Origin of the sequence: Streptomyces sp. NPDC049887 (genome assembly GCF_040656535.1) — a bacterium.
Lineage (GTDB): Bacteria > Actinomycetota > Actinomycetes > Streptomycetales > Streptomycetaceae > Streptomyces.
On sequence record NZ_JBFAMM010000012.1, the window covers coordinates 1 to 57499 of the forward strand.

The window sequence follows — 57499 nt, forward strand, 5'->3', positions numbered from 1 at the left end:
CGGCCTGCCCGTGCCGTACCTCCGGGCGCCCCGCCCCCGTGCCGGGAGCCGTCCCGCGTCGCCCGGCGCGCGCCCCGACGCGCCCGCCCCCGCTCCGCGAGCGCCCGCCCGTGCAGCCCCGCCCCGCCCGGGGACCGGCCCGTGCGGGAGCCTCCCCGTACCGCCGCGCGGAGACCGTCGCACGACGAGCGCGGGCCTGCCGTGGGCGCGGAACGCGGGCCCAACGCCCCACAGCGGAAAGACGCGTACCACTTTCGGGTTCTGATCGTTGAGCTCTGCGGGCAGCCCACCCCGACCCCGTACACCCTGGAGGAAGGCCCGTCCCCGCAGGGCCAACGCCGCCGTCCCTAAGGACCCCGCATGACGACGCCACCGCGCCTGACGTCGAGCCCCGGCCCCGGTGGCGGGATCCCGCCGCTCGCCGGCGGGACCGAAGGACCCGACGCGCTTCGGCCCCTCCTCGACGTGGTGCTGGACGCGCTCCGCGCGGGCGCCGTCGCGAGGAACGGGCCGCTGCCCCCCGGCGGGCCCGAACCCCTGGGCAGGGCCGTGGCGGAGACCGTCGCCCCCGTGATCCCCACCCACGGCCGCGGTGCCGAGGAAGCGCTCCGTAGCCTCGTCGAGGCCGTCGCCTACGGCGCCGCCGACCCCGCCGACCCCCACTGCGCCGCCCACCTCCACACCTCGCCCCTCGCGCTCGCCGTCGCCGCCGACCTGGCCGCGTCCGCGCTCAACCCGTCCCTGGACTCCTGGGACCAGGCGCCGGCCGCCTCCGCTCTGGAGACGGAGGTGACCCGCGCCCTCGCCGCCGAGGTGTACCCGGGGGCCGCGCGCCCCGACGCCCTGGTCACCACCGGAGGCACCGAGGCCAACCAGCTCGCCGTCCTCCTCGCCCGCGAGCACCACGGACCGGTCCGGATCGTCTGCGGCGCCGGCACCCACCACTCGGTGCGCCGCTCCGCCTGGCTCCTCGGGCTCCCCGAGCCCGTCACCGTCCCCGCCCCGGAGGGCACCACCGACCTCGCCGCCCTCGACGCCGCCCTCACCGCCCTGCCCGGAGGTCCCGTGCTCGTCACGGCCACCGCGGGCACCACCGACGCCGGACTCGTCGACCCGCTCCCCGCCATCGCCGACCTCTGCGCACAACACGGCGCCGAACTGCACGTCGACGCGGCCTACGGCGGACCGCTGTTGTTCAGCCCCCGCCACCGGAACCTGCTGCGCGGTCTCGACCGCGCCCACTCCGTCACGTTGGACCTCCACAAGCTGGGCTGGCAACCGGTCGCCGCCGGCATCCTCGCCGTCCCCGACGGCACCCGGCTCGCCCCGCTCGCCCACACCGCCGACTACCTCAACCCGGACGACGACACCGAGGCCGGCCTGCCCGACCTCCTCGGCCGCTCCCTGCGGACCACGCGCCGGCCCGACATCCTCAAGATCGCCGTCACCCTCCGGGCCCTCGGCCGCGACGGCCTAGCGGACCTCGTCGACCGCACCTGCGCCGCCGCCCGGGAATGCGCCGACCTGATCGAGAAGCACCCGGCCCTGGAACTCCACCGCCGGCCCGTGCTGACCACGGTCCTCTTCCGGCCCCGCGGCGCGAGCGACGCCGCCGTCGCCGCGCTCCGCCGCAGGCTGCTGCACGACGGCCGCGCCGTCCTCGGCCGCGCCCGGGCGGACGGCAGGCTCTGGCTCAAGGCCACCCTGCTCAACCCCCACACCACCGCGCACGACCTCGACACCCTCATCGCACTCGTGGAAGGCAGCAGCACCCGATGACCGGCACGTCCGCCCCCGGCGCCCCCCAGACCGACCGGCCCCACGACCTCGTGGGCATCGGCATCGGGCCCTTCAACCTCTCCCTCGCCGCCCTCGCCCACGGGCTACGGGCCGGGGACGCCGCGGGCGGCCTCACCGTCGCCTTCTACGACCAGCGCCCGGCGTTCCAGTGGCACGCCGGACTGCTCATCGACGGCAGCACCCTCCAGGTGCCGTTCCTCGCAGACCTCGTCACCCTCGCCGACCCCGCCAGCCCCTGGTCGTTCCTCCGCTACCTCAAGGACCGCGACCGACTCTTCCCCTTCTACTTCGCCGAGCGGTTCCACATCGAGCGCGCCGAGTACGACGCCTACTGCCGCTGGGTCAGCGACCGGCTGCCCGGCCTCCACTTCGGGCACCAGGTCGACGCCGTCCGCTGGAACCCGGAACGCTCCCTGTTCGAGGTCGACTTCACCCAGCTCGACCCGCACGGGGGAGCCGAGTCGCTGGGCCGCGCCCATGCCCGCCACATCGCCGTCGGAATCGGTACCGAGCCCCACGTCCCCGAACCGCTGCAACCCCTCGTCGACGCCCCCGGCGTCCCCGTGATCCACTCCGCCGACTACCTCGAGCACCGCGAACACCTCCTCGCCGCAGGGCACATCACCGTCATCGGCTCCGGCCAGTCCGGCGCCGAGGTCTTCCTCGACGTGCTGCGCGCCCGTCCCGCGGGCGCCGAGCGGGTCCACTGGCTGGCCCGCACCGAGGCGTTCGCTCCGATGGAGTACTCCAAGCTCGGCCTGGAGCACTTCACGCCCGACTACACCCGCTACTTCCACGCCCTGCCGGAGAACGTGCGGGACGACCTCGTACCCCGGCAGTGGCAGCTCCACAAGGGCATCGACAGCGGCACCATCGCCGCCATCCACGACGAGCTGTACCGGCGCGCCCTGCACACCGGCTGGCCCGACGCCGTCCTCACCCCGGGCGTACGCGTCCGCACCGCCGGCCGGGTCGCCACCACCAAGGTCGAACTCCACCTGGAACACCCCCAGCAGGGCGCCCGCTCCCGGCTCACCACCGACGCCGTCGTCCTCGCCACCGGCTACCGCGAACGCCCCCTCGACCGGATCCTCGTCGGACTCGACCCGTACATGCGGCGCGACGCCTCCGGCAGGCCGCGCATCGACGAGCACTTCCGGCTCGTGCTCGACCCGGCGGTCAGCGGCTCCGTGTACGTGCAGAACGCGGAGCGCCACACCCACGGCGTGGGCGCACCCGACCTGGGGCTGGCAGCCTGGCGCAGCGCGACCATCCTGAACTCCCTCACCGGCAAGGACCCGTACCCGCTTCCCCGCCGCACCGCCTTCACCAGCTTCGGCCTCGAACGGCGCGAGGCGCCCGGCATTCCCGGCCAGGCGCCCCGGACCGCACCGCTGGAGGAACGGCACCGGGTCCGCTAGCGCTGCGGGAGTCCCTGATGCGGCACCAGGTGTGTACTGATCACGAGCGCTGTCGAGGGCTGTGATCAATGCACCTGGAAGACCGGAACACCGTCCCGGGTCAGCTTCCAGCCCACCGACGCGAACGCCGCCGGGTCCACCGTGCCCTTCGCCTGCACCCACTGGATGATCGTGTTCCGGATCTCGTCCGAGTTCGACCACAGCTGCCGGGCACCGGCGACGTGCGGGAACGCACCGCCGCCACTGGCCCGGTAGTTGTTCACCGCCAGGACGAACTGCGCCGCCGGGTCCAGGGCCTTGCCCTCGAACGACAGGTTCGCGATCCGCGACCCGGCCGGCTTCGCGATGTCGATCTCGTACGTCAGACCCGAGACGGCGTCGTAGTTGTAGTCCGGAACGCCGTCGGCGTTCGTCAGCTTCGCCGTGTCCACCGGGACCCCCGCCGGCGTCTGCACGTAGTACCGCGCCGAGTACTCCAGATAGTCCTTCAGCTGGGCACCGGTCATCAGCCGCGCCTCCAGCGTGTTCTCGAACGGGTACAGGCCGGCGGCGTCCCTGATCGTCACCCGCCCGGCCGGGATCGCCGCCGTGCGCGAGAAGCACGACGCCTGCGACAGCACCGGCAGCGCCGCCCACTGCCCGCCCGCCAGCGCCGACTTCACCGTCTCTGCCTGGACCTGGTTGATCAGGTCGATGATCGGCTCGTCCTTCCACGGCGCCTCAGCCGTGGCCATCGCCGCCGTCGAGGTGCCGATGACCTGGTTGACGTACGCCACGACCTTCTCGTGCTCGTCCCCCAGCAGCTCGGTGATCCGCGGGTCCTCCGGGACGGTGTTGGAGTTCAGGACCTTCGCCCCCACCTTCGCCACCGTCCACCGGCCCCGCCCCCACACCAGGTCGAAGTCGAACAGGGTCAGCCGCTGGCCCCACTTCAGCGGCTCGGACAGCACGACCGGCCTGCCCGTCTCCTTGTTGGTGACCGTGTACTCGGCGATCTCGGTGTGCGCGTGCCCCACGAGGATCGCGTCGATCCCCGGGACCTGCTCGGCCACCAGCGCCGCCGCGTTCTCGACGTACGGCAACTGGTCACCGTACGAGGAAGTGCCGCTGGAGCCGGAGTGCGCCGACACGATCACCACGTCGGCGCCCATCGAGCGCAGCCTCGGCACCCACTTCGCCGCCTGCTCCTCCAGGCCGGGGAACACCATCTTCCCGCTGACGTTGGCCTTGTCCCAGATCGCGATGCCAGGGTTCGTCAGCCCCAGCACCGCCACCCGCACATCACGCCCGTGCGGCGTGCGCAGCCGGTGCATGCTGTACGGCGGGAACGCGGGCCGCAGCGTCCTCGCGTCCAGGGCGTTGGCGCCGAGCAGCGGGAAGTCGCACTGCTCCTGGAACCTGCGCAGCACCGGGATGCCGTAGTTGAACTCGTGGTTGCCGAGCGCGGCGGCGTCGTAGCCGATGGCGTTCATCGCCTGCGCCATGGGGTGCACCGGACCGCGGCGCGCGGTGATCGGGTCGACCTTGGCGTAGTAGTACGACAGCTGGGTGCCCTGGATCGTGTCACCGGCGTCGATGAGGAGCGTGTTGCGCCGCCCCTTCTCCTTGCGCACCTGCTCGACCAGGGTGGAGATCTTCGCCAGGCCGACGTCGTTGTGGGCCTTGTCGTCGAACTCCCGGTCGGTGAAGTAGTCCCAGTTGAAGACGTTCCCATGGAGGTCGGTCGTGCCCATCACCGTGAACGAGTACCGCTTCTCCCGCCCGTGACGGCCGTGGGCCGCGGCGGGGACGACGGCACCGCCCGCGATGGCGGCCCCTGCGCCCGCGGCGGCCGAACGGCCCAGGAACGTCCTGCGATTGAGCGGCATGTGGTCTCCCCTGTCTTCCATGGCACTACGCGCGTGGAACAACGCGCGTAGAGTCTGGCGCAGGGCGGCCCCGAGCGAAAGTGCCGGAGACCGATCAGCGAGGGAGCCCACATGAGCGGGGACATGCCCAGGCCCGTCCCCGCGCCCCGCGGCACCCCCGAGACCCCGGATCCGCCCTGCGCGATGAGTCCCGGCTGGAGGTCGAGCCCGAGATCGCCACGATGGGCGCCACCGTCACGCGGTCACGGTCACGGCCACCGTCGGTGCACGCGGCACGGACCGAAGCGGCGCCCTCGCCGACCCGACCCGCCGCAACGGACACGCCAGCGCACTCGTCAGCTCCTGCGGCGGCGCCGTCGAGAAGCTCGGGACCGGTGCGTTCTCCGACGCCCGACAGCGCCACATCAGTCGAATGCTCAGAAGAGCACCCCCATGCACAATTCATTACTTGTCAATAAGGCTTCATGGAAAGGTTGTTGAGTAGTCACGCGCAACCAATTCTCTACCGGTGGGTAAGACATAGGCTCGAACCATGCGCCGAGCAAAGATCGTCTGCACACTTGGGCCCTCCACCCACTCGTACGAGCAGATCAAGGCACTCGTGGACGCCGGAATGGACGTCGCACGCCTCAACCTCAGCCACGGCAGCTACGCCGATCACGAGGAGCGGTACCGCCACGTCCGCAAGGCCTCCGATGAAACCGGCCGCAGCGTCGGCGTCCTCGCCGACCTTCAAGGCCCGAAGATCCGTCTCGGACGATTCCGCGAAGGCCCCGTACTCCTTGAACGCGGTGACGAATTCACCATCACCGTCGAACCCGTCGAGGGCGACCGCGACATCTGCGGCACCACCTACGCCGGCCTCGCCGCCGACGTCACCCCCGGAGAGCGCATCCTCGTCGACGACGGCCGCGTCTCGCTCGAAGTCACCGCGGTAGACGGCCCCCGCGTCCGCACCACCGTGGTCGAAGGCGGCGTGATCTCCGACCACAAGGGTCTCAACCTCCCCGGAGTCGCCGTCTCCGTCCCGGCCCTCTCCGACAAGGACGTCGACGACCTGCGCTGGGCCATCAGAACCGGCGCCGACGTCATCGCCCTCTCCTTCGTCCGCAGCGGACGCGACATCGAGGACGTCCACCGCGTCATGGACGAGGAAGGCCGCCGCCTTCCCGTCATCGCGAAGATCGAGAAGCCGCAGGCCGTCGACACCGTCGACGACATCGTCGCCGCCTTCGACGGCATCATGGTCGCCCGCGGGGACCTCGGCGTCGAAATGCCCCTGGAACGCGTGCCCCTCGTCCAGAAACGCGCGATCAAACTCGCCCGGCGCAACGCCAAACCCGTCATCGTCGCCACCCAGATGCTCGACTCGATGATCGACAACTCCCGGCCCACCCGCGCCGAGGCATCCGACGTCGCCAACGCCGTCATCGACGGCACCGACGCCGTCATGCTCTCCGGCGAGACCAGCGTCGGCAAACACCCCGTGGAAACCGTCCGCACCATGAGCCGCATCGTCGAAGCCGCCGAGCAGGAGATCCTCGCCAAGGGCCTCCCCCCGCTCACCGAACGCAACAAGCCCCGCACCCAGGGCGGTTCCGTCGCCCGCGCCGCCGCCGAGATCGGCGACTTCCTCGGCGCCAAGTTCCTCGTCGCCTTCACCCAGTCCGGCGACACCGTCCGGCGCCTCTCCCGCTACCGCTCGCCCATCCCCCTCCTCGCCTTCACCCCCGACCCGGCCACCCGCTCCCAGCTCAACCTCACCTGGGGCGTCGAAACCTTCCTCGGCCCCCGAGTCGACTCCACCGACGCCATGGTCGCCCAGGTCGACGAGGAACTCCTCCGCATCGGCCGCTGCCGGCGCGGCGACACCGTCGTCATCACCGCCGGATCCCCACCCGGAGTCGCAGGCTCCACCAACCTCGTACGCGTCCACCACATCGGCGAGGAGGACACCCCACGCCCCTGACACCCGCCGCGCCGGGGCGACGGCGTGTTTGTGCGGACAGGCCCTGGGCAGTCGGCCCCACAAGAGGCCCCGACCCAAAGGGCCCCGCCGACAACGGATGCATGCGGAGGTCCGGATGTCCACAGGAACACTCATCGCCGTCATCGTCCCGATCGTGATCGTTCTGCTCCTGATCGCGGTGGGCGCATGGCTGATCACCCGCCGGCGCCGGCTCCGGGAACGCTTCGGCCCCGAGTACGACCGAACCGTCGAGTCCCGTGACAGCAGGCACGCCGCCGAGCGTGAACTGCGCTCCAGGGAGCAACGGCACCGCGACCTCGACATCAGGGAACTGCCCCCGGAGGACAGGGACCGGTACGCGGCGGAATGGACCGGAGTCCAGGAACGCTTCGTCGACGAACCCGCCCGCTGCGTCGACGACGCCGACCGGCTCGTCACCCGGCTCATGAGCGACCGCGGCTACCCCACGGAAGGCTACGAGCAGCAACTCCGGGACCTCTCCGTCGAACACGGAAACACCCTGGAGCACTACCGGGCCGCCCACGACGTCGGACTGCGCAACAGGGAAGGCCGGGCGACCACCGAGGAACTGCGCGGAGCCATGGTGCACTACCGCGCCCTCTTCCAGGAACTGCTCGGCGACCCCCGCACGAGCCCGGATCCGGCCACCGGCACCCAACGGCGTCACGACGCCGCCTGACACCACGGCGCACGAGGTGAGTTGACATGCGAGACCCCGAAAGCACGCACGACACGACCAGGAGCGGCCTCACGACCGACGACCTGGCACACCCCCGGACCGGAACGACCCCCGAGGACGACGCCGTCGGCGAACGCCCCCCGCCCACGTACCCCGGTGAGGCGGCTGACCTGCCGGGGGACAGGACCGGGGCACCCGCGGAGCGCCGCGACCGCCCCGCCGAACCGCGCCCCGCCGAAGAGACGACCGGCCGCGCATCCACGACGGAACCCGTGACCGACCGGGAACCCGCGGCGGACCGGGAGGGCCGGGCACCCGCCGCGGACCGGGAGGGCCGGGAACCCGCGGCGGACAGCGAGCCCAGGGCCGAGCGGGAGTACGCGGAACCCGCGGCGACGGAGGGGCGACCGGGGCCCGACCGCGGCACGCCCCTGATCGCCGGCGAGGACGCCGAGAGCTACCGGGACCGCTGGCAGCAGATACAGGCGAACTTCATCGACGACCCCCGGGACTCCGTTCGCGCTGCCGACTCCCTCGTCGCCGATGTGATCCAGACCCTCGCGGCGACCTTCGCCGACCACAAGCAGGACCTCGAGTCCCAGTGGAGCAGGGGCGAGGTGACGGAGACGGAGGACCTGCGCGTCGCACTGCAGCACTACCGGCTCTTCTTCAACCAGCTCCTCGACGCCTGACGCCACCGCCACCACCGACGAACCCGCACATCGGGCCCGCTCAGTACTTGGGCCCGATGTGCGCGTCCATGAGGGCGACGGAGGTGCGCCGGGCGACGGACACGGTCACGGCCTTGCGTTTCTGATGGAGCGTCCTCCACTCGACGCCGACCCGGTCGAGCGTGTCGGTGTACAGCTTCACGATGTCCGTGGACGTGTTGGTGAAGAAGTAGCGCGGGTATTCGTAACGTCTGGTCTCCCCCCGGACGACTCGGGTGGTCCAGTTGGTGACGCGGCAGCCGTCGGAGTGGATCAGCCCGCGCGCGAACTCCCACGGGTGGGCGTCGATGATGCGCCCCTGCCAGGGCTCGAGAGCGATCAAGCGTTCGTGCTTCCTGCCCGGACCGTGCTGTGGGAAGAGGCACGTCCAGTGCCGGCCGTAGCTCGTGACCATGACGCACCCCTGCTTCTGGAGCGTGTACGCCGTGGCCTCCGGCCGCACGGATGTGATGGCCGTCCGGCAGGCGTCGATCAGCCCGGGCCAGGCGTCGGCGCAGGCGATGCGCAGATGATGGCCGCCGCGCGGGTGCGCGCTGATGCACCCGTCGCCGAGGTACAGCCCGAGCAGATAGGCGTACGCGGCCGTGTTCTGCGGTTCCGTGGGTTCCGGTCGGCACCGGGGGCAGGGAGCCGCCTGCCCGAGGAGACGGGGAAGTGGCTGGATCCGCACCTGCCAGGCACGGATCGCGGCACGGGAAATGCCTGTTTCCTTGCTGACGGAGTTCAGGCTGCGGCCGGCGGCAATGAGCGCCAGCACATTCTCGCGCACACCGATGTCGTACATACGGACGAGCTTGGCTCATCCGACCGAGCCGGAGCGGCCCCTCGGGTGCAGTTCACGAGGTCGGGTGAATTCCCGGAATCGAAGTGGCGACCTTGGAATGGAAGGAAAAGTGCCCCGGGTCGGACTCGAACCGACACTGTATGGGTTTTGAATCCATTGCCTCATGCCAATTGGGCTACCGGGGCCAGCAGAATCGAAGGTATCCCCCGACCCTCTGCGCGTCCACCATACCGCAGCTAGGTAGGCTCATGGGCAGCAGCACCTGTCCGCAACGAGGAGCTCCCGTGACCGCCCCCGAGTCGCCCCAGCCCGTCGCCGACGACGGCAACGCGTCGCACGTCCCGCCGCTGACGACCCGCGTCGTCATCGCAGAGGACGAGGCCCTCATCCGCCTCGACCTGAAAGAGATGCTCGAGGAAGAGGGCTACACGGTCGTAGGCGAGGCCGGGGACGGGCAGCGAGCCGTCGAGCTCGCCCGGGAGCAGCGGCCGGATCTGGTGATCCTGGACGTGAAGATGCCGGTGCTCGACGGGATTTCCGCCGCCGAGAAGATCGCGGAGGAGTCGATCGCACCGGTTCTGATGCTGACGGCCTTCTCCCAGCGTGATCTCGTCGAGCGGGCGCGGGACGCCGGGGCGATGGCGTATCTGGTGAAGCCGTTCAGCAAGAGCGACGTGGTGCCGGCCATCGAGATGGCGGTTTCGCGGTTCGCGGAGCTGCGGGCGCTGGAGAAGGAGGTCGCGGATCTCGCCCAGCGGCTGGAGACGCGGAAGCTGGTGGACCGTGCGAAGAGCGTTCTGCAGACGCAGTACGGGCTGACCGAGCCGGCCGCGTTCCGGTGGATCCAGAAGACGTCGATGGACCGGCGGCTGTCGATGCAGCAGGTCGCGGAGGCGGTCATCGAGGACGCCGAGGAGAAGAAGGCGGCCAGGGGCGGCCAGGACCGGAATTAGTCCGGCGGTGGTCCGTCGCGGTGCGCGCGCACCGGCGGGCCGCGGACGGAGGAGGCCCGCACCCCCCGAGGGTGCGGGCCTCCGGTGTTCCGGGTGGTGCGGTCAGTCCTCGCCGAGGTACGCCTTGCGGACGGACTCGTCGTGGAGCAGGTCCTGTCCGGTGCCGGAGAGGACTATCTTGCCGATCTCCATGACGTGGCCGTGGTCGGCCAGGGAGAGCGCGGCCTGGGCGTTCTGCTCGACGAGCAGGATGGTGGTGCCCTGGGCCTTGAGTTCGGCGATGGTGGCCATGATCTTCTGCATCATGATCGGTGAGAGGCCCATGGAGGGCTCGTCCAGCATGAGCAGTTTCGGCTGGGACATGAGGGCCCGGCCCATGGCGAGCATCTGCTGCTCACCGCCGGAGAGCGTGCCGGCGGCCTGCTTCCTGCGTTCGCCCAGGATGGGGAAGAGGTCATAGGCGCGCTGGACGTCCTTGGCGATGCCCTCCTTGTCGTTGCGGAGGAAGGCGCCGAGGAGGAGGTTGTCCTCGATCGTCATGCGCGGGAAGATGTGCCGGCCCTCGGGGGAGTGGGCGAGTCCGAGCGAGACGATCTGGTGGGCGGGGACCTTGCGCAGCGACTTGCCGTTGAACCTGATCTGTCCGCCGACGGGCTTGAGGAGTCCGGAGAGCGTGCGCAGGGTGGTGGTCTTGCCGGCACCGTTGGTGCCGATGAGGGTGACGACCTCGCCCGCTTCGACCTTGAACGAGATGCCCTTGACGGCCTCGATCTTGCCGTAGGCGATGCGCAGGTCCTCGACCTCGAGAAGTGCGGTCATCAGTCGTTCTCCTTGCGGGTGCCGGAGGCCTGGGCGGTGTCACCGTCGCCGGCCTCTTCCGGCGCGTCGGCCCGGGGTGCGGCGGCCGGTGCGTCGTCGGGTCCTTCGGGGCCTTCGCCGGTGTCGTCGGCCCGGTCCTCGGCGGCACCGGCCCGGTCGGCGGTTGCCTCGCCTGCGGTGCCGGTGGGGGCCTCCGTCTCGGCGTTCGAGGTGTCTCCGGCCTCGTCGGCGTCGCTCTCCGGGGCCGCGTCCTGCGTGGTCTCCGGCTCCGGTTCGGCGTCGGTCTCCGCCTCCGGCTCGGTGGTGGCGACTCCGGCCGCGGCCTCGGCCTGGGCGACCTCCGCCGCCTCCTCGTCGCCGGGTGCGCCCTCGAAGGGCTCGCCCAGGTACGCGGCGATGACGCGCTCGTCGTTCTGCACGGTCTGGCTGTCGCCCTCGATGAGCTTCTCGCCCTGGACGAGCACGGCGACCCGGTCGCAGAGGTTCATGATGAAGCGCATGTCGTGCTCGATGACGAGGACGGCGATACCCATGTCGCGGATGGCGAAGACCAGTTCCTCGGTGGCCCGGGTCTCCTGCGGGTTCATGCCGGCGGTGGGCTCGTCGAGGAGGAGCAGTCCGGGCTCGCTCGCGAGTGCCCGGGCGATCTCCAGCTTGCGCTGCTCGCCGTAGGGCAGGTTGCGGGCGAGGTGTTCGGCCTTGCCGGCCAGGCCGACGAACTCGAGGAGTTCCATGGCCCGTTCCCGGGAGGCCGCTTCGGCCTTGTGGAACCCGGGGCCGCGCAGGAGGGCGGACCAGAGGCCCTCCTTGGTCCGGGTGTGCCGGCCGACGAGGACGTTCTCCAGCACCGTCATGTTGCTGAAGAGGCGGATGTTCTGGAAGGTGCGGGCGATGCCGGCCGCGGTCACCTTGAAGGACTTCGGCGGCAGGACCGTGCCCTTGTACCGGACCTCGCCCTCGGTGGGGATGTAGAGGCCGGTGAGGCAGTTGAAGAACGTGGTCTTGCCGGCGCCGTTGGGGCCGATGAGACCGACGATCTCGCCGCTCCTGACGGTGAGGTCGACGGAGCGCACGGCGGTCAGACCGCCGAACCGCATGGTGACGCCGCGGGCGTCGAGGACCGGCTCACCGGTCGGCGCGGCTGCGGTCGCCTTCGTGATCGTGTCGGTGGTCATGTTCAGGCACCTGCCTTGGTGAGGGTGGCGGGCGCTTCCTCGTTCTCGTGGAACTCGAGCTGGCGGCGGCGGTTGGGGATCAGGCCCTCGGGGCGGAAGCGCATCAGCAGGACGAGCGCGAGGCCGAACGCCAGGAGCTGGAGGTCGCTGAGGAACTGCAGCTTGGCGGGGATGAGGAAGAGCAGTGCGCCGCCGACGAGCGGTCCGCTGATCGTGCCCATGCCGCCGAGGACGACCGCGGCGAGCAGGAACGCCGAGTTCGGCGGGACGACGTGGGCGAACTGGTACTGCTCCGGGGTCACGGTGTAGGTGACGTGTGCCTGGACGGTGCCGGCCAGGCCGGCGAGCGCGGCGCCGAGGGCGAAGGCGATGAGCTTGACCCGGAACCCGTTGATACCCATGGCGAGAGCGGCGGTCTCGTCCTCGCGGATGGCGATCCAGGCGCGTCCGATGCGGGAGTCCGCGCTCCTGCGGAAGACGACGACGACGATCAGCGTGACGAGCAGCATCAGGAAGAAGTAGTTCGCGAAGCGGCCGATGGTGAAGCCGCCGATGCTGTGCTCGGCGCCGAAGTCGAACCCGAGGATGTTGAGGTTCGGGATCGAGGAGATGCCGTTGGAGCCGTTGGTGATGTCGGGGCCGGAGGTGCCGTCGAGGTTCAGCACGGCGATACGGAAGATCTCACCGAAGCCGAGGGTGACGATGGCCAGGTAGTCGCCGCGCAGTCGCAGGGTGGGGGCGCCGATGAGAACGCCGAAGACCATGGACGCGGCAGCGCCGACGAGGATCGCCCCCCAGAACGGGAGGTGGATGTCGAACGGGGAGGAGGGCGAGCCGGAGACCATGGCCGCGGCGTACGCGCCGACGCCGAGGAAGGCGACGTAGCCGAGGTCGAGGAGGCCGGCGAGGCCGACGACGATGTTCAGGCCCAGGGCGACGGTGGCGAAGATGAGGATGTTGACGCCGATGGTGGCGTACTGGTCGTCGCTCTGGGTGAAGGGGAAGGCCGCGGCCGCGGCGAACGCGCCCGTCAGGGTGACGTTGCGGTGGCGTGCGGTGAGCACGGAGATCCGGGCGATGAGGCCGGCCTTGGCGAGCGCGGCGAACCCGAAGCCCGCGGTGAGCAGGAAGCCGATGAACAGTTCGTCGTACTCGGTGGTGATGCCGTAGGTGAAGACGGCGAGACCGAGGGCGAGGAAGCCGGTGATGATCAGGATCTCGGCGTAGGCGGGGAGCTTGCGCGCCGGCGGCGGGACGTCGGCGGCGAAGCCGGCCTTGAAGCCCGCCCGGCGGTTGCCGAGATCGTGCTTGAACTGCTGCCAGCCGCTGTCCTCGGGGTCGGCGGGGAGGAGCTCGGGGCGTGCGTACGGCAGGGACTGGGCGCCGACGAGGGCGGCCAGGGCGGCCAGGGCGGCGACGAAGCCGCCCGGTTCGAGGTTGATCAGTCCGCCGAGCTGGGTGCTGATGGCGATGACCGTGTACCAGGTGGTGGCGAACACGGCGTAGGCGGCGAGCTTGAGGGCGGCGTCCCCGCCTGCCGGGGTGAGCCAGCGCAGGCCCTTGACTCCGTAGGAGGAGAGGCCGAAGAGCAGGGTCAGGGCGCCGCCGACGAGGACGAGCCACTGGAGGCCGCCGGGGTAGCCGTAGACGGTGAGGTCGCCGGGGAACGCGGCGGTCCAGGTCCAGGCGGTGAAGGCGGAGAGGGCGGAGAGGGCGCCGCCGGCGGTCGCGGTGGCGCGGGCGATGCGCGGGGGCAGGAGCCCTGAGCGCGTCTCGGCCGATGCGGTGTCGGGGGTGTCCGTGGTGCTGGTCTGTGTGGTCATGGTGGTCACGCCCTGTCCGCGACGCGCTCGCCGAGGAGGCCCTGGGGCCGGAACAGGAGCACGAGGATGAGGAGTACGAAGGCCCAGGCGTTGGCCCAGGACTGGCCGCCGAGCTGCTGCATGCCGGGGATCTCGGAGACGTAGGCGGCCGCCAAGGTCTCGGCGACGCCGAGGACGAGGCCGCCGATCATGGCTCCGTAGATGTTGCCGATGCCGCCGAGGACGGCTGCGGTGAAGGCCTTGAGGCCGAGCAGGAAGCCCATGCGGAACTGGACTTCGCCGTACTTGAGGCCGTAGGCGACGGCTCCGATGGCGGCGAACGCGGCGCCGAGGGCGAAGGCGACGACGATGATGCGGTCGGTGTTGACGCCCATGAGCTTGGCGGTGTCGGGGTCCTGCGCGGTGGCCTGCATGCCGCGGCCGGTGCGCGTCTTCATGACGAAGTAGCCGAGGACGGCCATGGAGATGGGGGCGGCGACGAGCAGGAATATGTCACCGGTCTGGATGGTGATGCCACCGATGTGGAAGGGACCGCCCGGGATCTCGGGGAACGTGCGGGACGACTTGGCCCCGGGGTACCACGCCCATACGGCCTGCTGGAGTGCGAGGGAGAGGCCGATCGCGGTGATGAGCGGGGCGAGTCTCGGCCCTCCGCGGAGGGGCCGGTAGGCGAGGCGTTCCGCTCCCACGGCGATGGTGGTGGCGACGAGGACCGCGCCGATGATCATGAGTGGCAGGGCCACCCACATGGTGGTGCCGCCGGGGAGTATCAGCCACACGGTGAGGGCGCCGAAGCCCCCCGTCATGAAGATCTCGCCGTGGGCGAAGTTGATGAGCTGGACGATGCCGTAGACCATTGTGTAGCCGATGGCGACGAGCCCGTACATCGATCCGAGTAGCAGGCCGTTGACCAGCTGCTGCGGCAGTTCGTTCACCGCATGTCCTCCGATAAAGTCTTGCGCCGGATATGACACCGCGCGGGACGCCTGGTGCGGCGCCCCGCGCGGCGATGGATGTGCTGCGGAGAGGTGATCAGCCGGAGAACGTACCGGACTTGACGGGCGCCCAGGCGCCGCCCTTGTACTGGTAGACCGTCAGCTGCTTGTTGGTCGTGTCGCCGTACTCGTCGAACGCGACCTTGCCGGTCACGCCCTCGAAGGACACGCTCTTCAGGGCGTCGATGACCTTGGAGCGGGCGTCCTTGGACTCGGGCAGCTTGCCGCCGTTGTCGTCGACGACCTTCTTGACGGCCTCGATGATCGACCAGGCGGCGTCGTAGGAGTAGCCGCCGTAGGCCTCGAAGGCCTCCTTGTAGCCGGCCTTCTCGTAGTTCGCGACGAACTCCTTGGCCGACGCGAGGGTCTCGATCGGCGCGCCGACGGAGGTGGCGAGGTCGCCCTCGCCCTCCTTGCCGGAGAGCTTGATGAAGTCGGCGCTGTAGATGCCGTCGCCACCGACGAGCGGGATCTTGGCGCCGGCCTTCTTGATCTGCTTGCTCAGCGGGCCGGCGGCCGGGTACTCGCCGCCGTAGTAGACGACGTCGGCCTTGGAGCTCTTGATCTTGGTGACCACGGAGGAGAAGTCCTTGGTCTCCGGGTCGACGTGGTCCTCGCCGGCGACCTTGCCGCCCAGCTTGACGAACTCGGCCTTGAAGGTGGCCGCGAGGCCGGCGCCGTAGGTCTTCTTGTCGTCGATGACGAAGACCTTCGTCTTCTTGGCCTCGTTGAACAGGTACTGCGCGGCGAACGGGCCCTGGATCGCGTCCGTGGTGGACGTGCGGAAGTACGAGTTGAACGGGCGCTTCTTGGTGCCGCCGTTCCAGTCCGGGCCCTGGCTCAGCGCCGGGGCGGTGTTCGCGGGCGACACCTGGGCGAGCTTGGCGTCGTCGAAGACCTTCTGCATCGACTCGGCGACGGAGGAGTTCAGCGGGCCCACGACGCCGAGGACGTTCTTGTCGGCGACGAGCTTGGTGGCGTTCTGCTGGCCCGACGACGGCTGGGCCTGGTCGTCGAGCGCCTCGATCTTGAAGGTGACGCCCTTGACGTACTTCTTCTCGTTGGCCTGCTTGGCGGCGAGGTCCACGGAGTTCTTGATGCCGAGACCGAGCGCGGAGAGGTCGCCGGTCAGCGGCGCGTCGACGCCGATGACCACGGTGGTGTCGCCACCGGCCGCCGAGTCTCCGCCCTTGTCGTCGCGCGAGCCACAGGCGGTAAGGGTGAGTGCCCCCGCAGCCAGAGCAGCGGTTATGGCTATGAGCGAACGTTGACGCACGAATCTGGTCCTTTCACCTGGCACGGCTGCTCCTCCGTGGAGCGCCGAGTCGAGCGCTGGAGCCTTATTGGCAAGGGATCTGGCGCGGTGACTGGCCGTGACTCTAAGCGGCTAAATGGAAATTAAGCACGGGTCTGACTGATGCTGTGACGCTCTTGTTATCCCGATCGGATTTGTGGCATCCGGTGCATGACTGTTTCCGTATTTTGCTCATGACAGCCGTGGTGGTTGCTCGCAGTAGTCGGTCACGGCCCGCGCCAGGTCCCGGGCGTACTGGTCGCCCAGGATGAAACTCTGGTCCTGTTTTGCGCGTGCATTACGGAGCGTTACATCGAGGAAAGGGAGTCCGGCATTTCGGGGCGCCATTTTGCAGTCGCGTACGGCAACGGTGATCACTATGGTGCGGGGTGAACCGTTTTCGACGGTGATGGGAGGGTTCGGGGACGCCGTCAGATCCAGCGCCGGGGACGGCTGGCGGATGCTCTCGACGGTCACCGGTGGTCCGGTGTCCACGCGGATCCGCAGCGGGAAGCGGAGCGCACCGCCGGGCCGGTCCCCCGCAGGGACCGCCCCCCGGTACGACACCGAAACCGCCTGCGCGGGCCAGGGTCCGGGATCCGGGCGCGGGCGGGTGGCCCACAGGAAGACGGAACCCGCGGCGAGGGCGCAGGCGGTCACCGCGACGGCCACCGGGCGGCGGTGCCGGACGGCGAACCTCGCGCACTTCCCGGCCGGTTCCCGCCGGGCGGGCGGAGCGGAGGCTTCCATCGCGTGGGTGTGTTCACCGGGCTCCACGGGGCCCACCCCGCTCACTGCCACGGCCCTTCCGTCGGAACTCCGTCGCGGTAGCGCTCCGTACAGCCCCGCTGGGCCAGACGACGCGTCAGTTCCCGTGCCGTGCCGGGTCCGTTGCGCCGTTCCTCGGCCCGGCCCGCGTCCAGGACGGTGCGCAGGATCCCGTACTGGCCGTTCGACAGGCCCATCGACTGGTAGTCACCGTAGCCGCTGCCTCCGTCGGCGAGGAGGCGGTGCGCCCACTGGGTGACGAGGCGCGTGCACAGCTCCGCGGGCGCGGTCGTCCGAGGGGACGGCGAAGGCCGGGGGGTCGTTCCCGCACCGGGGTCCGCGCAGCCGGCCAGAGCGGCCGCCAGGGCGACGGACGGGGCGAGTACGCGCAGCGGCGTGCACCGCGGGCGGGGCGGTGCGCCGTCGGTCATGCGTCGACGCTAGACCCGTCCCGTCCGCCGGGGCAACGGGGCGGGCAGCCCCGTCGGGAGGCGAACCGGCGGCGGCGGGGCGAGCGGATCCGCCGCCGGGTGCAAGAGGGCCTGGAGGCGGCCGTGTTGGGTCTGGTGCCGCTGGGGCGCACAGGGTGGAATGTGTCCGCGCTACCCGCGTGATCGTCACCAACCCCGGCCCTGGAGGGCACGAATGGCGAGATCCACCCGAACAGGCGCGGCCCACACGGCGCGTGCCCGCACGGTGTACCGATGGGGCACGGCCGCGCTGGCCGTGTCGCTGCTGTCGGCGCTGCCCGCACCGGCGGCGCGGGCGGACGACCCGGCGCTGAGCATCGTGGGCAACCGGACCCAGCCCGTCTTCTCCCGTGCCGACGCCGTCCATCAGCAGGTCGACATCGAGACCGAGGTGGACAGCGACGGCGACGGCCGGCGCGACACGGTGCGGATGAGGATCCTGCGTCCCAAGGAGACCGACACGGGGCTGAAGGTCGCCACCATCGTCGAGGCCAGCCCCTACTGGGCCGGCGGCAACGACGTCCGCAACCACGACGTCGACGTGGACGTGGACGGGCTGCCCCCGCACGGCCGGCTCACCGGGGACGCGCGGGTCCCCGGGTTGGTGACCCCCTACGAGGAGCAGGGATCCGCCGGGCTGTCCGCCTCCTCGGTGCCCTGGTCCGGTTACACGGACAACTACTTCCTCCCGCGCGGCTACGCGGTCGCGCAGCTCGACAGCCTCGGCACGGGCGGCTCGACCGGCTGTCCGACGTCGGGCGGCCGCAACGAGACGCTCGGCGCGAAGGCCGCCGTCGACTGGCTGAACGGCCGCGCCCGCGGCTGGGACCTCGACGGCAGGCCCGTGGGTGCCGCCTGGTCGACGGGCGACACGGCGATGATGGGCATCTCGTACAACGGCACCCTGCCGACGGCCGTGGCCACGACCGGGGTCGAGGGGCTCAAGGCCATCGTGCCGATCTCGGGGATCTCGTCCTGGTACGACTACTACCGCGCGGGCGGCGGTGTGGTGGCGCCCGGCGGCTTCCAGGGCGAGGACGCCGACGTCCTCGCGAAGTACGTGCACACCCGCGCCGACCGGGAGGTCTGCCGGTCCGTCATCGACCGGCTCACCGCCGAACAGGACCGGGTGACGGGGGACTTCACCCCCTTCTGGAAGGAGCGGGACTACCTCCGCGACGTCGGCAGGATCAAGGCGGGTGTCTTCCTCGTCCACGGCGGCAACGACTGGAACGTGAAGACGCGGCACTTCGGGCGGTTGTGGGAGGAGCTGAAGAGGCACGGCGTCCCGCGGAAGCTGTGGCTCCATCAGGCGGGCCACGTCAACCCGATGCCGCTGCGCATGGAGGAGTGGCTCGACCAGCTGCACCAGTGGTTCGACCACTGGCTGTACGGGCTGGACAACGACGCGCTCACCGCACCCCCCGTGGAGGTGGAGCAGTCGGACTTCAGCTGGCGGCGCCAGTCCGACTGGCCCGCCCGCCGCACCCGTGACGTCAGGCTGTGGCTGACCGAGGGCGGGCTCTCGCCGCTGCCGGGCAGGCCGGTGCGGCAGCAGGCGACCGACCTGGGCCGCACCGTACCCGCCGAGCAGCTGGTGACGGACCCCGAGGCGGCACGGCCCGACCGGCTCGCCTACACCACCCGCCCGCTGCCTGCCGATCTGAGGCTCAACGGCACTCCGGAGATGTCGGTACGGGCCTCGCTCGACGGTTCGTCGCCGTACGTGACCGCGCTGCTGGTCGACTACGGCACCGACACCCGGGCGACGGCCGGCACCGTCGCGGACACCACGCAGCAGGTCTGCTACGGAGAGGGCATCCCCGGGGACACCGGATGCACCTACCGCACCCGTCACCGCACCGAGACGGCCGACTTCAAGATCGTCTCACGCGGGTGGCTGGACATCCGCAACCGGGACTCGATCGAGCGGCAGAGCACGGTCGTCGAGGGCCGGGAGTACCGGCTGGAGTGGGAGATGCAGCCCCAGGACCACGTCTTCAAGAAGGGGCACCGGCTGGGAGTCGTGCTGATCTCGACCGACCACGACTACACCCTGCGTCACCCGGCCGGGACGGAACTCGCCGTCCGGGCCGGTATCAGCAGCGTCACCCTGCCGGTCGCCCCCTGAGGGCCGTCCCGCGTTCCCCGGCGGGCGCGGGTCAGCCGTTCGCCCCCGGGACGTGCTCCGCGTCCTGGGGACGGACGTCCCTCAGCAGGCAGGTCAGCCGGGCCGTGCAGACCCGCCTGTCCTGCTCGTCGGTGATCACGATCTCGTAGGTGGCGGTGGAGCGGCCCCGGTGCACCGGCGTCGCCACCCCCGTGACCTGCCCGGAGCGCACACCCCGGTGGTGCGTGCAGTTGAGGTCCACACCGACGGCGATCTTCGAGCTGCCGCCGTGCAGCATCGACCCGACCGACCCGAGGGTCTCGGCCAGTACCGCGGACGCCCCGCCGTGCAGCAGCCCGTAGGGCTGGGTGTTGCCCTCGACCGGCATCGTCCCGACGACGCGCTCCGCGGAGGCCTCGACGATCTGCACACCCATCCGGTTGCCGAGCGTCCCCGCCGAGAACAGCGCGGGCAGGTCGACGCCGAGTGCGGCGTACTCGTCGATGACCTCCTGCGGGAACTTCACCGTCGTCTGCTCACCCATGGGCCGGCTCCGATCGTCGTGCGTCTGCGGTGTCCTGCGACTGCCGCCGCCTGAGCGGACGCTCAGTCGGTCGGTGATTGTTCCAGACGCACGATCACGGACTTGCTGGCGGGGGTGTTGCTGGTGTCAGCGGTGGCGTCCAGCGGCACCAGGACGTTGGTCTCCGGGTAGTACGCGGCGGCGCAGCCCCGCGCGGTCGGGTAGTGCACCACGCGGAAGCCGGGCGCCCGCCGCTCCACGCCGTCCGTCCACTCGCTGACGAGATCGGCGTACACGCCGTCCGCGAGCCCCAGCTCCGCCGCGTCCTGCGGGTGGACGAGGACGACGCGGCGGCCGCCCCTGACCCCCCGGTAGCGGTCGTCGAGCCCGTAGATCGTGGTGTTGTACTGGTCGTGGGAGCGCAGGGTCTGCAGCAGCAGCCGGCCCTCGGGAACCTCCGGGTACTCCACCGGCGCCGCCGTGAAGTTGGCCCGGCCCGTCGCCGTGGGGAAGCGGCGCTCGTCGCGCGGGGCGTGGGGCAGGGTGAACCCGCCGGGGCGGGCGATCCTCGTGTTGAAGTCCTCGAAGCCCGGCACGACCCGGGAGATCCGGTCCCGGATCGTGGCGTAGTCGTTCTCGAACTCCTCCCACGGCGTCCTCGACCGCGGGCCGAGCACCGCACGGGCCAGCCGGGCCACGATCGCCGGCTCGGACAGCAGGTGCTCACTCGCCGGCGGCAGGTTGCCGCGGGACGCGTGCACCATGCCCATGGAGTCCTCGACCGTCACGAACTGCCGGCCGCTCCGCTGCTCGTCCCGGTCGGTCCGGCCGAGCGTGGGCAGGATCAGCGCCCGCGTCCCGGTCACCGCGTGCGAACGGTTGAGCTTCGTCGACACGTGCACGGTGAGCCGGGCGCGGCGCATCGCCGCCTCGGTGACCGCCGTGTCGGGGGAGGCCCCCACGAAGTTGCCGCCCATCGCGAAGAACACCTTCGCGTCGCCGTCCCGCAGCGCCCTGATGGCCCGGACCGTGTCCAGACCGTGGTGCCGAGGGGGGGAGAAGCCGAACTCCTTCTCCAGGGCGTCGAGGAAGGCCGCCGAGGGGCGCTCGAAGATGCCCATCGTGCGGTCGCCCTGCACGTTGGAGTGGCCGCGCACCGGGCACACGCCGGCGCCGGGACGGCCGACGCAGCCGCGCAGCAACAGCAGGTTGACGACCTCGCGGATGGTCGCGACGGCGTGCTTGTGCTGGGTCAGCCCCATCGCCCAGCAGACGATCGTCCGCTCCGAGGCGAGGACCATGCGCGCCGCGCGCTCGATGTCCGCGCGGTCCAGACCGGTCGCTGCGAGCGTCTCGTCCCAGTCCGCGGTGCGCGCCGCGGCGGCGAACTCCTCGTAACCGTGCGTGTGCTCCCGCACGAACGCCTCGTCCACTCCGCCCGGCGCCTCGAGGACCAGCTTGTTCAGGAGCCGGAAGAGGGCCTGGTCGCCGCCGATGCGGATCTGGAGGAAGAGGTCGGTGAGCCGGACACCCTTGATCATGCCCCGCGCCGTCTGCGGGTTCCTGAACCGCTCCAGCCCGGCCTCCGGCAGCGGGTTCACCGAAATGATCTTCGCTCCGGACCGCTTGGCCTCCTCCAGCGCGGACAGCATCCGCGGGTGGTTCGTCCCCGGGTTCTGCCCGGCGACGACGATCAGGTCCGCCCGGTGCAGATCCTCCAGGGAGACGCTGCCCTTGCCCACGCCCAGCGTCTCGGTCAGCGCCGAGCCCGAGGACTCGTGGCACATGTTGGAGCAGTCCGGCAGGTTGTTGGTGCCGAACTCGCGGGCGAAGAGCTGCAGCAGGAAGGCGGCCTCGTTGCTGGTGCGGCCCGAGGTGTAGAAGAGGGCCTCGTCGGGGGAGCCGAGCGCCCCCAGCTCCTCGGCGACGATCGCGAAGGCCCGCTCCCAGGTCACCGCCTCGTAGTGGTCGGCGCCCTCCGCGAGGTACACGGGCCGGGTGATCCGGCCCTGCTGGCCCAGCCAGTACCCGCTGCGGGAGGCCAGGTCGGACACCGGGTGCGCGGCGAAGAAGTCCGGGGTGACCCGGCGCAGCGTCGCCTCCTCCGCCACCGCCTTCGCGCCGTTCTCGCAGAACTCCGCCACATGACGGCGCTCGCCCTCGGGCCAGGCGCACCCGGGGCAGTCGAAGCCGTCCTTCTGGTTCACCCTGAGGAGGGTCCGCGCGGTGCGCGCCGGGCCCATCTGCCGCTGCGCGACCCGGAGTGTGTGCCCGATCGCCGGGAGCCCGGCCGCGGCGTGCCGGGGCGCCTCGACGCGGGGTGCGTCCTGCACCGGGTCACCTTCGGGCGGCTTGGTGGCCATCGTGCTCCCCTTCGAGCGCGGACGGGAGGATCTGCTGTACACCATCGATCCTGTCATGCGCCCGCGGTGGCCGGACCCCGGCGGCCGTGGGCGGCATTGTCGGTGGTCCGTGGCAGGATCGTGTCCGTGGCTGAGACAGCATCGAAGAAGACCTCAGAGGAAACCCGTCCCCGCCTGCTCCTCATGGACGGGCACTCGCTGGCGTACCGGGCGTTCTTCGCGCTGCCCGCGGAGAACTTCACCACCGCGAGCGGCCAGACGACGAACGCGATCTACGGCTTCGCGTCGATGCTGGCGAACACGCTCCGCGACGAGGCGCCCACGCACTTCGCCGTGGCCTTCGACGTGTCCCGGAAGACCTGGCGCTCCCAGGACTTCCCCGAGTACAAGGCCAACCGCTCCTCGACGCCGGACGAGTTCAAGGGCCAGGTCGAGCTGATCGGCGAACTGCTCGACACGATGAACGCGGTCCGGTTCGCCGTGGACGGCTTCGAGGCCGACGACATCATCGCGACCCTCGCCACCCGGGCCGAGGCCGCCGGCTTCGAGGTCCTGATCGTCACCGGCGACCGGGACTCCTTCCAGCTGGTCTCTGACCACGTCACCGTGCTGTACCCGACCAAGGGCGTCTCCGAGCTGACCCGCTTCACCCCGGAGAAGGTCCAGGAGAAGTACGGGCTGACCCCCTCCCAGTACCCGGACTTCGCCGCCCTCCGCGGCGACCCGTCCGACAACCTCCCGGGCATCCCCGGCGTCGGCGAGAAGACCGCCACGAAGTGGATCAACCAGTTCGGCTCGTTCGCGGAGCTCGTGGAGCGCGCCGACGAGGTCAAGGGCAAGGTCGGCCAGTCGCTCCGGGACCATCTGGAGGCCGTGAAGCTCAACCGTCACCTGACGGAACTGGTCCGTGACGTGGAGCTGCCGAAGTCCGTCGGCGACCTCGAGCGCGCGCCCTACGACCGGACCGCGCTGAAGGGCTTCCTGGAGGTCCTGGAGATCCGCAACCCGAGCCTGCGCGAGCGGCTCCTCGCCGTCGACCCGGGCGCCGCCGAGGACGAGCCCCCGGCCCCGGCGGCCGGTGTGGAGATCGACGGCAGCGTGCTCGGCGCGGGCGAACTGGCCCCCTGGCTGGAGCGGCACGGCGCCCAGCCCCTCGGTGTCGCCACGGTCGCCGCCTGGGCGCTGGGCGTCGGCAGCGTCAGCGAGATCGCTCTCGCGGCCGCCGGGGGAGCGGCGGCCTGGTTCGACACGACCCAGCTCGACGAGGCCGACGAGCGTGCCTTCGCCTCCTGGGTCTCCGACCCCGGCCGCCCCAAGATCGTGCACGGCGCCAAGGAGGCACTGCGGGTCTTCCCCGAGCACGGCTGGGACATCCGGGGCATCACGATGGACACGGCCCTGGCCGCCTACCTGGTGAAGCCCGGGCGCCGGTCCTTCGCGCTGGACGCCCTCTCCGTGGAGTACCTCCACCGCGAGCTGGCCCCCGCCGCCGCCGACGGGCAGCTGGCCTTCGGCGCGGAGGACGAGCAGGCCGAGGCCGACGCGCTGATGGCGCAGGCCCGCGCGGTCCTGGACCTGGGCGGGGCCTTCGGCGGGAGGCTCGGTGAGGTCGGTGCCGGCGAGCTGCTGCACGACATGGAGCTGCCCACGTCACTGCTGCTGGCCAGGATGGAGCGGCACGGCATCTCGGCCGACCGGGCCCATCTCGAGGCCATGGAACAGCAGTTCGCGGGAGCCGTGCAGCAGGCGGTGAAGGAGGCCCATGCCTCCGTGGGCCACGAGTTCAACCTCGGCTCGCCCAAGCAGCTCCAAGAGGTCTTCTTCGGGGAGCTCAACCTCCCCAAGACCAAGAAGACCAAGACCGGTTACACGACCGACGCCGACGCGCTGGCCTGGCTCGCGAACCAGACCGACCACGAGCTGCCCGTCATCATGCTCCGCCACCGCGAGCAGGCCCGGCTGCGCTCCACCGTCGAGGGCCTGATCAAGACCATCGCCGCGGACGGCCGGATCCACACCACCTTCAGCCAGACCGTCGCCGCGACCGGACGGCTCTCCTCCACCGACCCGAACCTGCAGAACGTGCCGGTGCGCACGGACGAGGGCCGGGCGATCCGCCGCGGCTTCGTCGTCGGCGAGGGCTTCGAGTCCCTGATGACCGCCGACTACAGCCAGATCGAACTGCGCGTCATGGCCCACCTCTCGGAGGACGAGGGCCTCATCGAGGCGTTCACCTCGGGCGAGGACCTGCACACGACCGTGGCCTCCCAGGTCTTCGGCGTCGAACGGTCCGCGGTCGACGCGGAGATGCGCCGCAAGATCAAGGCGATGTCGTACGGACTGGCCTACGGTCTCTCCGCCTTCGGCCTCAGCCAGCAGCTGAACATCGAGGCGGCCGAGGCGCGAGCCCTGATGGACACCTACTTCGAGCGGTTCGGCGGCGTCCGCGACTATCTGCGCCGCGTCGTGGACGAGGCGCGCGCCACGGGCTACACGGCGACGATGTTCGGCCGCCGGCGCTACCTCCCCGACCTCAACAGCGACAACCGCCAGCGCCGTGAGGCGGCCGAGCGCATGGCGCTGAACGCGCCGATCCAGGGCACGGCGGCGGACATCGTCAAGATGGCGATGCTGCGGGTGGACGCGGCGCTGCGGGAGACGGGTCTCACCTCGCGGATGCTGCTCCAGGTCCACGACGAAATCGTTCTGGAGATCGCCCCGGGCGAGCGCGAGCGGGTCGAGGAGCTCGTCCGCCGCGAGATGTCCGCGGCGGCGGAACTGCGCGCACCGCTCGACGTCTCGGTGGGCGTGGGCCCGGACTGGGAGTCCGCCGCGCACTGACGCCGCCGGGAGCGTGCGCCGCGGGCCGGTGCGGGGGTGACGGGTCCCGCCCGACGGAGGCGCACCACCCGGTGGGACCTGTCACCCCCGCACCCGCACGCCCCGTGCGGGTGCGACGCCCACATTCGTCCGTGAGGCGGTTCGCGCCCGCACGGGCGGTCCGAAGCTCTTTCGGTGGGTTCGATCGGCGATGGCGTGATGGACGCGGCGTGTGCCCGGCCTGGACGTCCCCCGCGGTGGCACCCGCACGCCCGTGCGGGCGCGACGTCCGCGAGAGTCCGTGAGGCGGTCCGAAGCTCTTTCGGTGGGTTCGTGTCCGGTGGCGATGGAGTGCCGGCCGCCGCCCCCCGTGCCGGCCGGCGCGCCCTCGGCCGCCCGTCCGGCGTCACGCGTTTCCCGGCCGGCGTCGCGGCCCGGGTGAGGGCTCCCCGACGAGTGGCCGGCGTCTCCGCGTTCGGGCCGCCCCGGGGTCCGACGCGGGAGCCCGACGGGCGGCACCCGTCAGGACACGCCCGCACGGCACCCGTCAGGACACGCCCGCATGCTCCCGGGTGGGTTCCGGGTCCGGGCTCGCGTCGCGGCGCGACCACAGCCGGACCGCCGCGCCGTACAGCACGACCCCCAGCGCGAGCCCCGCCCCCGCCCCGAAGCACGCGGTCGGGATGATGTCGAGCGGCGTGCCGATCCCGCCCCAGTACTCGTACCAGCGCACGCAGCGATGCACCGTTCCCGCGAGGACGCACAGCGTCAGCAGCGCGACGGCGGCCCACCGTCCGCGCCGGCCCAGCGACGGCACGGGCACCGGCCCGGTGTTCCCCGGGGCGCGTTTCCAAGCGGACGCCGTGAACCAGCCCAGCGCAACCAGCGCCACGATCGAACTCCCGTACTGCGTGTACGTGTAGAGGGGGAATCCCGCGAGGGGTTCGGCCAGCACCGGCAGCGCCCGCGTGCCCCAGCGGTCGAAGTGCGTGAACGCGTCCCAGACCACGTGCGTCGCCGCCCCGGTCGCCGCCGAGACCCAGAACCACAGCGCCAGCGACGCCCGCGTCCGCTCCCGCGGGGCGCCGCCGCGCACCACGGCATGGGCTCGTGCCTGCAGGTGCCGCGGCAGCAGGGCCAGCAGCGGTTCACGCACCATCAGCCAGAGTCCCACCAGCCCCGCCGCGATGACGACATCGACCGTGAGCACCCCCAGCGCGCCGTGCGTCACTTCGCCGAACCACATCGCGCTCGGCAGCGCACTCGCCGCGAAGTAGGTCATGTCGGGTGCGAACGAGCCCGCGACCAGTGCCGACGCGACCAGCGGTCCGCGGGCTGTACCGTTCCTGCGGATGCCGGGCAGGACCGCCGCGGCGTGGCTGAGCGTGAATGGCATGGTGCCGCCCCCGTGAGACCGTGTTCGAGCGATGGGGCCCAGTATGCGGGAACCCGGCAGGGCGCCGGGCGAACCGGACGCCCGCATGCCGTCTGTGGGCACGGGGTGAACACCGGGCGCCGGCGGCCGGGGTGACTGTTTTGCGGCGCCGGGAGTTGCCGTAATGTCGCACGGGACGTTGCGCGGGGAGCGGAACGGCCGTCTATGGGGAGGGATCAGGGGTATGGCAGCGCAATTCGGCCGCCGGCTGCGCAAGGGGGCCACCACGACGGCGGTGGCGGCGGTCGCGGTGGCCGCGCTCTCCGCGTCGCAGGCGCCGGGTGTCGCGCCCACCGCCACCGGCGGCGAAGCGCAGGCCACCGGATCCACCCCGCCGTCCGGCTCCTCGGCGACCGGCAACTCGCCCTACTTCACGGACCTGCCACCGCTGAACAGCCCGAACAAGCCGGGCGCGTCGCCCCGTCTGCCCGTCGTCGGCCCGGCGGAGGCCGGCATTCCGGCCACGGTGCTGGCTGCGTACAAGCAGGCCGAGCAGGCCGTCGCCGCGAGCGACCCCGGCTGCAGGGTCCCCTGGCAACTGCTGGCCGCGATAGGCAAGGTCGAGTCCGGCCAGGCACGGGGCGGCCGGGTGGACGCCAACGGCACGACCTTCTCCCCGATCCTCGGCCCGGTGCTGAACGGTGTCGGCTTCGCCAACATCTCCGACACCGACAACGGCGCCTACGACGGCGACCGCACCCACGACCGGGCCGTCGGCCCGATGCAGTTCATCCCGTCCACCTGGGCCACCTGGGGCCAGGACGCCAACGGCGACGGCCGCAAGGACCCGAACAACATCTACGACGCGGCCCTCGCCGCCGCGAAGTACCTCTGCGCCGGCGGCCGCGACCTGTCCGTCAAGGAGGACCTCGACAAGGCGATCCTGAGCTACAACCGCTCCCGGGAGTACCTGCGGACGGTTCTGTCCTGGTTCGAGTACTACAAGCGCGGCACGCACGAGGTCCCCGACGGCTCGGGGGTGCTGCCGGTCGGCCGCAGCGACAGCGGCGCCACCCGAACGGGCACCACGCCGACCACGCCGGGTGCCACCCCCGGCCCGTCGCCTTCCCCCTCGAACCCCGGCGGTTCGACCGGCAGCTCCGGACCCTCCCCGGAACCGTCGAAGCCTGGCACCGGCACGCCGTCCCCGAGCCCGTCGACGCCGACCCCGACGCCGACCCCGACACCGACCCCGACGCCGACCCCTCCGCCCGCGGTGACGGTGTTCGCCATCGAGAACGCGGGCGACGGGCGTCCCACCGCCGTCGCCGGCGAGGACTTCGCCGTCGTGCCCAAGGTCCGGGCGAAGAGCCGCTCGGGCCAGTCGGTCGTCGGAGCCGACCTCGTCTTCGAGATCGTCGGCGCGACCGACGCCCGGTTCTCCGGCGACCGCACCACCGCGGTCGTGCGCACCGGCGCCGGCGGCGTCGCCGTCGCACCCGCGCTGAAAGCCGGTGAGAAGGCAGGCGACTTCACCGTCCGCGTCACCGTCGCCGGACGCGCCCTGCCCCGGCTCGACTGCGCCGCGAGCGTCACCGCCCGCCGCGCCGACGCGCTCGTCCGGACCGGCGACAAGGAGCTGACCGCCGCACCGTCCTCGGAGTTCGCCGACGCGGTCGAGGTCAAAGCCACGTTCAAGGGCGAGGCGGCCGAGGGTGTGGCGGTCACGGCCACGATGGTCGCCTCGGCCGACGACCCGGCCGAGAACACCGGGGGACCCTACTTCAAGGGCGCCGAGGACGAGAAGGTCCGCACCCTCACGGGGCTGAGGACCGGAGCCGACGGCCTGCTGGTGCTGCCGGAGATCTTCTCGGACGAGCTGTCCGGCACGTTCCTGCTGCGTCTGACGACCGAGGGCGGCGCCACGCTGACCGTCGAACTGAAGGTCGCCGCACCCGAGGCCCCGCCCGCCTGACCCGCCCCGCACCACCGTCCCTCCGTGCGTGGCCCCGCGGAGGGGCGGTGCCGTGTGCGGTGCGACGTGTTCTCATCTCGACGCCCCGTTGCTACGGTGCCCCCGCCCCGCTGTTCTGACACTTCATCAGATCGCGTACCCGGGAGGCCGACCATGCGCGCCCTCGTCGCCGCCGCCGCCGGGCTGGCCCCGGTGCTGATCGTCGTGCTGCTCATCGCCGTGTTCGACGTGCCGCCCGGGAAGACCTCGCCGAGACCGCTCCTCACCACCGTCCCCGGCCCCAAGAAGTAGTCGGGAGGAGCAGCCGTCATGCGCCGCAGAGCCAGTCTCGTGCTCCTGTCCCTCGCCGTCTTCTTCGCGGCGCTGGCACCGGTGCTGCGCTGGTACGCCTTCCCCCGGCTCGCGAAGATCCCGCCGAGCCAGTACCAGGAGACGGTGCTCGAGGCGAGGCCCGCGACCCTGCTGCAGTACGACACCATGCAGCCGAAGCAGGTGGAGAAGGTCACCATCGTGCAGACCCTCAAGGGCAACGTGGAGGAGTCGGAACGGATCGAGCGCGACGCGGGCCGGGACGTCGTCGTCTGGGACTCGCTCTCCTACGTCCAGGGGCCGGACGGCGAAGCGGTCTCCCAGATCCCCGAGCGGTACATCTTCGACGCCCACACCCAGGCCCCCGTGCACGCCACGGGGGAGACCGTCGACGGTGACCCGGTCCGCCGCGAGGGCATCGAGTTCAAGTGGCCCTTCCTCACCGAGAAGCGGGACTACGAGTACTTCGACGCCCAGACCAGGACCTCGGCCCCCATCCACTACCGGGGGACCCGCACGTTCCGCGGGCTGGAGGTCTACTACTTCGAGCAGACGGTCCCCTGGACCAAGGTGCCGTACCCGAAGTCGATGCCGATGCCCGGCATCGACGCGACGACGCTGGAGAAGCAGACCGGCACCACGCGCTGGTACACCACCAAGCGCATGTTCTGGGTCGAACCCGTCACGGGGGCGCCGGTCAACGGCGAGGAGATCCACACCGAGGAACTGCGCGGAGGATCGCTCCTCGGCGGACGCGACAGGGTGACCGCGTTCGCCGGGCACGTGAAGATGCGGGAGGACTACGTCGACCACACCGTCGCCCTGGTGACGTCCCACCGCGGCCTCGTGCTCCTGCTGGTCTCCCGCCTGCCGTGGACGTTCCTGACCCTCGGCACCGGCCTCCTCGCGCTCTCCCTGCTCTTCGAAGCGCGTTCGCGCCGGCCGGAAGGCGACTTCGCGGCGGGACCCGGGTCCGCACCGGCCCGGGCGTGACCGCGCGGACCCGGGCCCACCCCGCGCCCGCCGGTCAGCGCTTCACACCGCGCGTGGGCTCCGCCGTCGCCGGATCCTCCGGCCAGGGATGCTTCGGATAGCGCCCGCGCAGCTCCGCGCGCACCGCCCGGTACCCGCCGCGCCAGAACGACGCCAGATCGGCGGTCACCGCAGCGGGGCGTCCCGCGGGGGAGAGCAGATGGACGACCACCGGCACCCCGGCGAGGCGCGGCGTCTCCTGGAGCCCGAACAGTTCCTGGAGCTTCACGGCCAGCACCGGCTGCTCGCCCGAGTAGTCCACCCGGATACGCGAGCCGCTCGGCACCCCGATGCGCTCAGGGGCCAGCTCGTCGAGGCGCGCCGCCTCGCCCGCGGCCCACGGGAGCAGCCGCCGCAGGCACTGACCCGCGTCGATCCTCGCCAGATCGGCCCGGCGCCGGGCCCGGGACAGCTCCGGCTCCAGCCACTCACCGGCGAGATCCAGCAGGGACGCGTCCGACACATCGGGCCAGGGCGTCCCCACCACCCGGTGGATGAAGCCGAGTCGCTGCCGCAGCGCCGAGGCGTCCCGCGACCAGGAAAGCAGCCCCGGACCCTCGCGCCGGAGCCCCTCCAGCAGCGCGTTCCGCACCAGGCCGGGCCCCGGTTCCGGAAGCGAGCGCACGGACAGTTCCACCGCGCCCAACCGGTCCACCCGGCGGGCCACCACGTCGCCGTCCTCCCAGCGCACCTCCTCGCCCCCGGCGGCCAGCTGCCCGGCGGCGGTGCGCGCGGTCGCCTCGTCCACGGCGGCGGCGAGCCGCACCCGTGCGGACGCGGCCTGCGCCTGCCGGTCGGCCACCGCCACAGCCAGCCAGGGAGCACCCCGCAGCGGCGATCCCTCGCCGACCTCCGCACCGGTCCCGGAGACCATCAGGTACGACGTGCCGCCGCGCGCCCGCGCCACCCGCTCGGGAAACGCCAGCGCGGTCACGAACCCGGCGACCGTGTCGTCGGAGGCGGCCGCCGTACGGCCCGGGACGCTCCCGGTGCCGCCGAGCGAGCGGGTCAGCCGGTCCGCCTCCGCACGCCAGCGCGCACCGTACGCGTCACCGCCCCGCCCGGCCGTGCGCCAGGCGGCCGCCAGGTCGTCCCCGTACTCGCGCGGCGGCTCCTCGCTCAGCAGCGCGACGACCTCCGCGGCACGCCGGGAACCCACCTCGGGCGCGCCGTCGACCAGGGCCCGCGCGAGACGCGGGTGGAGGCCCGTTCGGGCCATGCGCCGGCCCCGCTCCGTCGCCCGGCCCGACGCGTCGACCGCACCCACGGCGCCGAGGACCGAACGGGCCGCGGCCATCGCACCCGCGGGCGGCGGATCCAGCAGGGCGAGCCCGGAGGCGTCCGGATCGCCCCAGCACGCCGCCTGCAGGGCGAACGCCGTCAGGTCCGCCACCTGGATCTCCGGCGCGGGGAAGCGGGGCAGCCTGGCGTCCTCAGCCTCGGCCCAGCAGCGGTAGACCGTGCCGGGCGCCTCCCGTCCCGCCCGGCCCGCCCGCTGCCGGGCCGCCGCCCGGGAGGCCCGAACGGTCGTCAGAGAGCCGAGGCCGCGGGCGTGGTCGGTGCGCGGCTCCCGGGCCAGTCCCGAGTCCACGACGACCCGCACCCCGGGGACGGTCAGTGACGACTCGGCGACCGATGTCGCCAGCACGACCCTGCGGCTCCGCCCGGGGGAGAGCACCGCGTCCTGCACGGCCGCCGGCGCCCGCCCGTGCACCTGCAGCACCTCGGCCCCGACGTCCCCGAGCAGCCCGGCGACCCGAGCGATCTCCCCTACCCCCGGCAGGAAGCAGAGCGCGTCCCCGGTCCGCTCGGCGAGGGCCGTGCGGACCACCGACGCCACATGCGCGAGCAGTGCCGGATCGACCCGCGTGCCGTGCGGCGGACGCACCGGCCGCCCGGGCGGCGCCCACACCACGTCGACGGGATGGGCGACACCCTCGGCCTCGACCACCGGCGCGCCGCCGAGGAGCCGGGCCCAGCCCTCCGCGTCCGTCGTGGCCGACGCCGCCACCAGCCGCAGGTCCGGCCGCAGCGTCTCGCGCACGTCCAGCAGGAACGCGGCCACCGTGTCCGCGTCCAGATGGCGCTCGTGGCACTCGTCGAGGACCACCGTGCCGACCCCGGCGAGCTCCTGGTCGCGCTGGAGCCGCTGGAGCAGCACACCCGTGGTCACGACCTCGATAGCGGCGTCCGGCCCCACGACCCGCTCCCCGCGCACCGTGAAGCCGACCCGGCCGCCCACCCGCTCGCCCAGCAGCCACGCCATCCGCCGGGCCGCCGCACGCGCCGCGATCCGCCGCGGCTCGGCGACCACGACCCGGCCGCAGGCGCCGCCGCGGTCCAGGAGCCCGGCGAGCGCGATCGGCACCAGCGTCGTCTTTCCCGTGCCGGGCGGGGCGCACAGCACCGCGGTGCCGTGCGCGTCGAGGGCGCGCTCCAGCGAGGGCAGGGCGCCGTGCACGGGAAGCCCGGCCAGGGCGTCCTCGCGGATCACGTCACCCGACCTCCGCCCGGGGGGCCGTGTCGGTCCGCTCGCAGACGAAGACCGCCGTCCCCGGGATCAGGTTGCCGCGCAGCGGGGACCAGCCGGCCCACTCCTGGGCGTTCCAGGCGGGCCACTCCGGCTCGACCAGGTCCACCAGCCGGAAGCCGCCCGCCACCACGTCGCGGACCCGGTCCCCGATCGTCCGGTGGTGCTCCACGTAGACGGCCCGGCCTTCCTCGTCCTGTTCCACGTACGGGGTGCGGTCGAAGTACGAGGCGGCGACGCTCAGCCCCTCGGGGCCGGGCTCGTCGGGGAACGCCCAGCGGATCGGGTGCGTGACGGAGAAGACCCACCGTCCGCCCGGCCGCAGCACCCGCCGCACCTCCCGGAACACGCCCGCCGGGTCGGCCACGAACGGCACGGCCCCGTACGCGGAGCACGCGAGGTCGAAGGAGCCGTCGGCGAAGGGCAGCGCGCCGGCGTCGGCCTCGACCAGCGGGAAGCCGGCGCCGAGCCGCTGGGCGTGCTGGAGCTGGCGGTGCGAGAGGTCCAGGGCCACCGGCCGCGCGCCCTGGGCCTGCAGCCAGCGGGAGCACTGCGCCGCGCCGGCGCCGATCTCCAGCACGTCGGCGCCCCGCAGGGCCTCCGCCGGACCGAGCAGCCGGGCCTGCTCCTCGTCCAGCCCTTCGGGCCCCCAGACGAAGCGGTCGTCGCCGAGGAAGGTGCCGTGCTCGGACTGGTACTCGTCGGCGTTGCGGTCCCACCAGCCGCGGTTCGCCCGGCTGCTCTCCGTGCCGCCGGCGGCACGCCTGGTCGCCTCCGGTTCGTACTCTTGGATCATCTCGCCCGTCGTTGTACGTTGCTGGTACCTCGCCCGGAAGCGCCGGGACGGCCCTTGCGGCCGTGTCGCGGAGGAGCGAGGCGCGGCCATCATGGCCTCGGCAAACCTTAGTTGTGCCGGGTATGCGGTGTTCCGCCCCGGGTGGGGGCCTTCGCGCATTGACCGTGCCCTGCCGCCCCCGTATGCTAAAGGTTGCGCTGCGGGCTTGCGCGCCTCAGACGGAGCAGGCCGCGCTCGCATCTGTTGTATGTCCCCTCGGTTGTCGAGGCGCCATTCCTCTCGGGTTGGCGCTTCCTTGGCTGTCCGGCTTCTTCAGCTGCGATACGGGCTCACGGCGTAGCAGTACCTACGACTTCAATGTCCGTACCGGAGCCCTTTCCCACATGACGAGCAGCACCGAGACCACCGCCACCACCCCGCAGGTTGCGGTCAACGACATCGGTAACGAGGAAGCCTTCCTCGCCGCGATCGACGAGACGATCAAGTACTTCAACGACGGCGACATCGTCGACGGCGTCATCGTGAAGGTCGACCGGGACGAGGTCCTGCTCGACATCGGTTACAAGACCGAAGGTGTCATCCCGAGCCGCGAGCTCTCGATCAAGCACGACGTCGACCCGAACGAGGTCGTCGCCGTCGGTGACGAGATCGAGGCCCTGGTCCTCCAGAAGGAGGACAAGGAAGGCCGCCTGATCCTCTCGAAGAAGCGCGCCCAGTACGAGCGTGCCTGGGGCACCATCGAGAAGATCAAGGAAGAGGACGGCATCGTCACCGGTACCGTCATCGAGGTCGTCAAGGGTGGTCTCATCCTCGACATCGGCCTCCGCGGCTTCCTCCCGGCCTCCCTGGTCGAGATGCGCCGCGTCCGCGACCTCCAGCCGTACGTCGGCAAGGAGCTCGAGGCCAAGATCATCGAGCTGGACAAGAACCGCAACAACGTGGTCCTGTCCCGCCGTGCCTGGCTGGAGCAGACCCAGTCCGAGGTCCGCCAGACGTTCCTCACCACCCTGCAGAAGGGCCAGGTCCGCTCCGGCGTCGTCTCCTCGATCGTCAACTTCGGTGCCTTCGTGGACCTGGGCGGCGTCGACGGTCTGGTCCACGTCTCCGAGCTCTCCTGGAAGCACATCGACCACCCGTCCGAGGTCGTCGAGGTCGGCCAGGAGGTCACCGTCGAGGTCCTCGACGTCGACATGGACCGCGAGCGTGTCTCCCTGTCGCTGAAGGCGACGCAGGAAGACCCGTGGCAGCAGTTCGCCCGCACCCACCAGATCGGCCAGGTCGTCCCGGGCAAGGTCACCAAGCTGGTGCCGTTCGGTGCGTTCGTCCGCGTGGACGAGGGCATCGAGGGTCTGGTCCACATCTCCGAGCTGGCCGAGCGCCACGTGGAGATCCCGGAGCAGGTCGTCCAGGTCAACGACGAGATCTTCGTCAAGGTCATCGACATCGACCTCGAGCGTCGCCGGATCTCGCTGTCCCTGAAGCAGGCCAACGAGTCCTTCGGTGCCGACCCGGCGTCGGTCGAGTTCGACCCGACCCTGTACGGCATGGCCGCGTCCTACGACGACCAGGGCAACTACATCTACCCCGAGGGCTTCGACCCCGAGACCAACGACTGGCTCGAGGGCTACGAGAAGCAGCGCGAGGAGTGGGAGCGCCAGTACGCCGAGGCGCAGCAGCGCTTCGAGCAGCACCAGGCGCAGGTCATCAAGTCCCGCGAGGCCGACGAGGCCGCCGCTGCCGAGGGCGGTCAGGCCGCTCCGGCCGCCGCGCCGCAGGGCGGTTCGTACTCCTCGGAGTCGGACGACAACTCCGGCGCCCTGGCGTCGGACGAGGCCCTCGCCGCGCTCCGCGAGAAGCTGGCCGGCGGCCAGAGCTGAGAAGCTCCCCGTCAGCCACCAGGCGACTGGCACGGAGGCCCGCCCCCCTTTCCGGGGGGCGGGCCTCCGTCGTCGTGCCGAGCACGGTCCGAACGCGCCGCGGGCCGCACCCTCCTGGAACTCCGAGGCGGCCCGGCACCGGCGGGAATGATCGCGCCGGCCGCGAGGTTGACACCGGAGACACGGAGAAGGGGCGGTAACGGTGCGAGATCCGCAGAGTCTGTACGAGTGGGAACCGAAGGGCCTGGCGGTCGTCGACGTGGCACTGGCACAGGAGTCGGCCGGACTCGTCATGCTGTACCACTTCGACGGGTACATCGACGCGGGCGAGACGGGCGAGCAGATCGTCGGCACCCTCCTCGAGTCACTGCCCCACCAGGTGGTGGTCCGCTTCGACCACGACCGGCTCGTCGACTACCGCGCCCGCCGCCCGCTGCTGACCTTCCGCCGCGACCGCTGGACCGGTTTCGAGACCCCGTCCCTGGAGGTCCGCCTGGTCCAGGACGCCACCGGCGCCCCGTTCCTGCTGCTGTCGGGTCCGGAGCCGGACGTCGAGTGGGAACTGTTCGCCGCGGCAGTGCGGCAGATCGTCGAGCGGCTCGGCGTGCGTCTCTCGGTGAACTTCCACGGCATCCCCATGGGGGTGCCGCACACCCGCCCCGTCGGTATCACCCCGCACGGCAACCGCACGGACCTCATGCCCGGTCACCGCAGCCCCTTCGACGAGGCCCAGGTGCCCGGAAGCGCGGAGTCCCTCGTCGAGTTCCGGCTGGCGCAGTGGGGCCACGACGTCCTGGGTGTCGCCGCCCACGTGCCGCACTACGTGGCCCGCTCCGCGTACCCTGACGCCGCGCTGACCGCCCTGGAGGCGATCACCGCCGCCACCGGTCTGGTACTCCCCGCCGCCGCGCACACCCTGCGCACCCAGGCCCAGCGCACCCAGACCGAGATCGAACGCCAGATCGGCGAGGGCGACGAGGAGCTGACGGCCCTGGTGCGGGGACTCGAGCACCAGTACGACGCCATCGCCGGCGCCGACACACGCGGCAGCCTGGTCGCCGAGCCGGTGGAACTGCCGTCCGCGGACGAGATCGGCAGGCAGTTCGAACGGTTCCTCGCCGAACGCGAAGGCGACTCCTAGCGCCGCGACGGCCGGGTGCGCACGTCGCGACGGGCTCACCCGGCCCGGCCGCGCTCGGCCCCGGCCGGCCCACCCGGCGCCCACCCGCGGAACAGCCCCTAAGCTTCGGCCCATGCTGAAGGTGGGCCTGACCGGCGGAATCGGCGCCGGCAAGAGCGAAGTGTCCCGGCTCCTCGCGTCGTACGGCGCGGTACTGATCGACGCGGACGAGATCGCCCGGGAGGTCGTCGAACCCGGCACGCCCGGACTGGCGGCCGTCGTCGAGGCGTTCGGCCCCGACGTCCTCACACCCGAGGGCACCCTGGACCGGCCGCGTCTCGGCGCGATCGTCTTCGCGGACCCCCAACGGCTCGCGCGGCTCAACGCCATCGTGCACCCGCTCGTCGGGGCGCGGTCGGCGGAACTGGAGGCAGCGGCCGGCCCCGACGCGGTCGTCGTCCACGACGTCCCGCTGCTCGCGGAGAACGGCCTCGCCCCCCTGTACGACCTGGTCGTCGTCGTGGACGCCGCCCCCGAGACCCAGCTGGACCGGCTCGTACGGCAGCGCGGCATGACCGAGCCGGACGCGCGCGCCCGGATGGCCGCGCAGGCGACGCGCGAGCAGCGCAGGGCCGTCGCCGATGTGCTCATCGACAACGACGGGCCGCTGGAGGCGCTGGAGCCCCAGGTCCGCCGGGTCTGGGCGGAGCTGAGCGACCGGGCGCGGCGCTGACGGCCGTGGTGAGAGCAGTTCCGTCCGCCCGCAGGGCGGAACTGGGCTCCCGCAACACGACCCCGACCCGCCGGCTCGGCCATGGCCGTGACCGGCGTGCCGGGCCCGGCCACGACGCCGGGAGTGCCCCGCGCCACGGGCCCGGCCCCGGGAATCCCCCGCGGCCGGGAATGTTGAACACCTGAGGGGGAGGGGAAGGATGCGAGCGTGCCCGAGACCAGCCCGGAGACCCACGTCATCGACTTCCGCGCGGCCGAGCAACTGCTCGCCTCGCGGGACCCGCGCGGGGCGATCAAGCTCCTCGACTCGGTCATCGCCGCCCACCCGGAGAGCAGGGCGGCCCGTCTGCTGCGGGCCCGCGCCTACTTCGCTTCCGCCCAACTGCGCGCGGCCGAGCGCGAGTTCCAGCACATAGTCGACCACGAGCCGGACAACGCCTTCGCCCACTTCGCGCTGGCCCGCACCTTCCAGCGCGCCGGGCGTCCGGACCAGGCACGGCGGCACTTCCGCCTCGCCGCCGCGCTCGATCCCAAGCCCGAGTACCTGGAAGCCGCACGCTTCGACACCTGAGACCGAGGACGCGGCGGACGGCGACACCCGAGGCGGACAGCGCCGGGCCGTGACACCGTCACGACGAGGACGCTGCCGGGGCCGGGCGCGCACCCGCAGGCCCTGAGCGCAGCCACGCGGGCTGCCGGTTCGGACTCGAGCCCGGCCGCGGCGGCCGGACACCGGGACATGGGGCGGGGCGCCCGGAAGCCGGGTGCGGCGCCGCCCGAGCCCTAACGCCGCCGCCGGGCGTCCCCGTGGTCCGGCTCGTAGGGCGGGATGCCGGGACCGGGCTGGTAGTGCGGACCCTGGTGCAGCCGGTGCACCACGATCATCAGGTCGGTCATCACCACCATGCTCAGCACCGCGCAGGCGATCGCCCACCCGGGGCGTTCGGCGAGCGCGAAGAGCGCCGTCCCCGCGACCGCCCACAGCAGTCCCCAGACACTCAGCCAGAACCGCATCCGCAGCGGACTGCGCGCCGTGGCCGGCTCGTTTCCCGTACGCATCGCCGTCTCCTCCTCCCCTCCAGCATCCACCCGGACCGCGCGGGACGGGCCGTGCCGAAGCCGAACTCCTCCGGGGCGGCACCCGGCGGGGACGACGGCCGTGACGCACCCGGGAGAACGGCCGGGGACCGACCACCGGTGGGCGATGAGTTCGCGGGGTGTTCACGGTCTGACTCAGTGCGAGCACCACGAGGCGCCCGCACGGACCGCCACCACGGCACACCGCAGAGGAGAACCCCATGTCCGCCACCGCCCCGCACACCCCCGCCCCCACCACGCCCGCCACGGACCACCGCTCCGGAACCGGCCGCCGCACGCATCTGGCGGCCCTGACGCTGCAGGTGCTGCTCGCCCTGTTCCTCGGCGGTGCCAGCGCCCTGCCCAAGCTGGTCGGGCACTCCTCGGCCGCGGCGTCCTTCGACAGGATCGGATTCGGGGACTGGTTCATGTACGCCGTGGGCGCGCTCGAACTGGCCGGCGCGGTGGCGCTGCTGATCCCCGTACTCTCCGGGGTCGCGGCGCTGGCGCTGATCGGCCTGATGGCCGGGGCCCTCGTCACCCAGGTGACCGTCTTCGACGGGCAGCACGCCCTCACGCCCGTGCTGGTGGCGCTGCCGCTCGCGTTCGTCGCCCGCGTCCGCGGGCACCGCAACGCCGAACTCCTGGCACTGCTCCTCCGGCGCCGGTGAGGCGGGCCCGTGCCCAGCGCCCCCGGCGTCTGCTCAGTGGACCCAGCGGTAGCTGCGCCAGGGCTGGGTGCCGGGGGCGATGTTGTCGAACAGCGTCGTCGCGATGTACGCCGTGTCGCCGCCCGTGCAGTCCGGTGTCCGGTACGCGATGAGATCGATCAGCGTCGCGTTCTCGATACGCACCGCGCCGGCCGGGAGGAGCCTGTGACAGCCGGTGACCACGGGATTGGACACCGTGACGACGCGGTCCTCGCCGGCCTCGTAGTTCACGGTGCCCACGGCGGTCCGGCCCAGGCCGGAACAGCCCGTGAGGGCGGCGGTCAGAAGCACTGCCCCGGCGGCGATGCCGAGGCGCCGGTGATCGGCCATGACTGGTCCCCGTCTGTGATGCGGACTCCTGCTCAGACCCTGCCGGACGTCCTCGGGGATCCGCACGCCGGGTGCGCCCGCTCAGGGGACACCCCACCCCGCATGGCGCTCGACCACCGCACCGGACAGGAATACCGTTGAATCACAGACCGAACCTCCCGGACGCGTGAAACTGCAGGGGGTGCCGTGATGGTTGAGGATCTCGTGGCGATCGGTGTCACGGCGGGTGCCGCGTGCGCCGCCTACGTCATGGCCGCGGCCAAGGTCGTCAAACAGTACGAACGGGGCGTGGTCTTCCGCCTGGGCCGGCTGCGCGACCGGGTCCGCGGCCCCGGATTCACCATGATCATCCCGATAGTGGACCGGCTGCACAAGGTCAACATGCAGATCGTGACGATGCCCGTGCCCGCGCAGGAGGGCATCACCAGGGACAACGTCACGGTCAGGGTCGACGCCGTCGTCTACTTCAAGGTGGTCGACGCGCCCGACGCCCTCGTGAAGGTCGAGGACTACCGTTTCGCCGTCTCCCAGATGGCCCAGACGTCGCTGCGCTCGATCATCGGCAAGAGCGAACTGGACGACCTCCTCTCCAACCGGGAGAAACTCAACCAGGGTCTCGAACTCATGATCGACAGCCCGGCGCTCGGCTGGGGCGTCAGCGTCGACCGGGTCGAGATCAAGGACGTGTCGCTGCCGGAGACGATGAAGCGCTCCATGGCACGCCAGGCGGAGGCCGACCGGGAGCGCCGGGCACGCGTCATCAACGCGGACGCCGAACTCCAGGCCTCCAAGAAACTGGCCGAGGCGGCCCACCAGATGTCCGAGACCCCGGCGGCACTGCAGCTGCGCCTGCTCCAGACCGTCATGGCGGTCGCCGCCGAGAAGAACTCCACCCTGGTCCTCCCCATCCCCGTCGAACTGCTGCGCTTCCTGGAACGCGGCTCCGCCCCCGACCGGGACGCCGAGCACCACCACGAGGAACACGCGGTGAAGCCGCCGCTGAACGCACCGGTGACCAACTCGACGGCCATACCCGCCATGCCGGACCTCCCGCTGCCGGCCGTCCCGGAGAGCCCCGCCGCCCTCGGCGACCAGGCACACGGCGGCCACGAGTCCCTGGACGACGGAAGGAGATGAGACTCCGCCCGCCCGGCAGCAGCGGTCCCGACCCCGCGCACCCGCCCCCCGACCCCCGCCGGGTATCCGCCCCCCACGGGGGAAGGACGCATTGTCGGACCCGACCCGTAAGGTCGTTCACCCATGGCGCGGCCACCTCGCGCCGCCCGTACGACCGAGCGGAACGGAGACGCCCCGGGCATGCTGCACACCCTCGCCGCCGTCTTCCGTCCCGCGGCCCTGCCCCGCGACGGACGGATCGCCTTCTGGAGCCCCGACGGGAAGCCGCTGCCCGACGGCGCCACCGCGGGAGACACCCCCGCCGTCCCCGGCGAGATCACCGTCGTCCGCAGACACGGCACCGGGATCCGCAGCCGCACCGTCCCCGCACTGCTGCTGCCCGTCGCCGACGCCGTGCCAATCCTCGCGGGCACCCGGCACGACACCGCCGCCCACCCCGCCACGGCCTGCTGGGGCGCCGCCGCCCTGCACGCCCTGCACCTCGTCGCACGCGGCAGACTGCTCCCCGGCCTGACACCCACCGACCACGACGCCTGGCGCGCCGGGCCACTCGACGCCGACGACATCGCCCAGCTCAGGGCCATCGCCGCCGCCATGCCGGCCGAGGCGCACGCCACCCCCCTCCCCGGGCTGCGGCCACTCCGGCTGCCCGAGCCCGAAGCCCTGATCAGAGCATTCCTCGACGCGGTCGCGGACAGCCTGCCCCGCACCCCCGCCGCCGAGCACGCCGCCGGCGGGCCGTTCGCCGCCACGGCACCGCAGCATCTGCCGCACGCCCGCGAATGGGCGGCACAGGCCGCGGCCGGCATGGACGCCGGCGTCCGGATCTCCCTCCGTCTCGACCTGGCCGCCCACGAACTCTTCGACACGTCCGAGGACGGCCGAGACGGCCGGCAGGCCGCGGCAGCCCTCGTCCAGGTGCACAGCCTCGCCGACCCCACACTCGTCGTCGACGCCGCAGGTCTGTGGGCGGGGGAGGGCGACGAGCACCTCGGCCCCCGCGCCCGCGTCGACACCGTGCTGGCCCTGCGCCGCGCCGCCCGCGTCTGGCCCCCGCTGGGCCGGCTCCTCGAGCGCGCGGTGCCCGACGTCCTGCCCCTCACCGAGGACGAGCTGTACGAGCTGCTGGGCCCGGCAGCCACCCGCCTCGCCGACGCCGGGATCGTCGTGCACTGGCCCAGGGAACTCGCCAGGACCCTCAGCGCCACGGCGGTCGTCCGCCCGACCGCGCCCGGCTCCGCCACCGACGGCACGCCGTTCTTCGAGAGCCGGCAGCTCCTGCGGTTCGACTGGCGGCTCGCGCTCGACGGCGACCCCCTCACCGAGCAGGAGATGGACGCCCTCGCCGAGTCCCACCGGCCCATCGTCCGGCTGCGCGACCAGTGGGTGGTCGTCGACCCCGACCTCGTACGCAAGGCCCGCAAGCGCGAACTCGGCCTGCTGGAACCGGTGGACGCCCTGGCCGCGGCACTCACCGGCACCGCCGAGGTCGACGGCGAGAGGGTCGAAGCCGTCCCCGAGGGCGCGCTGGCCGCCCTCAGGGACCGGCTCACCCACGGCCCGGCCCCCCTCGCCCAGCCCACCGCCCTCGCCGCCACCCTGCGCGACTACCAGCTCCGCGGCCTCGCCTGGCTCGACCTGATGACCTCACTGGGCCTTGGCGGCTGCCTCGCCGACGACATGGGCCTCGGCAAGACCGTCACCGTCATCGCGCTCCACCTCCACCGCGCCGAGCACCGGGCCCGCACGGCCCCCACACTCGTCGTCTGCCCCGCATCCCTGCTCGGCAACTGGCAGCGGGAGATCACACGCTTCGCACCCGGAGTGCCCGTCCGCCGCTTCCACGGCCAGGCACGCAGCCTCGACACCGGCCCCGGCGGCTTCGTCCTCACCACCTACGGCACGATGCGCACCAGCGCCGCGGAGATCGCCGCCCGGGACTGGGGCATGGTCGTCGCCGACGAGGCCCAGCACGTCAAGAACCCCTTCTCCGCGACCGCCAAGGCCCTGCGCACCATTCCCGCCCCGGCCCGCGTCGCCCTCACCGGCACCCCCGTCGAGAACAACCTCTCCGAACTGTGGTCCCTCCTCGACTGGACCACGCCGGGACTGCTCGGGCCACTGAAGGCCTTCCGCGCCCGCCACGCCCGCACCGTCGAGAACAGCGAGCACACCGGCAACGACGAAGCGGTCGAACGTCTCGCCCGGCTCGTCCGCCCCTTCCTGCTGCGGCGGAGGAAGAGCGACCCCGGCATCGTGCCCGAACTCCCGCCGAAGACCGAGTCCGACCACCCCGTCCCCCTCACCCGGGAACAGGCGTCGCTCTACGAGGCGGTCGTCCGGGAGACCATGGCCCGGATCGAGACCGCCGAAGGCATCGCCCGCCGCGGCCTCGTCATGAAACTGCTCACCTCGCTCAAGCAGATCTGCAACCACCCGGCGCAGTTCCTGAAGGAGGACCGGCCCCGCCTCACGGCCCGTTCCGGCAAACTCGCACTGCTGGACGAACTGCTCGACACGATCCTGGCCGAGGGCGAGTCCGTGCTGGTCTTCACCCAGTACGTGGCGATGGCCCGCCTCATCACGGACCATCTGGCCTCCCGGGCGATCCCGTCCCAGCTGCTGCACGGCTCCACCCCCGTACCGGAGCGGGAGAGGATGGTGGACCGCTTCCAGTCCGGCGAGATCCCCGTGTTCGTCCTCTCCCTCAAGGCGGCGGGCACCGGACTCAACCTGACCCGGGCCGGCCACGTCGTCCACTACGACCGCTGGTGGAACCCGGCGGTCGAGGACCAGGCCACCGACCGAGCCCACCGCATCGGGCAGACCCGGCCCGTCCAGGTCCACCGGCTGATCACCGAAGGCACGGTCGAGGACCGCATCGCCGAACTCCTCCGGTCGAAACGGGCCCTGGCGGACGCAGTCCTCGGCTCCGGCGAGGCCGCCCTGACCGAACTCACCGACCGCGAACTGGCCGACCTCGTGTCCCTCAGGAGGCCGTCATGACCCCGGCCACGCCCCGCCGCACACAGGCCGGCCCGCACCGCACCGGCCGGCCCGCACCGGACGACCCGCACCGCCCGGACGACCGGCGGCGCACGTTCCCCGCCCTCGCCCCCCGCCCCGGCAAGGACGGCTTCGCCACCTCCTGGTGGGGCAACGCCTGGGTGGACGCCCTGGAGGACACCGCCCTCGACCCGGCCCGTCTCACCCGCGGCCGGGCATACGCCGGACGCGGCCACGTCGACGCGATCACCGTGACCCCGGGAAGAGTCGTCGCCTACGTCCACGGCTCCCGGCCGCGCCCCTACCGCGCCGAGATCCGGCTGCGCACCCTCGGCGGCGACGACTGGGAGCGGCTGCTGGACACCGCGGCGGCCCGCCCGGACCACATCGCGGCCCTCCTCGACAAGGACGTCCCGCACGCCCTCGCGTCCGCCGCCGACCTGCTGCCCGCGCCCGGAGACCTGATCCCCGACTGCTCCTGCCCCGACGACGGGTTCCCCTGCAAACACGCCGCGGCACTCTGCTACCAGACCGCCAGGATCCTCGACGGGGACCCTTTCGTACTGTTCCTGATGCGCGGCCGCGGCGAGCAGGAGATCCTCGCCGAGCTCACCCGGCGCAACGCCGCCCGCTCGGCGGCCGAACACACCCGGCGCCGCACCGCCCCCACGGAACACCACGCCGGCGACGGCGCCGCCCCGGCCCTCGCCACGGTGCGCGCACGCGACGCCCTCGCCCCGCGCACCCGCCCCCCGCTCCCACCCCCGCTGCCCGCACCACCGCAACCCGGGCGCCCACCCGTGTACCCCCAGGTCGCCGGCGCACCCGACCCCCTCACCCTCGACCTCCTCGCCGGCGAGGCCGCGGCCCGCGCCCACACCACCCTGCGCACCGGCAGGGACCCGGTGGGCGGCCTCGGCCTCTGGCAGGACGCGGTCCGGCTCGCCGCGGCCCACCCAGGATCCGGGCTGACCGCGTCCACCCGCGCGCTGTACACCGCGCTGGCCCGCGCCGACGGCCGCACCCCCACCGACCTGGCCCGCGCCGTGGCCGCCTGGCGCCAGGGCGGACTCGCGGGGCTCGCGGCCCTGGAAGAGGAATGGGACCCGCCCGCCGGCCCCTTCGACCGGGCCCGCCCCGCCCTCGCCGCCGCGGACTTCCCGCACTTCCGCCCCCGGCGCAATCGCCTCTCCACCTCCTCCCTCCAACTTCGCCTCGGCCGCGACGGATTGTGGTACGGATACGAGTCGGACCCCGGCCGGGACGACTGGTGGCCGCGGGGCACACCGGACGAGGACCCGGTGGGCGCCCTCGCGACCCTGCTCGGCCGCTGACCACCGGCCGGGCGCGCCCACCACCCCACCGAGCGCGCGCACCGGCGCCGAGGCCAGAACCGCGACGCCAAGAGCCGAACACGCCCACGGTGCTGAACAGTTCTGCCTCACCCCACCCGAAGGGGTGAAACGCATCGCGGCCATAACCCGGTCGGCTCCATGACGTTATTTCCGGTGCGGGTGAGCACCCGTGTTCATCCACCGGAAGGCAGGAATCCATGAGGCACATTCGCCGAACAGGTCTGGTCGCAGCGATGGTCACCGGCGGCGCGCTGGCCGCCGCCGGGGCCGCCCACGCCGACTCGGGCGCGCACGGGAGCGCCGCCGGATCACCGGGCCTGATCTCCGGCAACACCGTGCAGATCCCGGTCCATGTGCCGGTGAACGTGTGCGGAAACACCGTGAACGTGATCGGTCTGCTGAACCCGGCGGTCGGCAACAGCTGCGAGAACGAAGGAGGCGGCGACGGCGCGACGGGCGGGGGAGCGGTCGCCGAGACGATCGTGGACGACTCTCCCGGAGTCCTGTCCGGGAACGCGGTCCAGCTGCCCGTCGACGTCCCCGTCAACGTCACCGGCAACTCCGTGAACGTCGTCGGCATCGGCAACGCCGCGGCCGGCAACTCCTCCTCGAACTCCGCCACCCCGCCGGCCCCGCCCCGGCAGGTGACGCCGCCGAAGGCGGTCACACCGTCGGAGGTCCGCCCCGCCACGCGCGACCTGGAGGCCCAGCAGGGCCCGGTCCACCTCGCCGAGACCGGCACACCGGCGTCTCTGGGCCTCACCCTCCCGGCGGGCGCGGCCCTGGTCCTGGGCGGAGCGGTGCTGTTCCGCCGGTCCCGCGCCTCGGCGTAGCCGCGTCGTCGTCAGCGTGGCACACCGGGCCCGTGCTGCTCCTGCCGCCCGGTCCGGAACCGTGCGGGTCCGCCCGCGGCCCCGCCGCGCGCCCCGCCACGGAAACCCTCCGCCCCCGCAGCCCCCGGTGACCATCCGCTCCGGACGCCCAGGCCCTCACGGCGGCGTCGCCCGCCAGGCCGTGAGCATCGTGTCGACGGCAGCGGCGACACGCCGGCGGGCCTCGTGGCGGGGGACACCCCGCATCAGCAGCGTGTCGTACGGCGTGTCCCGATGGCGTACCGACGCCCGCACTGCCGCCGTGACCGCGCCCTCGTCCAGGGCGCGGCCGGCCGCGGTACGGCCCACCCGCCCGCTGCCCCGCACCGAGGTGTGCGCCGCCACGTCCAGCGCGCGGTCCGGCGGGCAGGACGGAAAGAGCCGCAGGATCTCCGCGGTGAGCCGGGCGGTGAACCGGACGTCCTCCGCCGCCCGCCGGGCCGCGTCCCGCTCCCGCCGGCGTGCCCGCGCCTCCGCGTCGGCCAGGCACGCCGCCTCCGCACGTGCCAGCGCCGCCTCCTCCACCAGCAGGCCCTGCCGTTCGTACCGGGTGCGCTGCCTGTTGTGCCGTACGACGACGGCCCACAGGGAACTCGCCTCGCGCGCCCGACGGGTCAGCGCCGCGTCACCGCGCGCCAGGAAGACCAGATGGCCCAGGTCCGCGCAGTCGAGGCAACGCGGGGCGTTGAACTCCAGCACCAGCCGCTCCAGCGGTCCCCGCCGGCATTCCGCGCAATGGCGCCGCTTCAGCGGCTCGACGACGACGAGCGGATCCACCGGGCCCTCGCCCCCTCCCCGGGGAACGCCACACGAAAGGGAAACGACAGCTGACAGATGACGGCCGTCCAATAATCGTTCGAGAGAAGGACGTCGGTCTTGCTAACTTCCCGGTCGTGGCGAAACTCAATCAGATCATCGCAGTGGAGAAGGGCGTCAAGTCCAAGGCGCACCAGGACCTGACGACGGCTCATCACGGCCTCCAGAAGCCGGCCCTGCTCGCCGGAATCGCCCGCACCTACCAGCCCAAGGACGAGGACGGCGAGCAGCTTCCGCCCGAGTCGACGCTGGTGCAGGTGAAGGCCGAGGACGTGCTGCGCGACACCGCGAGGACGCTGACCCGGTTGTTCGACGTGACCGCCACCAAGGACTGGGCGAACTGCACGGCCCGCGCGGACGTCACCGTCGACGGGCGGGTCCTGGTCGCCGGCGTACCCGTCGCGTACCTCCTCTTCCTGGAGAAGCAGCTCACGGACATCAACACCTTCGTGCGCAAGCTCCCGGTGCTGGACGCGGCGGAGTCCTGGACCCAGGACCCCTCCACCGACTCCTGGAAGACCGAGCCGGTCAAGACGGTCCGCACGAAGAAGGTGCCCCGCAACCATGTCAAGGCGGAGGCGACCGAGAAGCACCCCGCGCAGGTCGAGGTGTACTACGAGGACATCCCGGTGGGGTACTGGACCACCGTGAAGTTCTCCGGTGCCCTGCCCGCCCGCCGGGTCAACGAGCTGCTGGACCGGGTGGAGAAGCTACAGCAGGCGGTGAAGTTCGCCCGTGAGGAGGCGAACGGCGCGGAGGTCACCGACCAGCGGGTCGGCGACGCCGTGTTCGGCTACCTCTTCGGGTAGTCCCATGTACTCCCCGGCCACCACGCACCACGGCCGGGGTGCGCGAGGAGCGCAAAGCTGAAGCTGAAGCTTGTCGTGAACCGCGCGGCCGGCGGAAGACCGGTCGCGATGAATCTCAGACTCTCGCTCCAGACTCAGCATTCGCCGCTCATCGCCGGATCGACCGGGCCCGGGCCCTGGTGCGTCGAGATGCCGGTTCAAGTCCGGCCCGCGGAGCTCGGTCCGCGGTGGTCCAAAGGAAGGACGCGGCGCAATGACGACTGACCCGGGTCCTCAAGCGTGCCGGCGTGTGAATGTGAGCGGCATCAACAGGGCCCGGAGGCCGGCTACGCCTCCGGGCCCGCTCCCGTTCACCGGCGCCTTCCGCCCGTGCGGGGCGGCGGGGTCCGGTTCTCCCGGTGCACCGTGAGCCCCCGGCTCGGCCGCCCTCCGGGCGTGCCCCGCATCGCCCGGTTCACCCGGCCGGGCGGGCTCGCCTACTGGCGGTATCCGCTCAGGAAGCGCCCGATGCGGCTGATCGCGGCATCCAGGTCGTCCGCGTGCGGCAGGGTCAGGATGCGGAAGTGGTCCGGGCGCGGCCAGCTGAAGCCGGTGCCCTGCACCACCTGGATCTTCTCCCGCAGCAGCAGGTCCAGCACGAACCTCTCGTCGTCGTGGATGGGGTGCACCTCGGGGTCGATGCGCGGGAAGGCGTACAGCGCCCCCTTGGGCTTCACGCACGAGATGCCGGGGATCTCGTTCAGCCGCTCCCAGGCCCGGTCGCGCTGCTCGCGCAGCCGTCCGCCCGGCGCGGTGAGCTCGTGGATGGACTGGCGTCCGCCGAGCGCGGCCTGGATGGCGTACTGTGCGGGCGCGTTGGGGCACAGCCGCATCGACGCGAGCATCGTGAGCCCCTCCAGGTAGCTGCGCGCATGCTGCTTGGGGCCGGTGACGACCAGCCAGCCGGAGCGGAAGCCCGCCACCCGGTAGGTCTTGGACAGTCCGCTGAAGGTGAGGACGACCAGGTCCGGGGCGAGTGCGGCCGCGGTGTGGTGGACCGCGTCGTCGTAGACGATCTGGTCGTAGATCTCGTCGGCGAAGACCATCAGCTGATGGCGGCGCGCCAGGTCCAGGATGCCCTCGACGATCTCGCGTGGATACACCGCTCCGGTGGGGTTGTTGGGGTTGATGATCACGACGGCCCTGGTCCGGTCGGTGATCTTCGATGCCATGTCGTCCAGGTCCGGGTACCAGTCGGACGCCTCGTCGCAGAGGTAGTGGACGGGCTTGCCGCCCGAGAGTGTCGTGACGGCGGTCCACAGCGGGAAGTCGGGTGCGGGGACGAGCACTTCGTCGCCGTTCTCCAGCAGTGCCTGCACCGCCATGGACACGAGCTCCGAGACGCCGTTGCCGAGGAACACGTCGTCGACGGAGACGTCCGTGAGCCCGAGGGCCTGGTAGCGCTGGGCGACGGCGCGCCGGGCGGAGAGGATGCCGCGGGAGTCCGTGTAGCCGTGGGCCTTCGGCAGCATCCGGATCATGTCCTGGACGATTTCCTCCGGCGCCTCGAAGCCGAAGAGCGCGGGGTTGCCGGTGTTGAGGCGCAGCACGCTGTGGCCGGCCTCCTCCAGCGCGTTGGCGTGCTCGATCACCGGGCCGCGGATCTCGTAGCAGACCTCGCTGAGCTTGCTCGACTGCCGGAACTCCATGTGGAGGCCTCCCCAGGACTGGCGCGGACGGTGGTACCCGCTGTCGCTTGGTTTTACCAAGTGAAAGCTTGGAAAGTCCAACAACGGGTCTAGACTGCCCCGCATGCCCCGTCCTCCACGCCGCCGAAGCTACGACCAGTACTGCGCCGTCGCCCGCGCCCTCGACTCCGTCGGCGACCGCTGGACGCTGCTGATCGTGCGGGAACTTCTGGCGGGCCCCCGCCGGTACACCGATCTCCATGCCGATCTGCCCGGAGTCAGCACGGACGTACTCGCCTCCCGGCTCAAGGACATGGAGCGCGACGGGCTCACGTCCCGCCGCCGGCTGCCCGCCCCCGTCTCGGCGTACGTCTACGAACTCACCGACCGCGGCCGGTCGTTGCTGCCCGTGGTCGGAGCCCTCGCCGAGTGGGGTGCGCCCGCACTGGACGGGCCCCGCCCGACGGACGCGGTCCGGGCCCACTGGTCCGCCGTCCCGCTGCTGCGCCGGCTGGAGGCGGCGGGCGTGACCGGCACCGTCGAAGTGCGCCTCCCGGAGGGGAAGTTCCATCTGCGGCTCGCTCCGGGAGGCTCCGGGGAGTCCGGCTACGGGGACGGACCGGCACCCGCCGGGACCCCGGTCACCCGGCTGGAGCTGGACGGCGGCACCTGCCTCGCCGTCAGCCGGGGTGACCTCGGCGTCGCGGAGGGCGTACGGGACGGGCGCATCCGAGTCTCCGGCGGCGGGGCCGCGGCAGCCGCGTTCTCGGGAGTGCCCGACGGGGAGCGGCCGGGCACCGGCCGGGACGCCGGCGAACTCGCCGGCACGTCCGGCGGCAGGCCGCGGGGCCGCGCGGAGCCGGCCGGCGGCCGGGAGCGATGATGGACGGGTGCGACTGGAACCGATCACCTGGGAACGGCTGACCGAGGCCGTCGCCGACCGGGTCGCGAAGAGGCGGGCCGACGACGGCAGCCCCTGGCTGCGCGTCGCCGTCGACGGCGCCCCCGCGGCCGGCACGGCGCGTGCGGCCGGGGCCCTCGCCGAGGCTCTGCGGCTGCGCGGACGGGCGGTGCAGGTGGTGGGCACGGGCGGGTTCCTGCGCCCCGCCTCGCTGCGGCTCGAGCTCGGGCGCGAGGATCCCGACAGCTTCTACGACGGCTGGTTCGACACCGGTGCGCTCTGGCGCGAGGTGTTCGGGCCGCTGGAGCCGGGCGGCTCCGGACGGGTGCTCCCGGACCTCCGGGACCCGCTCACCGACCGTGCGACACGCAGCCCCCGCAGCGAACTGCCGCCGGGCGGCGTGCTGGTGCTCCACGGCCCGCTGCTCCTCGGGCACTGGTTCCCCTTCGACCTGACCGTCCATCTGCACCTCTCGCCCGGAGCCCTGCGCCGCCGCACCGACGCCGGCGAGCTGTGGACGCTGCCCGCCTTCGAGCGCTACGGGCACGAGGTCTCGCCGTCGGAGTCCGCCGACGTGGTGGTCCGTGCCGACGACCCGCGCCACCCCGCCTGGAACGCGCCGTGGGAAGGCCCCGACGCGAACGAAGGGTGAAGCGCGGCATGGACACTCGCGGCGCGCGTGCTCCGGTTTGACGGGCACGGCCGGCCCGGTGGTGCGCCGGCGGGCCGAACGGTCCGGGCGGTTCCGGCGGGCGCGGTGCGGGTGCCCCGGTGCGCCGGGCCGTTGACTACGGCCGCGTACCCTCGCCTCCCGGCGGCCGGCCCCCGTGCACCGTGACCGCGTGGGCCCCGGCACGGCATCCCGCCGACGCCGCGGCGACCGGGGACGCGCCCGACAGCAGGGCGGCCAGGAAGGCGCCCGTGAAGGCGTCGCCCGCGCCCGTGGAGTCGACCGCCGCCGCCGGAACAGGGGCCACCCGGGCCGTCACCGCGCCCGACTCCGCGACGAGCGCGCCGCCCGCGCCGAGCGTGACGACGGCCAGCGGTGCATGGCGGCTCAGTTCGGCCGCGGCATCGGCGGGGTCGGGGAGGCCGGTGAGGGTCCGGGCCTCGTCCGCGTTCGGGAGCAGGACGGCGGCGCCCGCCGTCTCCCGGAGGAAGCGGTCCACGCCCAGAGCGGCGATGAACCCGGCCGAGGCCGGGTCCACGCTGACCGGAACACCCCGTTCGAGCGCGTCCGCGAGTGCCAGTCCGGCCAGCTCCCGGCTGGGCTCGGAGAAGAAGAGGTACCCGGAGAGATGGAGTGCGGCCACTCCCTCCAGCAGACCCGCCGACCAGTCGGCGGGGCACAGCCGAAGCGCCGCTCCGCTGTCGGTGAGGAAGGTCCGCTCGGCCTTCGCGTCGACCAGCGCGACGATCGTGGCAGTCGGCGCCTCCTCGTCGGGGATCAGCGTCGGGCGGACTCCGGAGTTCCGCAGCAACGTGCCGTGCCACTCCGCGCCGCCTGCGCCGACCCGGCCGAGCAGCCGCACGTCCGCACAGCCCGAGTAGGCCGCCCAGCAGGCGGCGTTGGCGCCGGCACCGCCCGGCAGCGTCCGTATCTCCGCCGCGGTGTCGGTCCCGTACGTGATCGGCTCGGTGTGGCGGGCCACCACGTCCGTGGCCACGTCCCCGACGACCAGCAGCGCTCCGGCCGTACGGGGCTCCGCCGGCTCCTCGCGGCCCGCTGCCGTTCTCACAGCGCGGCCGCGATCCGCGCCGCCAGCCGTACGTTGCCGCGCACCGCCGCCAGATTGGCCTCCAGCGAGGCGCCGCCCGTGCGTTTCATCAGGAAGTCCAGCAGGAACGGTGTGACCGCCTGGCCGCCGATGCCCCGCTCCCGGCACTCGTCGAGCGCCTCCGCAAGCACACGGTCGTGCAGTGCCGGGTCCAGCTGCTCGTCCTCCGGCACCGGCCGGGCCACGATCAGCGCCGTGTCCGGCCCGCCGAGCGCCTCCTGTGCCCGCATCACCTCCGCCACCTCCTCCGGGGTACGGACCGTCCAGTCGACGGGCAGGCCGGAGGAGGACAGATAGAACCCGGGGAACTGCCCGGTGCCGTAGCCGAGGACGCCGACCCCGAGGGTCTCCAGACGCTGCAGCGTCGCCGGGACGTCGAGGATCGACTTGACCCCGGCGCAGACGACCGTGATCCCGGTCCTGGCGAGCAGTCGCAGGTCCGCCGATTCGTCCTGGGTGACGGACCACTCCCGGTGCACCCCGCCGAGCCCGCCGGTCGCGAAGACCCGGATCCCGGCGCGTGCCGCCAGGAAGGCCGTGGCGGACACGGTCGTCGCCCCGCTGACCCCGGCGGCGAGGGCGGGTGCCAGATCACGGTGCCCGAACTTGCGCACCCCCGGGTCCGTGGCGATGCGTTCCAACTCGTCCTTGCCCAGGCCGACGTGGGCCCTGCCGTCCAGTACGGCGATCGTGGCCGGCACCGCGCCGGCGCCTCTGACCAGCGTCTCCAGTTCCTCGGCGACGGCCAGGTTGCGCGGCCGAGGCAGTCCGTGGGCGATGATCGTGGATTCCAGGGCGACGACGGGCCGACGCGCGTCAAGCGCCTCCCGTACCTCTTCGGACAGCATCAGCGTGGTCTCGGGCATGTCCACATCCCTGGCACGGCAGCGGTGTGCCCAAACGTTTCGGCAGGCGCTCCGTCACGGTCCCGGCCGACATGACCGACCACCACCGCTTCCGCGGCCCCGGTGCCGACCGCCCCCGCACCGGCCGGTCACGGCGGCCCGCGCGGTGCCCCGCCTCAGCCGCAGTCGCGCGGCTGCGCCAGTCGGGGCAGCCGATCCGCACGCACGACCTGGATCACCGACCGCGCACCCGGCCCCTTCTCCCGGTCCCTGTTGTAGGCAACGGCCAGCGTGCCCGCTCTGGCCTGGGCGTAGCCGTACTGCGGGGTGATCCGGGTGTACGCGGAGGTACGCAGGTCCAGTGCGTAGGCGGCCTCCGGAGTACGCCACGTGATCAGTTCACCGCTGATGCGCAGCTGGTCGAGCCCCTCGGCCGCGGGGGCACCGGTGAGCCGGGCCACCGGTGACGGCTGCCCCTGCCGCCAGACGACCAGCCTCGGCTCACCCCCGTCCCCGCCGTCCTCGATCCAGGCCCAGGTGGTGCCGTCGGAGGCCGGAGACCTCAGATCGCGCAGTGCGGCGAGGGGCCCCGGCAGTCCGGCGGGGCGCAGGGTGGCGAACGACAGCGCCGACAACCGCGTCGACCGTCCGTCCGCGCTCGCCTCCCGCCAGACCAGCAGCCTGCCCGCGGCGAACGGGGCGTCGAGCACACCGGAGTGCAGGGCGCGCGGTGAGGGCGCCCGGTTCCCGGAGCCGGGCCGCCGGACCGGACTGCTGAAGATCGTGGCCCGGCCCTTGCCCGTGCCCTGAGCCCAGAAGACCGAACCGTTCCGGACGACGGGCTGGGGGAGCGGGCCGGGGAGGGTGGACCGGGCGAGCCTGCGCATCCCGCCCTGGGCGTCCTGCACGTACAGCGACCACGGACTGTCCAGCGTGCGGCCCTCCAGGACCGCGAACGCCGTCCACCGCCCGTCCGCCGAGACGTCGGCCGCGAGGAGCTGGTGTTCGACGGGATCGGTGAACGTCAGCAGGGTGCGCGGTGCCTCGGCGGCCTCGACGACGGCCGCCCGGCGGCTCCGCCCGTCGGAGAGCTGGACGACGGTCCATCGGGCCCGGGGCCCGACCTCGGTGAGGACCGCACGCTGGCCCGCCGGCGCGCGGAACTCGCCTGCCGCGAGCGCGGACCGCCAGCTCTCGGGCAGGGGTGCCTCGCACGCCGCCCGGACGACGGTGGCCGGCGGGGAAGCCGTCCGGGCGGAGCCGGACGGGAGCGCGTGCGCCGGCCCCGACGAGGACGGCGAAGGCCCCGCGGAGGCGGTGGGGTCCGTGGGGCCCGACTTGTGGGCCGGCGAGCAACCCAGGCCGGCGAGGACGAGCAGGGCCGAGCCGAGCAGCGCCGGAACCCGTGGTGCGCCCGCGCGGTTCGGTGGTGCCGGGCGTTCCGGTGGTGAGCCGGCGCGGGCCCATCGGCCGCACCGCCCCACCGGACGGCCCGGCGCCCCGCCCTCCGGACGGGACCTGTCGGCCAGCGACTCCCGGCCCGAGCGCCTACCAGACGTAGCCACGGCCACCCATGATCGTCGTGATGGTGTCCGCGGAGATCCGGGCGGACTTCGGGACGCCGCCGGCCCACGAGATCACGCTGGTGCTCACCCCGCCGACCGGGTCCAGGTAGCGGACCTGCCGCGCGTCCGTGTCGCCGTTGTAGCCGTCGATGGCGATCCAGTGGAAGATCTCGATGTTCGGGTGCCCGGCCAGGTGCGGACCGCCCGGTACCTCCCAGGCGTTGCCGGCGATCGCGTAGTCGTGGTCCGTGTTGTGGACGATGTGCTCCCGGAAGTCCGCCACGTCGGCCGACGTCGGGCTGTACGGCAGCGACCTCGGCACGTAGTTGGCGCCGGGGAGACGGTGGTTGAGGGCGTCGGCCATCGGATAGCCGGTCGGCTCCGCCACGTCGATGCCGACCCCGTACCAGGCAGTGCCGCTGGAATCGGTCTTCAGGAGGTCCGCCGCGCTCTGCTGGGAGCGCCCGCCGACCTCGTCGTGCGCGGACTGGGTGATGACCAGGGCGGCCGGGCCGCACCAGTACGACGTCCGCTGGGACTGGTGCAGCCCGCCCGAGACGACGTAGCCGGCGCGCTTGGCGCGGCTGGCGGGCCGCCCGAACCATGCGGCGGCCTCCGCCTCCTTCCTGGCGGTGACCCGGTGCTGCTCGGCGGTGAGCCGCTGCGGACCGAGGGTGTCCAGGGCCTGCTTGTAGAAGGCGCCGGGCGCCCGTCGCGTCCCGGATCCGGGCAGGGGGCCCGGGAAGGGGTCGGTGGCGTGCCCCGCCGTCGCACGGGTGCCGGCCGGCTCCGCGGCGGCGGCCGGTCCGGTCGCGGTGAGGGCGGAGAGAAGGCTCACGGCCGTGATGAGGGCGAGGCAACGCCCTGTGCGCACTGCTGACATCGGTGGTCGCTTCCTGTACGAGGGGGAACTCGGGCAAGCGCTGCCGTGGGTGTCGCACGCCTTTGCGCGTGGGCAGCTGTGGGCGTATCTCGACGGTGCCGCGTGCCCCGGTGCCTCCCGGGGCGGCTCGCCGCGCGCCGCGGATCTTTCGCCCGCTAAGGTGAGCCGCCATGACGACCTTTGATCACTCAGTTGCCGGGCCTTCTTCTCCTTCGTTTGTCGTGCACATCCCGGACGCGGAGCTGGAGCCCGAGCCCCTGGACCCAGCACAGATCGTCTCGGGGAACCCGGAGGTGACGGGCAAGGTGCTGTGGGAGTCCGAGGACGGGCAGCAGGTGCGCGGCCTCTGGCAGATCACGCCCGGTGTGGTCACCGACACCGAGGCCAACGAGCTGTTCGTCGTCGTGAGCGGACGCGCCACGGTCGAGGTCGAGGGCGGTGCCACGCTGGAGATCGGGCCGGGCGACGCCTGTGTGCTGCGGGAGGGCGACCGTACGACGTGGACGGTCCACGAGACGCTGCGCAAGGCGTACCACATCAGCCAGTGACGGCGTCGGCGGGCGGTCAGTCGTCTGCCGCGCCGCCACGGGTGACGGAGCGGCGGACGGCGAGCGCCGCGAGCGGCAGCAGCAGACACGCGGCGACGAGGTTGAGCAGACCGTAGCCTCCATGCGCCACGATCAGCCCCGCCATGACACCGCCGATGCCCGCTGCCGCGTTCATGGTCAGGTCCGACAGGCCCTGCGCCGCCGCCCGGGCGGGTCCCGGCACGGAGTCGGTGAGCAGGGCGGAGCCGGAGACCAGGCCCGCGGACCAGCCGAGGCCGAGCAGGAACAGACCCGCCGCGGTACGGCCGTGGCCGGCTCCCGCCGTGCCCGCGAGCAGCGCGGCGCACGACAGCAGGCCCACGGAGAGTCCGATCACCGAAAGTCTGCCGAAACGGTCCGACAGCACGCCCATCACCGGTGAGAACGCGTACATGCCGGCGATGTGGCCGCTGATGACGAGGCCGATCAGCTGGATTCCCGCGCCGTGGTGGCTCAGCGCGACGGGGGTCATCGACATGATCGAGACCATCGCGGTGTGCGAGATCGCGACCGTGACGAGCGCCAGCCTGGCTCCGGCGGACGCCCGTACGGCACGGACCCCGGCACGCAGCGACCGCTCCTGCTTGTCCCCTTCCTCCGACGGCGCGAGTGCCCGGGCCGTCAGCAGCGGGTCGGGCCGCAGCAGCAGGGCGACGACCACCGCCGCGATCAGGAAGACCCCTGCCGCCCAGACGAACGGCCCGGCGGCCTCCGGGATCCCGGACCCGGAGACACTCCGCCCCGCCGGTGCGGCGATGTTCGGTCCCAGGACCGCCCCGATCGTCGTCGCCCACACCACCAGGGAGATGGCGCGGGCGCGTCTCGCCGGCTCCGCGAGGTCCGCTGCGGCGAAGCGCGCCTGGAGGTTCGCCGAGGAGGCGGCCCCGAAGGCGGCCATGCCCACGAGGAGGAGCGGGAAGTTGCCGAGCACCGATGCGAGTACCACCACGCCGGCGCCCGCGGACCCGATCACATAGGCCAGTACCAGCCCGGGACGCCGTCCACGGGCGGTCATCAGCGCGGCGAGCGGAACGGACAGCAGTGCCGTGCCGGCGACCGTCGCGGTGGGGGCGAGGCCCGACAGGGCCTCCGACCCGCTGACCTGCTGCGCCAGTACGGCGGCCAGCGCGATGCCGGTCGCGACCCCGAGACCGCCGAGGATCTGGCTCGCGATCAGCACCGGAGTGATCCGGCGGCGCAGGGCGGGCAGGTCCGCGGAGCCGGCGGCTATGGGCACGTCATGAGAGGTACTGGCCACTGCCGCAGTGTGCCAGTGACATCGGGTCCACGGCACCCCGGCCGCCGCCCCGCGCTGCCGCCGCACGCGGTCCGGGCGGCCCGGGACGGTCAGAAGAGCGGCTGCGGCAGCACCCCCTCCAGTGCCAGCAGCTTCCGCTTGGTCTCGAGACCGCCGCCGAAACCGCCCAGGCGGCCGTCGTTCTCCACCACGCGGTGGCACGGCACCACCAGGGGCAGGGGGTTGGATCCCATCGCCGCGCCCACCGCCTGGGCGGCGCCGGGCCGCCCCACCCGGTCGGCGAGCTCCCCGTACCCCACGACCGTGCCGTACGGCACCGTCTCCGCGAGCTCGCGCAGTACGCGGCGGTTGAAGCCGGACGTCAGTGACCAGTCCAGCGGCAGCCCGAACTCCGGGCGCCGCCCCGCGAAGTACTCCGCGAGCAGGCGTATCGGCTCGGCCAGGAGTCCCGTGCCGGGGGCGTCCTCGACCCCCCGGCGGCCCAGGCGCTCCGCGAGCCGGCCGACTGCCCTGGCCCGCACCGGCTCCCGGGCGTGGAAGACGACGCTCACCAGCCCGTCCTCGGTCGCGGCGAGCAGCAGCGGCCCGATGTCCGAGTCCACGACGGTCCACTCGAAGCTCTTCATGCGGACCACCGTACGGCCGGGCACCGACAGCCGCCCCGGCCTGTGGAGAACCCCGAACCGGGCTCCCTGGCCGGTGCTCGGACCGCCGGGCGGGCCCGGGCCGTGCGCGTCGACCGGCCACGGGTGGGCACCGGCCGCGGCACCC

48 protein-coding genes and 1 tRNA gene are annotated in these 57499 nt (G+C 72.5%); 24 read left to right on the top strand and 25 right to left on the bottom strand.

Annotation, left to right across the window (positions count from 1 at the left end; genetic code table 11):
* The first annotated feature begins 360 nt into the window (after positions 1–360).
* Positions 361–1779, top strand: a complete 1419-nt coding sequence (locus AB0J10_RS16645; protein ID WP_363062125.1) for an aminotransferase class V-fold PLP-dependent enzyme — start codon at positions 361–363, stop codon at positions 1777–1779.
* A complete protein-coding gene (locus AB0J10_RS16650) occupies positions 1776–3221 on the top strand; it encodes a SidA/IucD/PvdA family monooxygenase (RefSeq protein ID WP_363062127.1) in 1446 nt (481 codons plus the stop codon). The genes AB0J10_RS16645 and AB0J10_RS16650 overlap by 4 nt, the downstream gene beginning before the upstream one ends.
* A 65-nt stretch (positions 3222–3286) precedes the next feature.
* Here the strand turns inward: AB0J10_RS16650 and AB0J10_RS16655 are convergent, their stop codons facing one another.
* Positions 3287–5089: a 5'-nucleotidase C-terminal domain-containing protein gene (locus tag AB0J10_RS16655; protein WP_363062129.1), complete on the bottom strand. Its 1803-nt coding sequence runs from the start codon at positions 5087–5089 to the stop codon at positions 3287–3289.
* A gap of 532 nt (positions 5090–5621) precedes the next feature.
* On the opposite strand from AB0J10_RS16655, the gene pyk reads away from it, so the two are divergent.
* From pyk to AB0J10_RS16670, 3 genes are all read left to right on the top strand, one after another.
* Positions 5622–7058 (top strand): pyruvate kinase, encoded by a 1437-nt coding sequence (pyk, locus tag AB0J10_RS16660; RefSeq protein WP_363062131.1) that lies wholly within the window; start codon positions 5622–5624, stop codon positions 7056–7058.
* Positions 7059–7173: 115 nt separating this feature from the next.
* Positions 7174–7758: a hypothetical protein gene (locus AB0J10_RS16665; RefSeq protein WP_363062133.1), complete on the top strand. Its 585-nt coding sequence runs from the start codon at positions 7174–7176 to the stop codon at positions 7756–7758.
* 26 nt (positions 7759–7784) lie between these two features.
* Positions 7785–8450 carry a hypothetical protein gene (locus tag AB0J10_RS16670; protein WP_363062135.1) on the top strand — a complete coding sequence of 222 codons (666 nt, stop codon included), beginning with the start codon at positions 7785–7787 and terminating at the stop codon, positions 8448–8450.
* Between the two features lie 40 nt (positions 8451–8490).
* Here AB0J10_RS16670 and AB0J10_RS16675 read toward each other — a convergent pair whose 3' ends face one another.
* Both AB0J10_RS16675 and AB0J10_RS16680 read right to left on the bottom strand, forming a co-directional pair.
* The gene (locus AB0J10_RS16675; RefSeq protein ID WP_363062137.1) at positions 8491–9273 is read right to left on the bottom strand and encodes a transcriptional regulator; all 783 of its coding nucleotides are present in this window, start codon (positions 9271–9273) and stop codon (positions 8491–8493) included.
* Positions 9274–9383: 110 nt separating this feature from the next.
* Positions 9384–9458, bottom strand: a tRNA-Leu gene (locus tag AB0J10_RS16680).
* Positions 9459–9557: 99 nt separating this feature from the next.
* Between AB0J10_RS16680 and AB0J10_RS16685 the strand changes: the two genes are divergently transcribed.
* On the top strand, positions 9558–10226 hold the full coding sequence (locus AB0J10_RS16685) for a response regulator (RefSeq protein ID WP_363062139.1): 669 nt from the start codon (positions 9558–9560) through the stop codon (positions 10224–10226).
* Positions 10227–10328: 102 nt separating this feature from the next.
* On the opposite strand, the gene AB0J10_RS16690 is transcribed toward AB0J10_RS16685, so the two are convergent.
* From AB0J10_RS16690 to AB0J10_RS16720, 7 genes are all read right to left on the bottom strand, one after another.
* Positions 10329–11045, bottom strand: a complete 717-nt coding sequence (locus AB0J10_RS16690) for an ABC transporter ATP-binding protein (protein WP_363062141.1) — start codon at positions 11043–11045, stop codon at positions 10329–10331.
* Positions 11045–12220 carry an ATP-binding cassette domain-containing protein gene (locus tag AB0J10_RS16695; protein ID WP_363062143.1) on the bottom strand — a complete coding sequence of 392 codons (1176 nt, stop codon included), beginning with the start codon at positions 12218–12220 and terminating at the stop codon, positions 11045–11047. Before AB0J10_RS16695 ends, AB0J10_RS16690 begins: the two co-directional genes overlap by 1 nt.
* A 2-nt stretch (positions 12221–12222) precedes the next feature.
* Positions 12223–14052 carry a branched-chain amino acid ABC transporter permease gene (locus tag AB0J10_RS16700; protein WP_363062145.1) on the bottom strand — a complete coding sequence of 610 codons (1830 nt, stop codon included), beginning with the start codon at positions 14050–14052 and terminating at the stop codon, positions 12223–12225.
* A complete protein-coding gene (locus tag AB0J10_RS16705) occupies positions 14049–14978 on the bottom strand; it encodes a branched-chain amino acid ABC transporter permease (protein WP_363062147.1) in 930 nt (309 codons plus the stop codon). The genes AB0J10_RS16700 and AB0J10_RS16705 overlap by 4 nt, the downstream gene beginning before the upstream one ends.
* 97 nt (positions 14979–15075) lie before the next feature.
* Positions 15076–16314: a branched-chain amino acid ABC transporter substrate-binding protein gene (locus AB0J10_RS16710; protein ID WP_363062149.1), complete on the bottom strand. Its 1239-nt coding sequence runs from the start codon at positions 16312–16314 to the stop codon at positions 15076–15078.
* 210 nt (positions 16315–16524) lie between these two features.
* Positions 16525–16809 (bottom strand): hypothetical protein, encoded by a 285-nt coding sequence (locus tag AB0J10_RS16715; protein ID WP_363062151.1) that lies wholly within the window; start codon positions 16807–16809, stop codon positions 16525–16527.
* Positions 16810–17123: 314 nt separating this feature from the next.
* On the bottom strand, positions 17124–17531 hold the full coding sequence (locus AB0J10_RS16720; RefSeq protein WP_363062153.1) for a hypothetical protein: 408 nt from the start codon (positions 17529–17531) through the stop codon (positions 17124–17126).
* 214 nt (positions 17532–17745) lie between these two features.
* On the opposite strand from AB0J10_RS16720, the gene AB0J10_RS16725 reads away from it, so the two are divergent.
* Positions 17746–19701, top strand: a complete 1956-nt coding sequence (locus AB0J10_RS16725; RefSeq protein ID WP_363062155.1) for a Xaa-Pro dipeptidyl-peptidase — start codon at positions 17746–17748, stop codon at positions 19699–19701.
* Between the two features lie 31 nt (positions 19702–19732).
* Here AB0J10_RS16725 and AB0J10_RS16730 read toward each other — a convergent pair whose 3' ends face one another.
* Positions 19733–20224 carry a hotdog fold thioesterase gene (locus tag AB0J10_RS16730; RefSeq protein WP_363062157.1) on the bottom strand — a complete coding sequence of 164 codons (492 nt, stop codon included), beginning with the start codon at positions 20222–20224 and terminating at the stop codon, positions 19733–19735.
* 62 nt (positions 20225–20286) lie between these two features.
* A complete protein-coding gene (locus AB0J10_RS16735) occupies positions 20287–22566 on the bottom strand; it encodes an FdhF/YdeP family oxidoreductase (RefSeq protein WP_363062159.1) in 2280 nt (759 codons plus the stop codon).
* Between the two features lie 126 nt (positions 22567–22692).
* Here AB0J10_RS16735 and polA point away from each other — a divergent pair, with 126 nt between their 5' ends.
* Entirely contained in the window at positions 22693–25407 is a 2715-nt protein-coding gene (gene polA, locus AB0J10_RS16740) for a DNA polymerase I (RefSeq protein WP_363062161.1), read from the top strand.
* Between the two features lie 526 nt (positions 25408–25933).
* On the opposite strand, the gene AB0J10_RS16745 is transcribed toward polA, so the two are convergent.
* Positions 25934–26782, bottom strand: a complete 849-nt coding sequence (locus AB0J10_RS16745; RefSeq protein ID WP_363062163.1) for a DUF4184 family protein — start codon at positions 26780–26782, stop codon at positions 25934–25936.
* A 223-nt stretch (positions 26783–27005) separates the two neighbouring features.
* On the opposite strand from AB0J10_RS16745, the gene AB0J10_RS16750 reads away from it, so the two are divergent.
* The 3 genes from AB0J10_RS16750 (at position 27006) to AB0J10_RS16760 (ending at position 30038) form a co-directional block, all read left to right on the top strand.
* A complete protein-coding gene (locus tag AB0J10_RS16750; RefSeq protein WP_363062165.1) occupies positions 27006–28736 on the top strand; it encodes a lytic transglycosylase domain-containing protein in 1731 nt (576 codons plus the stop codon).
* Positions 28737–28889: 153 nt separating this feature from the next.
* A complete protein-coding gene (locus AB0J10_RS16755; RefSeq protein ID WP_363062167.1) occupies positions 28890–29027 on the top strand; it encodes an SPW_0924 family protein in 138 nt (45 codons plus the stop codon).
* 18 nt (positions 29028–29045) lie between these two features.
* The gene (locus AB0J10_RS16760; protein WP_363062169.1) at positions 29046–30038 is read left to right on the top strand and encodes a DUF3068 domain-containing protein; all 993 of its coding nucleotides are present in this window, start codon (positions 29046–29048) and stop codon (positions 30036–30038) included.
* Positions 30039–30072: 34 nt separating this feature from the next.
* Here the strand turns inward: AB0J10_RS16760 and hrpB are convergent, their stop codons facing one another.
* A complete protein-coding gene (gene hrpB / locus AB0J10_RS16765) occupies positions 30073–32571 on the bottom strand; it encodes an ATP-dependent helicase HrpB (protein ID WP_363062171.1) in 2499 nt (832 codons plus the stop codon).
* A 1-nt stretch (position 32572) separates the two neighbouring features.
* A complete protein-coding gene (locus tag AB0J10_RS16770) occupies positions 32573–33403 on the bottom strand; it encodes a class I SAM-dependent methyltransferase (protein ID WP_363062173.1) in 831 nt (276 codons plus the stop codon).
* A gap of 383 nt (positions 33404–33786) precedes the next feature.
* Here AB0J10_RS16770 and rpsA point away from each other — a divergent pair, with 383 nt between their 5' ends.
* The 4 genes from rpsA to AB0J10_RS16790 all read left to right on the top strand — a co-directional run bounded on the left by rpsA (position 33787) and on the right by AB0J10_RS16790 (position 37703).
* Positions 33787–35280 (top strand): 30S ribosomal protein S1, encoded by a 1494-nt coding sequence (gene rpsA, locus AB0J10_RS16775; RefSeq protein WP_017947549.1) that lies wholly within the window; start codon positions 33787–33789, stop codon positions 35278–35280.
* Positions 35281–35482: 202 nt separating this feature from the next.
* Positions 35483–36421 (top strand): PAC2 family protein, encoded by a 939-nt coding sequence (locus AB0J10_RS16780; protein ID WP_363062175.1) that lies wholly within the window; start codon positions 35483–35485, stop codon positions 36419–36421.
* A gap of 112 nt (positions 36422–36533) precedes the next feature.
* The gene (gene coaE / locus AB0J10_RS16785) at positions 36534–37133 is read left to right on the top strand and encodes a dephospho-CoA kinase (RefSeq protein WP_363062177.1); all 600 of its coding nucleotides are present in this window, start codon (positions 36534–36536) and stop codon (positions 37131–37133) included.
* Positions 37134–37340: 207 nt separating this feature from the next.
* Positions 37341–37703 (top strand): tetratricopeptide repeat protein, encoded by a 363-nt coding sequence (locus AB0J10_RS16790; protein WP_363062179.1) that lies wholly within the window; start codon positions 37341–37343, stop codon positions 37701–37703.
* Positions 37704–37915: 212 nt separating this feature from the next.
* On the opposite strand, the gene AB0J10_RS16795 is transcribed toward AB0J10_RS16790, so the two are convergent.
* A complete protein-coding gene (locus AB0J10_RS16795) occupies positions 37916–38191 on the bottom strand; it encodes a DUF6343 family protein (protein ID WP_363062181.1) in 276 nt (91 codons plus the stop codon).
* A gap of 239 nt (positions 38192–38430) precedes the next feature.
* Between AB0J10_RS16795 and AB0J10_RS16800 the strand changes: the two genes are divergently transcribed.
* Positions 38431–38880 carry a DoxX family protein gene (locus AB0J10_RS16800; RefSeq protein WP_363062183.1) on the top strand — a complete coding sequence of 150 codons (450 nt, stop codon included), beginning with the start codon at positions 38431–38433 and terminating at the stop codon, positions 38878–38880.
* A gap of 33 nt (positions 38881–38913) precedes the next feature.
* On the opposite strand, the gene AB0J10_RS16805 is transcribed toward AB0J10_RS16800, so the two are convergent.
* Positions 38914–39249 carry a hypothetical protein gene (locus AB0J10_RS16805; RefSeq protein ID WP_363062185.1) on the bottom strand — a complete coding sequence of 112 codons (336 nt, stop codon included), beginning with the start codon at positions 39247–39249 and terminating at the stop codon, positions 38914–38916.
* Between the two features lie 189 nt (positions 39250–39438).
* Here AB0J10_RS16805 and AB0J10_RS16810 point away from each other — a divergent pair, with 189 nt between their 5' ends.
* The 4 genes from AB0J10_RS16810 to AB0J10_RS16825 all read left to right on the top strand — a co-directional run bounded on the left by AB0J10_RS16810 (position 39439) and on the right by AB0J10_RS16825 (position 45580).
* Positions 39439–40386, top strand: coding sequence for a slipin family protein (locus AB0J10_RS16810; protein ID WP_363062187.1), 948 nt, complete (start codon positions 39439–39441; stop codon positions 40384–40386).
* A 180-nt stretch (positions 40387–40566) separates the two neighbouring features.
* Complete coding sequence (locus AB0J10_RS16815) at positions 40567–43392, top strand: DEAD/DEAH box helicase (protein ID WP_363062460.1); 2826 nt, start codon at positions 40567–40569, stop codon at positions 43390–43392.
* The gene (locus AB0J10_RS16820) at positions 43389–44726 is read left to right on the top strand and encodes an SWIM zinc finger family protein (RefSeq protein ID WP_363062189.1); all 1338 of its coding nucleotides are present in this window, start codon (positions 43389–43391) and stop codon (positions 44724–44726) included. Before AB0J10_RS16815 ends, AB0J10_RS16820 begins: the two co-directional genes overlap by 4 nt.
* 218 nt (positions 44727–44944) lie before the next feature.
* Positions 44945–45580, top strand: a complete 636-nt coding sequence (locus AB0J10_RS16825) for a chaplin (RefSeq protein ID WP_363062191.1) — start codon at positions 44945–44947, stop codon at positions 45578–45580.
* A 156-nt stretch (positions 45581–45736) separates the two neighbouring features.
* On the opposite strand, the gene AB0J10_RS16830 is transcribed toward AB0J10_RS16825, so the two are convergent.
* On the bottom strand, positions 45737–46396 hold the full coding sequence (locus AB0J10_RS16830; RefSeq protein ID WP_363062193.1) for a DUF2293 domain-containing protein: 660 nt from the start codon (positions 46394–46396) through the stop codon (positions 45737–45739).
* Between the two features lie 116 nt (positions 46397–46512).
* Here AB0J10_RS16830 and AB0J10_RS16835 point away from each other — a divergent pair, with 116 nt between their 5' ends.
* On the top strand, positions 46513–47244 hold the full coding sequence (locus AB0J10_RS16835; RefSeq protein ID WP_363062195.1) for a hypothetical protein: 732 nt from the start codon (positions 46513–46515) through the stop codon (positions 47242–47244).
* Between the two features lie 476 nt (positions 47245–47720).
* On the opposite strand, the gene AB0J10_RS16840 is transcribed toward AB0J10_RS16835, so the two are convergent.
* Entirely contained in the window at positions 47721–48932 is a 1212-nt protein-coding gene (locus AB0J10_RS16840) for a pyridoxal phosphate-dependent aminotransferase (RefSeq protein ID WP_363062197.1), read from the bottom strand.
* A 103-nt stretch (positions 48933–49035) separates the two neighbouring features.
* Here AB0J10_RS16840 and AB0J10_RS16845 point away from each other — a divergent pair, with 103 nt between their 5' ends.
* Positions 49036–49794: a helix-turn-helix domain-containing protein gene (locus AB0J10_RS16845; RefSeq protein WP_363062199.1), complete on the top strand. Its 759-nt coding sequence runs from the start codon at positions 49036–49038 to the stop codon at positions 49792–49794.
* 7 nt (positions 49795–49801) lie between these two features.
* Positions 49802–50464, top strand: a complete 663-nt coding sequence (locus AB0J10_RS16850) for a uridine kinase (protein ID WP_363062201.1) — start codon at positions 49802–49804, stop codon at positions 50462–50464.
* 136 nt (positions 50465–50600) lie between these two features.
* Here AB0J10_RS16850 and AB0J10_RS16855 read toward each other — a convergent pair whose 3' ends face one another.
* The 4 genes from AB0J10_RS16855 to AB0J10_RS16870 all read right to left on the bottom strand — a co-directional run bounded on the left by AB0J10_RS16855 (position 50601) and on the right by AB0J10_RS16870 (position 54838).
* Positions 50601–51551 carry a PfkB family carbohydrate kinase gene (locus AB0J10_RS16855; protein ID WP_363062203.1) on the bottom strand — a complete coding sequence of 317 codons (951 nt, stop codon included), beginning with the start codon at positions 51549–51551 and terminating at the stop codon, positions 50601–50603.
* Complete coding sequence (locus AB0J10_RS16860; RefSeq protein ID WP_363062205.1) at positions 51548–52456, bottom strand: pseudouridine-5'-phosphate glycosidase; 909 nt, start codon at positions 52454–52456, stop codon at positions 51548–51550. The genes AB0J10_RS16855 and AB0J10_RS16860 overlap by 4 nt, the downstream gene beginning before the upstream one ends.
* A gap of 155 nt (positions 52457–52611) precedes the next feature.
* Positions 52612–54000 carry a hypothetical protein gene (locus AB0J10_RS16865; RefSeq protein ID WP_363062207.1) on the bottom strand — a complete coding sequence of 463 codons (1389 nt, stop codon included), beginning with the start codon at positions 53998–54000 and terminating at the stop codon, positions 52612–52614.
* Positions 53984–54838: a hypothetical protein gene (locus tag AB0J10_RS16870; protein ID WP_363062209.1), complete on the bottom strand. Its 855-nt coding sequence runs from the start codon at positions 54836–54838 to the stop codon at positions 53984–53986. The genes AB0J10_RS16865 and AB0J10_RS16870 overlap by 17 nt, the downstream gene beginning before the upstream one ends.
* Before the next feature lie 215 nt (positions 54839–55053).
* Here AB0J10_RS16870 and AB0J10_RS16875 point away from each other — a divergent pair, with 215 nt between their 5' ends.
* Positions 55054–55431, top strand: coding sequence for a cupin domain-containing protein (locus AB0J10_RS16875; RefSeq protein WP_363062211.1), 378 nt, complete (start codon positions 55054–55056; stop codon positions 55429–55431).
* Between the two features lie 16 nt (positions 55432–55447).
* Here the strand turns inward: AB0J10_RS16875 and AB0J10_RS16880 are convergent, their stop codons facing one another.
* Positions 55448–56728, bottom strand: a complete 1281-nt coding sequence (locus AB0J10_RS16880) for an MFS transporter (RefSeq protein ID WP_363062213.1) — start codon at positions 56726–56728, stop codon at positions 55448–55450.
* Positions 56729–56817: 89 nt separating this feature from the next.
* The gene (locus AB0J10_RS16885) at positions 56818–57354 is read right to left on the bottom strand and encodes a methylated-DNA--[protein]-cysteine S-methyltransferase (protein ID WP_363062215.1); all 537 of its coding nucleotides are present in this window, start codon (positions 57352–57354) and stop codon (positions 56818–56820) included.
* Positions 57355–57499 lie beyond the last annotated feature (145 nt).

Excerpts from the sequence above, each read along its gene's own strand:
- AB0J10_RS16645 (WP_363062125.1), top strand. The coding sequence starts at position 361 with ATGACGACGCCACCGCGCCTGACGTCGAGCCCCGGCCCCGGTGGCGGG.
- AB0J10_RS16650 (WP_363062127.1), top strand. The coding sequence starts at position 1,776 with ATGACCGGCACGTCCGCCCCCGGCGCCCCCCAGACCGACCGGCCCCAC.
- AB0J10_RS16655 (WP_363062129.1), bottom strand. The coding sequence starts at position 5,089 with ATGCCGCTCAATCGCAGGACGTTCCTGGGCCGTTCGGCCGCCGCGGGC.
- pyk (WP_363062131.1), top strand. The coding sequence starts at position 5,622 with ATGCGCCGAGCAAAGATCGTCTGCACACTTGGGCCCTCCACCCACTCG.
- AB0J10_RS16665 (WP_363062133.1), top strand. The coding sequence starts at position 7,174 with ATGTCCACAGGAACACTCATCGCCGTCATCGTCCCGATCGTGATCGTT.
- AB0J10_RS16670 (WP_363062135.1), top strand. The coding sequence starts at position 7,785 with ATGCGAGACCCCGAAAGCACGCACGACACGACCAGGAGCGGCCTCACG.
- AB0J10_RS16675 (WP_363062137.1), bottom strand. The coding sequence starts at position 9,273 with ATGTACGACATCGGTGTGCGCGAGAATGTGCTGGCGCTCATTGCCGCC.
- AB0J10_RS16690 (WP_363062141.1), bottom strand. The coding sequence starts at position 11,045 with ATGACCGCACTTCTCGAGGTCGAGGACCTGCGCATCGCCTACGGCAAG.
- AB0J10_RS16695 (WP_363062143.1), bottom strand. The coding sequence starts at position 12,220 with ATGACCACCGACACGATCACGAAGGCGACCGCAGCCGCGCCGACCGGT.
- AB0J10_RS16720 (WP_363062153.1), bottom strand. The coding sequence starts at position 17,531 with ATGACCGACGGCGCACCGCCCCGCCCGCGGTGCACGCCGCTGCGCGTA.
- AB0J10_RS16725 (WP_363062155.1), top strand. The coding sequence starts at position 17,746 with ATGGCGAGATCCACCCGAACAGGCGCGGCCCACACGGCGCGTGCCCGC.
- AB0J10_RS16730 (WP_363062157.1), bottom strand. The coding sequence starts at position 20,224 with ATGGGTGAGCAGACGACGGTGAAGTTCCCGCAGGAGGTCATCGACGAG.
- AB0J10_RS16735 (WP_363062159.1), bottom strand. The coding sequence starts at position 22,566 with ATGGCCACCAAGCCGCCCGAAGGTGACCCGGTGCAGGACGCACCCCGC.
- AB0J10_RS16745 (WP_363062163.1), bottom strand. The coding sequence starts at position 26,782 with ATGCCATTCACGCTCAGCCACGCCGCGGCGGTCCTGCCCGGCATCCGC.
- AB0J10_RS16750 (WP_363062165.1), top strand. The coding sequence starts at position 27,006 with ATGGCAGCGCAATTCGGCCGCCGGCTGCGCAAGGGGGCCACCACGACG.
- AB0J10_RS16755 (WP_363062167.1), top strand. The coding sequence starts at position 28,890 with ATGCGCGCCCTCGTCGCCGCCGCCGCCGGGCTGGCCCCGGTGCTGATC.
- AB0J10_RS16760 (WP_363062169.1), top strand. The coding sequence starts at position 29,046 with ATGCGCCGCAGAGCCAGTCTCGTGCTCCTGTCCCTCGCCGTCTTCTTC.
- AB0J10_RS16770 (WP_363062173.1), bottom strand. The coding sequence starts at position 33,403 with ATGATCCAAGAGTACGAACCGGAGGCGACCAGGCGTGCCGCCGGCGGC.
- rpsA (WP_017947549.1), top strand. The coding sequence starts at position 33,787 with ATGACGAGCAGCACCGAGACCACCGCCACCACCCCGCAGGTTGCGGTC.
- coaE (WP_363062177.1), top strand. The coding sequence starts at position 36,534 with ATGCTGAAGGTGGGCCTGACCGGCGGAATCGGCGCCGGCAAGAGCGAA.
- AB0J10_RS16795 (WP_363062181.1), bottom strand. The coding sequence starts at position 38,191 with ATGCGTACGGGAAACGAGCCGGCCACGGCGCGCAGTCCGCTGCGGATG.
- AB0J10_RS16800 (WP_363062183.1), top strand. The coding sequence starts at position 38,431 with ATGTCCGCCACCGCCCCGCACACCCCCGCCCCCACCACGCCCGCCACG.
- AB0J10_RS16805 (WP_363062185.1), bottom strand. The coding sequence starts at position 39,249 with ATGGCCGATCACCGGCGCCTCGGCATCGCCGCCGGGGCAGTGCTTCTG.
- AB0J10_RS16810 (WP_363062187.1), top strand. The coding sequence starts at position 39,439 with ATGGTTGAGGATCTCGTGGCGATCGGTGTCACGGCGGGTGCCGCGTGC.
- AB0J10_RS16815 (WP_363062460.1), top strand. The coding sequence starts at position 40,567 with ATGCTGCACACCCTCGCCGCCGTCTTCCGTCCCGCGGCCCTGCCCCGC.
- AB0J10_RS16820 (WP_363062189.1), top strand. The coding sequence starts at position 43,389 with ATGACCCCGGCCACGCCCCGCCGCACACAGGCCGGCCCGCACCGCACC.
- AB0J10_RS16825 (WP_363062191.1), top strand. The coding sequence starts at position 44,945 with ATGAGGCACATTCGCCGAACAGGTCTGGTCGCAGCGATGGTCACCGGC.
- AB0J10_RS16840 (WP_363062197.1), bottom strand. The coding sequence starts at position 48,932 with ATGGAGTTCCGGCAGTCGAGCAAGCTCAGCGAGGTCTGCTACGAGATC.
- AB0J10_RS16845 (WP_363062199.1), top strand. The coding sequence starts at position 49,036 with ATGCCCCGTCCTCCACGCCGCCGAAGCTACGACCAGTACTGCGCCGTC.
- AB0J10_RS16860 (WP_363062205.1), bottom strand. The coding sequence starts at position 52,456 with ATGCCCGAGACCACGCTGATGCTGTCCGAAGAGGTACGGGAGGCGCTT.
- AB0J10_RS16875 (WP_363062211.1), top strand. The coding sequence starts at position 55,054 with ATGACGACCTTTGATCACTCAGTTGCCGGGCCTTCTTCTCCTTCGTTT.
- AB0J10_RS16885 (WP_363062215.1), bottom strand. The coding sequence starts at position 57,354 with ATGAAGAGCTTCGAGTGGACCGTCGTGGACTCGGACATCGGGCCGCTG.